The sequence below is a fragment of the Pseudomonas sp. 2 genome (genome assembly GCF_056627435.1).
On record NZ_JBWXNG010000009.1, the window covers coordinates 56,407 to 113,415 of the forward strand.

A 57,009-nucleotide genomic window follows, 5' to 3' on the forward strand; every position below is an offset into this window, starting at 1 on the left:
GCCAACCTGCTGGTGCACGATGCTCTGGAAGAAATGCACCTGTCGGCCAATAGCCGCGAGCGCGAAGGCATCAAGGAGCGTGTCAGCTTCCGCCTGGAGCGTCTGGTTGCCGCTTGCGGTCGCAACATGAGCATGGGCACCGGCGTACTCGCCACCATCGGCTCCACCGCGCCCTTCGTCGGCCTGTTCGGCACCGTGTGGGGCATCATGAACAGCTTCATCGGCATCGCCAAGACCCAGACCACCAACCTGGCAGTGGTCGCTCCCGGCATCGCCGAAGCCCTGCTGGCCACCGCGCTGGGCCTGGTTGCGGCGATTCCTGCGGTCGTCATCTACAACGTCTTCGCCCGCTCCATTGCCGGCTACAAGGCACAGGTTTCCGACGCTTCGGCTCAAGTGCTGTTGCTGGTCAGCCGCGATCTGGATCACCAGCCCGCCGCCGACCGCGCTCAGCAACCGCACATGGTAAAAATGGGGTAAGCCATGGGCCTGCATCTTAACGAAGGTGGCGACGACCTCGCCGAGAACCACGAAATCAACGTGACGCCGTTCATCGACGTCATGTTGGTGCTGCTGATCATCTTCATGGTCGCAGCCCCCCTGGCGACGGTGGACATCAAGGTCGACCTGCCCGCCTCCACGGCCAAGCCCGCGCCCCGACCCGAGAAACCGGTCTTCCTCAGCGTCAAGGCCGACCAGAGCCTGTATCTGGGCGACGAGAAGGTCGCGCGCGAGCAGATCGGTCCGGTGCTGGACGCCAAGACCAAGGGCAAGAAAGACACCACCATCTTCTTCCAGGCCGACAAGGGCGTGGATTACGGCGACCTGATGGACGTCATGAACGCGCTGCGCGGTGCCGGTTACCTGAAAGTCGGCCTGGTCGGTCTTGAGACGGTTGGTAAGAAATGATCAATACGCGCCAAAAACTGACGCGCTATAGCGGTAGTCTGTTGTTGGTGCTGGCGGTCCATGCCGTGGCGATCGTCGTCGCGCTGCACTGGTCCGCCCCGCAGGCCATCGAGCTGCCGCCGGCGGCGATGATGGTTGAGCTTGCGCCGATCCCGGAGCCCGCTCCGCCGCCACCGCCAAAAGTGGTGCAACCGCCGCAGCCGCCTGCGCCGGAAGAAGAACTGCCGATTCCGCCGATCGCCGAAGCGCCGAAGCCGGAAATCGCCATTCCCAAACCGGTCAAGCCAAAGCCCAAACCACAGCCGCCAAAGCCCGTTAAAAAGGTCGAGCCACCGAAGGAAGAGAAGCCTGCCGATGAGAAACCGGTAGACACTCCACCTTCCAACGCCAAGCCGGAAAAGTCAGCCGCGCCGCAACCGGCTCCGCCGACGCCGCCGAGCAACGCGCTGCCAAGCTGGCAGGGTGATCTGCTGCGTCACCTGAGCAAGTTCAAGAAGTACCCGGAAGACGCCCGTCGTCGCGGCATGCAGGGCATCAACCGCCTGCGCTTCGTGGTGGATGGCGAAGGCCGTGTGCTGTCGTACGAAATTGCCGGTGGTTCAGGCAGTGCGTCGCTTGACCGGGCCACACTGGAAATGATCCGTCGTGCCCAGCCGTTGCCCAAGCCGCCTGCCGAACTGCTCAACAACGGTACGCTGGAAGTGGTCGCGCCCTTCGTTTATTCCCTGGATAAACGTTGAAACGCTGATTTTGCGACAACAGAGGGCTTGATAACGTGCGTCTATCGATTGCACCCGCTATGCTGGGGCCGCAACTTCATGGACGCACGCTATGACCCTCACAGAATTGCGCTATATCGTTACCCTCGCTCAAGAGCAGCACTTCGGCCACGCGGCCGAACGTTGCCACGTCAGCCAGCCGACACTGTCGGTCGGCGTCAAGAAGCTGGAAGATGAACTCGGTGTGCTGATTTTCGAGCGCAGCAAGAGTGCGGTACGTCTTACGCCGGTTGGCGAGGGCATCGTGGCTCAGGCGCAGAAGGTGCTCGAACAGGCCCAGGGCATCCGTGAACTTGCCCAGACCGGCAAGAACCAGCTGACCGCACCGCTCAAAGTCGGCGCCATCTACACCGTCGGCCCTTACCTTTTCCCTCATCTGATTCCGCAACTGCATCGGGTCGCCCCGCAAATGCCGTTGTACATCGAAGAGAACTTCACCCACGTACTGCGCGACAAGCTGCGCAATGGCGAGCTGGACGCGATCATCATCGCCCTGCCGTTCAACGAAGCCGACGTACTGACCATGTCGCTGTACGACGAGCCGTTCTACGTGCTGATGCCGGCCGATCACCCCTGGACCCAGAAATCCTCCATCGACGCTGCCGCGCTCAACGACAAGAGCCTGTTGCTGCTGGGTGAAGGCCACTGCTTCCGTGATCAGGTGCTCGAAGCCTGCCCGACGCTGGTCAAGGGTGGCGACAGCGCCAAGCACACCACGGTCGAATCCAGTTCGCTGGAAACCATCCGGCACATGGTGGCTTCAGGCCTGGGCGTGTCGATCCTGCCGATGTCGGCCGTCGACAGCCATCATTACGCCCCCGGCGTGATCGAGGTGCGTCCGCTGTCCGCGCCGGTTCCGTTCCGCACCGTGGCCATCGCCTGGCGCGCGAGCTTTCCGCGTCCCAAGGCCATCGAAATCCTCGCCGACTCGATCCGCCTGTGCTCCGTGGCACGCCCCAAAGCCCAGGCGCAAGCGAGCTAAGTGGCGGTATGACGGAGCTGTCCCACGTCTCGGTCACGGCGCTCAAGGGCGTCGGCGAGGCCATGGCTGAAAAGCTGGCGAAAGTCGGCCTGGAAAACATCCAGGACGTGCTGTTCCATCTGCCGCTGCGCTATCAGGATCGTACCCGCATCGTGCCGATCGGCGCGTTGCGGCCGGGCCAGGATGCGGTGATCGAAGGCGTCGTCAGCGGCGCCGATGTGGTCATGGGCAAACGCCGCAGCCTGCTGGTGCGCCTGGGTGACGGCACCGGCGTGATCAGCCTGCGCTTCTATCACTTCAGCAATGCACAGAAGGATGGCCTCAAGCGCGGCACGCACATTCGCTGCTACGGCGAGGCCCGGCCCGGTGCGTCGGGGCTGGAAATCTACCACCCCGAGTACCGCGCCCTGACCGGCGAAGAGCACGTGGCGGTCGAGCAGACGCTCACGCCGATCTACCCGACCACCGAGGGCCTGACCCAACAGCGCCTGCGCCAGCTGACCCAGCAGAGCCTGGGTATGCTCGGCCCGCGCAGCCTGCCGGACTGGCTGCCCGAGGAGCTGGCGCGGGACTACCAACTGGCGCCGTTGGCCGATGCGATTCACTACCTGCACAATCCGCCTGCCGATGCCGACGTCGAAGAACTCGCCCTGGGCCATCACTGGGCCCAGCACCGGCTGGCCTTCGAGGAGCTGCTGACTCACCAGCTTTCCCAGCAGCGCCTGCGCGAGAGTCTGCGCTCCCAGCGCGCGCCGGTATTGCCGCTGGCCAAGCGCTTGCCCAGACAATTCCTCGCCAACCTGGGCTTCCCGCCCACCGGCGCGCAGCAGCGTGTCGGCAAGGAAATCGCCTACGACCTCAGTCAGCAAGAACCGATGCTGCGGCTGATTCAGGGCGACGTGGGCGCGGGCAAGACGGTGGTCGCAGCGCTGGCGGCCCTGCAGGCGCTGGAGGCCGGGTATCAGGTCGCGCTGATGGCGCCTACCGAGATTCTCGCCGAGCAGCACTACATCAACTTCACCCGCTGGCTCGAACCGCTGGGCATCGAGACCGCGTGGCTGGCCGGCAAGCTCAAGGGCAAGGCCCGTGCGGCCTCGCTGGAGCAGATCGCCAACGGCACGCCGATGGTCGTCGGCACTCACGCGCTGTTTCAGGATGAAGTGCAGTTCAAGAACCTCGCGCTGGTGATCATCGACGAACAGCACCGCTTTGGCGTGCAACAGCGCCTGGCCCTGCGCAAGAAAGGCGTGGGCGGCCTGATGTGCCCGCATCAATTGATCATGACCGCCACGCCCATTCCACGCACGCTGGCCATGAGCGCCTACGCCGACCTCGACACCTCGATCCTCGACGAACTGCCGCCCGGCCGCACGCCGGTCAACACCGTACTGGTCGCCGACAGCCGCCGCATCGAAGTGATCGAACGGGTGCGCAACGCGTGCAGCGAGGGGCGCCAGGCGTACTGGGTCTGCACGCTGATCGAAGAATCCGAAGAGCTGACCTGCCAGGCCGCGGAAACCACCTTTGAAGAGCTGACCAGCGCGCTGGGCGAGCTCAAGGTCGGCCTGATCCACGGCCGCATGAAGCCCGCCGAAAAGGCGGCGGTCATGGCCGAGTTCAAACAGGGCAATCTGCAACTGCTGGTAGCGACGACGGTGATCGAAGTCGGCGTGGACGTGCCCAATGCCAGCCTGATGATTATCGAAAACCCGGAACGCCTGGGCCTGGCCCAGCTGCACCAGCTGCGCGGACGGGTCGGCCGGGGTAGCGCGGTCAGCCATTGTGTGTTGTTGTACCACCCGCCGTTGTCGCAGATCGGCAAGCAGCGCCTGGGCATCATGCGCGAGACCAACGACGGTTTCGTCATCGCGGAAAAGGACCTGGAGCTTCGCGGACCAGGCGAAATGCTCGGCACCCGACAAACGGGCCTGCTGCAATTCAAGGTCGCGGACCTGATGCGCGACGCGGATCTTTTGCCTGCCGTCAGGGACGCCGCCCAGGCTTTACTGGAGCGCTGGCCGCATCACGTCAGCCCCTTGCTGGAACGTTGGCTGCGTCACGGACAGCAGTACGGCCAAGTGTGAATCAGTCAGCAATAAGAACTTGTCTCACCTATATAACAACTAAGCTGGTTATACTTCAGCAATTGTAGGAATCTGGATACAGGCCATGACAGAAGTTGCCCAAATCGACGCAACCCAACACGCCCCGTCTGTCATCCGGCAGTTGCTTGGCAAAGCTGCCATCAGCTACCGCGAAGTCATGGACGACGATACGCTCCCCAGCGCGCAGAAGGTTCAGGCCATTCTGGTCCATGACTCCGTCGGCGCCTTGCTGATCCTGTTTCCGCAAAATCAGCTGCTGGACCTCAACCGCCTGACCGAATTGACCGGACGCAAGCTGACTGCCGTCTCGCAAGACCATCTGAACCAGATGTTGAGCAAGAACAACCTGCACGCCCTCCCAGCCCTTCCGGCGCTGACCAGCTCGCCCTGCCTGTACGACGAGCGCGTGCTGCTGGAGCCGACCGTGCTGATCGACTCGGGCGAGCCGGGTGTGCTGCTGGAAATCGGCAGCGACGACTTCAAGACCCTGCTGAACAAGGCCAGTGCCGCACGCTTCGGCGAGCCGGTCACCTCGGTACAGCCCAACCTGACGCGCCCGGACGATGACCGCGAGGAAATCACCAAGGCCGTGCAGAACTTCACCGCCCGCCGCATCCAGCAGCGCCTGGAGGCGACCGTGGAGATTCCGCCGCTGGCCGACACGGCGCAGAAGATCATCAAGCTGCGGGTCGACCCGGACGCGACCATCGACGACATCACCGGCGTGGTCGAAACCGACCCGGCGCTGGCGGCGCAAGTGGTCAGCTGGGCCGCATCGCCTTATTACGGCTCTGCCGGCAAGATTCGTTCGGTCGAAGACGCCATCGTTCGTGTGCTGGGTTTCGATCTGGTGATCAACCTGGCGCTGGGCCTGGCCCTGGGCAAGACCCTGGAACTGCCCAAGGATCACCCGCAACACGCCACGCCTTACTGGCAGCAGTCGATCTACACCGCGGCGGTCATCGAAGGCCTGACCCGCGCCATGCCGCGTGCCAAACGTCCGGAGAGCGGCCTGACCTACCTGGCCGGCCTGCTGCACAACTTCGGTTACCTGCTGCTGGCTCACGTGTTCCCGCCGCACTTCTCGCTGATCTGCCGGCAGATCGAGGTCAACCCGCACCTGCACCACAGCTTCGTGGAGCAGCACCTGCTGGGGATCAGCCGCGAGCAGATGGGTTCCTGGCTGATGCGCAACTGGGACATGCCGGAAGAACTGGCCACCGCCCTGCGCTTCCAGCACGACCCGCACTACGCTGGCGAATACCACGAATACGCCAACCTGGTGTGCCTGGCCGTGCGTCTGCTGCGCAAGGAAGGCATCGGCTCAGGCCCGGTCGAGGGCATCCCGGACGAGCTGTTCGAGCGCCTGGAACTGCCACGCGAGAAGGCTGAAGAAGTGGTGCAGAAGGTGCTTGAAGCCGAGGTGCTACTGCGCGAGCTGGCTTCGCAGTTTCATTGATGCATCGGCCCGCAGAGGTCTCCCGACAAGAGGAGATCTCTGTGGGAGTGAGCTTGCTCACGAAGAGGCCGGCACCTCCGCACCCTATGCAGTGCCGGGAGAGCAGCCTTCGTGAGCAAGCTCACTCCCACAGTTCAGTCCAGCGCAGGGCCAGAACATCAGCAGCGCGTTATTTCTTCTTCGGCTTCAGGTACTTCGTCAGCCCCTGAAACCACATCACCAGACCAGTATTGCCGGTCACCTGAATGTGCTTGTCCTGAATCCCCTGCATGAACGCCAACTGCTTGTTCCTGGCCTGCATCGTCGCAAATCCATAGGCCGCATCGCGGAATGAAATGGCAAACGCAGGCGACTCCACAGCGCCACCCCGGCTGACGACACGCTGATCGCGCACCACGAAATGCCGCGCCACCTTGCCGTCGCTGGTCTGCAGCTGAAAGGTCAGATCCTTGCCGGCCAGCTGTTGCTGGAAAGCCGGGTTGTTGCGACTGGCGCGGGCCATCAACTGGCCAAGCATCCACAGGAGAAAACGGAACTTCATGCTCAAGGCCTCGTGCGATCCGGTGCGAAATGGGGCAATCCAGCGCAGTTTAACGGCCCTGCCGAAAGCGTGAAGAATGGGAACTGGCCGGTCGCAAAGTGGCGGGGCAGACGCATGGCGCGAGCAATAAAAATGGGCACCCACATCCGTGGCGTGCCCATTGGGTCCTGCTGATATCGCCGTTCGCCTTCCGCAAGGCGCACGGCAATCGATTACGGGTTGACGCTGTCTTTGAGGAATTTGCCCGGCTTGAACGCAACAGTGTTGCTGGCCTTGATTTTCACCGGCTCGCCGGTCTGTGGGTTTTTACCTGTGCGCGCGCCGCGATGGCGTTGCAGGAAGGTGCCGAAGCCAACCAGCGTCACACTGTCCTTTTTGTGCAAGGCATTGGTGATTTCGTCCAGGACGGCGTTGAGGACACGATTGGCCTGTTCTTTGGTGAGATCTGCTTTTTCAGCGATAGCGGCTGCGAGTTCTGGTTTACGCATATGAAGCCTCTTTTACGGTTTTTTGTTTTTATGTCCCGTGCTGCCCTTCCAAGGGCGGCGAGCAGGTGCCGCAACGGCTCTACGTAGCGGCAGACCGGAATGAGGATGGCATGCCGCCGATGCGCACGCCAGTGCATGAGCGACGTTTGTATCAACAAAAACGTGCCTTATCCGACAGAACGACCGTTATTTACGCCAGCAGCGGTGGCAAGCCCTTGTTCAGCGCCAGTTTCTCCATCACCGCCGCGCCGGTCAGGGCGTAGCCGAGCAGGTTGCCGCCGGCGTCGTGGCACAGCGCCTTGATGTCCGCGCCCTGCCCTTCGACCGTCCAGGCGCCCTCCAGGCCCTTGGGCACTGGCGAGACCACCAGCGGGCATACCGGGGTTTTCACGGTGATCGGCATCGGCCCGTACTTGACCGCTGTCGACGTGCCCGCGAGGGTTTGCGCCAGCGCACGGGCGCAGCTCATCAGCGGCATCACGTACAGCAGGTTCAGCCCGTCGACTTCGGCGCAGTCGCCCAGGGCGTAGATATTGGCGTGGGAGGTTTTCAGGTGACGATCGACCACCACGCCCCGGCCTGTTTCCAGCCCTGCTGCGGCGGCCAGATCAACACGAGGGCGCAAGCCGATGGCCGAGACCACCAGATCGCACTCGATCACTTCGCCATCGGAAAGATGTGCCGCAAGGCCTTGTTCGGTGCGCAACAGCCGGGTCAGCACCGGCCCCAGATGAAAGCGCGCGCCCAGCCCTTCGAGCCCGGCCTGAACTGCCTGGGCGGCCGCAGGATGCAGCAGGGTCGGCATCACTTGTTCGCACGGCGCCACCAGATCGACCTGATAGCCACCGACGATCAGGTCGTTGGCGAATTCGCAGCCGATCAGGCCGGCCCCCAGAATCAGCACGCGCTGTTTGCCCGCAGCCGCTGCACGAAAGCGCGCGTAGTCTTCCAGGTCGTTGATCGGGAAGATGGCGTCGCTGGCATCGCCCGCCACCGGCACGCTCACCGTCTGCGCGCCCCAGGCCAGGATCAGGTCGCGATAGTGCACCGCTTCCTCGCCGATCCACAGCCGCTTGTGGCCAGGGTCGATGCCGCTCACCACCGTGTGGGTGCGCACTTCGGCCTTGAGTTGCTCGGCCATGGCGCCGGGCTCGGCCATGCTCAGGCCGTCGGCGTCCTTGTTCTTGCCAAAGCCGGTGGAGAGCATGGGTTTGGAGTAGGAACGGCCGTCATCGGCGGTGATCAACAGCAGCGGCGTTTCGCTATCGAGCTTGCGAAATTCCCGGGCCAGGTTGTAGCCCGCAAGGCCAGTACCGACAATCACCACAGGTGCGTTCATTCGTTTCTCCTTGAGTCAGTTGGGGGTCGCGGATCAGGCGATTTCAATCATTTCGAAATCGATCTTGCCCACGCCGCAGTCGGGGCAGAGCCAGTCTTCGGGGACGTCTTCCCAGCGGGTGCCGGGCGCGATGCCGTCATCCGGCCAGCCGTCGGCCTCGTTGTAGATCAGGCCACAGACAATGCATTGCCACTTTTTCATGGTTCGGTTCTCTCGTTTTTCCAAGGCTAAACGTGCCCGCTCGCCGCGCTGTCCTGCGCATGTTTTTGACCGGGTCAGGGCGTTTTACTGATCGAGGCGCAATGACGCAAGTTTCATAAGTGTCAAAGCCTTGCCGCGGCCGCAAGCGATGCCCTGCAATCATGCTAAGCTCGCCGCCTCGATGACTGCCAATATTTGCTCACTGTGATCCAGCAAAATCCTGCAAGTCCCGCACCCCGATGGTTGCTGCGCGATGAACTGATCGAAGCGCCTGAGCCGACCATCCTTGAGTGGCTGTTCCACGAAGACTCCCTCACCCGCCGCCTGACCCGGCTGTCCCATGATGGCTTCAGCGTCTTGCCGCTGTTCGAGGGCTGGCAACGCCTGCGCGCCGACGAGTGCAGCGCGCTGCAACTGCCCGAAGGCAGCGAAGGCTGGGTGCGCGAGGTGTATTTGCGCGGCCATGGCGAAAAATGGGTGTTCGCCCGCAGCGTGGCCGGCCGCACGGCGCTGGAGCAGGACGGCCTGCACATGGATGAGCTGGGCACCCGCTCGTTGGGCGAGCTTTTGTTCAGCGACCGCGCTTTCGCCCGGGGCCCGCTGCAGGTTTGCCAGTACCCCGCCCGCTGGCTGCCCGAGGCAGACGCCAGCGCCAGCCTGTGGGGGCGCCGCTCCTGTTTCAGCCGGGGCCCGCTGAGCATTCTGGTGGCCGAAGTGTTTTTGCCGACGGTCTGGCGTGCCATCGATCTGGCCGCTGATACCCACAAGGAGCGCAACTGATGTACCTGTCGCTGCTCAAGTCTCTGAATCGCCTGCATCCGCGCATCTGGGATTTCATCCAACTGACCCGTATCGACAAACCCATCGGCATCTACCTGCTGCTGTGGCCGACGCTGTGGGCGCTGTGGATTGCGGGCAAGGGCTCGCCGTCGCTGGGCAATGTGCTGATTTTCGTGATCGGCGTGTTCCTGATGCGCGCCGCCGGCTGCGTGATCAACGACTTCGCCGACCGCAAGGTCGACGGCCACGTCAAACGCACCGAGCAGCGCCCGCTGGTCAGCGGCAAGGTCACCTCCAAAGAGGCGCTGATGCTGTTCGCAGTGCTGGTGGCGCTGAGTTTCGCCCTGGTGCTGATGACCAACGCCACGACGGTCTGGCTGTCGTTCGGCGGCCTGGCGCTGGCGGCGACGTACCCCTTCATGAAGCGCTACACCTACTACCCGCAGGTGGTACTGGGCGCGGCGTTCTCCTGGGGCATGCCGATGGCGTTCACCGCCGAGACCGGCAGCCTGCCCGCCGCCGCCTGGCTTTTGTACATCGCCAACCTGTTCTGGACCGTGGGCTACGACACCTATTACGCGATGACCGACCGCGAGGACGATCTGAAGATCGGCGTGAAATCCACCGCCGTGCTGTTCGGCGATGCCGACCGGGTGATCATCCTGACGCTGCAGTGCCTGGCGCTGCTGTGCCTGATGCTGGCCGGTGCGCGCTTCGAACTGGGGCTGTATTTCTTCCTCGGCCTTGTGGTCGCGGCCGGTTGCTATGCATGGGAATTCTGGTCGACGCGGGACAAAGATCCGCAGGCTTGCTTCAAGGCATTCCTGCACAACCACTGGGCGGGGCTGGCGATTTTCGTGGGCATCGTAGTCGACTACGCGATGCGCTGATCGATCAGTTGCGCCAGCCGGGGCCGGCGCAACATCAACAAAGGATCAGGGCTTGGCGACGTGCCAGACACCGCCTTTGCCGTCGCCGGTCTTGTCGCCAGCCTTGTCTTCTTTATAGGTGTACAGCGGCTTGCCTTTGTAGACCCACTGCGAAGCACCGTCTTCACGCTTGATGATGGTCCAGTCACCTTCAGCCTTGTCGCTGGCTTCAGCCTTGAGCGGCGGCCAGTTGGTCGCGCACTGGTCGTTGCACACCGACTTGCCCGCCGAGGTGTCTTTGTCGAAGGTGTAGAGGGTCATGCCATGGTGGTCGGTCAGCACGCCGTCCTTTTCCATCGCCTGATGATGCGCAAAGGCCATTGAGGACGATGCCAACGCAGCCGTCGCCAAGAGACCCATAACAGCAGAAGAGATTTTAGCCATAGGTACATCCTCTTTTTGTTGATGTGTGTGTCAGGCAATCCGAGTGAGACAGGACCACAAGCGTAGCCCCGGATCGGACATTGCGCCCGCAGCCAGCTAACCTGTCACACGACTGCAATAATTCCGTTATCTAATGCGCCCCAAGACAGTTAAATGACATGAGGTTCGAGGCATGGTTGGCAGGAGCATTCTGATCGTCGACGACGAAGCGCCCATTCGCGAGATGATCGCCGTTGCGCTGGAAATGGCCGGCTATGACTGCATGGAGGCAGAGAACTCTCAGCAGGCCCACGCCGTCATCGTCGACCGCAAACCCGACCTGATCCTGCTCGACTGGATGCTGCCCGGCACCTCCGGCATCGAACTGGCCCGTCGCCTGAAGCGCGATGAGCTGACCGGCGACATCCCGATCATCATGCTCACGGCCAAGGGTGAAGAGGACAACAAGATCCAGGGTCTTGAAGTCGGCGCCGACGACTACATCACCAAGCCATTCTCGCCTCGCGAGCTGGTCGCGCGCCTCAAGGCCGTGCTGCGCCGCGCAGGCCCGAACGATGGCGAGTCGCCCATCGAAGTCGGCGGCCTGCTGCTCGACCCGATCAGCCACCGCGTGACCATCGACGGCAAGCCGGCCGAGATGGGCCCCACCGAATACCGTCTGCTGCAGTTCTTCATGACCCACCAGGAGCGCGCCTACACCCGCGGGCAGTTGCTCGATCAGGTCTGGGGCGGCAACGTCTATGTCGAAGAGCGCACGGTGGATGTGCACATTCGTCGCCTGCGCAAAGCGCTCGGCGATGCCTACGAAAATCTGGTACAAACCGTCCGCGGTACTGGCTACCGTTTTTCCACCAAGAGCTGAAACGCTTTTGGGGACGCTCAGCCTTACGCTGAAAGACAAGGACGCGTTAATTGAATCACAACTGGCATGGCACCCTGATCCGCCATCTGCTGCTACTGATCTCGGTCTCGCTGCTGGCGGGGCTGATCAGCGGCCATTACGGCGGGTGCCTGGCTATCGGCCTGGGCTTTTATCTGGTCTGGACCCTCAAACAACTGCTGCGCCTGCACCACTGGCTCAAGCATCACAAACCCGACGAACCGCCGCCGGACGGCTACGGCCTGTGGGGCGACGTCTTCGACAGCATCTATCACCTGCAACGCCGCGACCAGCGCGTGCGCGGCCGTCTGCAAGCGGTCATCGACCGGGTCCAAGAGTCCACTGCGGCGCTCAAGGATGCGGTGATCATGCTCGACAGCGAAGGCAACCTGGAATGGTGGAACCGCGCCGCTGAAACCCTGCTGGGCCTGAAAACCCCTCAGGACAGCGGCCAGCAGGTGACCAACCTGGTGCGCCACCCGCGCTTCAAGGAGTATTTCGAGCAAGGCAACTACGCCGAGCCGCTGGAAATCCCCTCGCCGGTCAACGATCGCCTGCGCATCCAGATGCTGATCACCCGCTACGGCAACAACGAGCATCTGATGCTGGTGCGCGATGTCACCCGCCTCTATCAACTGGAGCAGATGCGCAAGGACTTCGTGGCCAACGTCTCCCACGAGCTGCGCACGCCGCTGACCGTGATCTGCGGGTATCTGGAAACCCTGCTGGACAACGTCGACGAGATCAACCCGCGCTGGTGCCGCGCGCTGCAGCAGATGCAGCAGCAAGGGGGCCGCATGCAGACGCTGCTCAATGACTTGCTGCTGCTGGCCAAGCTCGAAGCCACTGACTATCCGTCGGACAACCAACCCATTAACGTGCCGGGACTGCTGCAGAGCATCACCAGTGACGCCCAGGCGTTGTCCGGCAGCAAGAATCAGAAGATCACCCTGGACGTCGACAGCGACATGAACCTCAAGGGCAGCGAGGCGGAGCTGCGCAGCGCGTTCTCCAACCTGATCTTCAACGCGGTGAAATACACCCAGGCCGAAGGCCAGATCCGCATCCGCTGGTGGGCCGACGGCCGCGGCGCGCACCTGAGCGTGCAGGACTCAGGCATCGGCATCGATCCCAAGCACATCCCCCGCCTGACCGAGCGCTTCTACCGGGTGGATTCCAGCCGCGCCTCCAACACCGGCGGCACGGGCCTGGGCCTGGCGATCGTCAAGCACGTGCTGTTGCGCCATCGTGGCAATCTGGAGATCAACAGCGTACTGGGCAAAGGCAGTGTGTTTATCTGCAACTTTGCCCCGATCCAAATGACCAAACCCTAGCAATGAAGGCGCATAGCCGCTAAATTGGCTCGCTTATGCCCTCCATTTGTGAGGGCTTTTTGATCCCTGCACTCATACGGAACCTGCAAAACTCCATCATGGACCCTTCCCCTGGAATTAGCCTGGCTTCAATTTTCGCCGACTTCGGCATGATTCTCTTTGCAATGATTCTGGTCCTGCTCAACGGCTTCTTCGTTGCGGCAGAGTTCGCCATGGTCAAACTGCGCGCCACCCGCGTGGAGGCCATCGCCGACAAGAACGGCTGGCGCGGCCGCATCCTGCGCACGGTTCACAGCCAACTCGATGCCTACCTTTCCGCTTGCCAGCTGGGTATCACGCTGGCCTCGCTGGGTCTTGGCTGGGTCGGCGAACCTGCCTTTGCCCACTTGCTTGGCCCGCTGTTGGAAGCCATCGGTATTGGCTCCCCTGAAGTCGTCAAAGGCGTTTCGTTCTTCTCTGCCTTCTTTGTCATTTCCTACCTGCACATCGTGGTCGGCGAACTGGCGCCCAAATCCTGGGCGATTCGCAAACCCGAGCTGCTGTCGCTGTGGACGGCGGTGCCGCTGTACCTGTTCTACTGGCTGATGTACCCGGCCATCTACCTGCTCAACGCCAGCGCCAACGGCATCCTGCGCATTGCCGGCCAGGGCGAACCCGGCCCGCATCACGAGCATCACTACAGCCGTGAAGAACTGAAACTGATCCTGCACTCCAGCCGTGGTCAGGACCCGAGCGACCAGGGCATGCGCGTGCTGGCCTCGGCCGTGGAAATGGGCGAGCTGGAAGTGGTCGACTGGGCCAACTCCCGGGAAGACCTGGTCACGCTGAACTCGAAGGCGCCGCTCAAGGAAATCCTCGCGCTGTTCCGCCGCCATAAATTCAGCCGTTACCCGGTGTACGACGCTGAAAGCGGCGAGTTCGAAGGCATTCTGCACATCAAGGACCTGCTGCTGGAACTGGCCGCGCTGGATCACATGCCCGAGTCGTTCAACCTGGCTGAGCTGATTCGCCCGGTGGAGCGCGTGTCCAAGCACATGCCGCTTTCGCGCCTGCTGGAGCAATTCCGCCAGGGTGGCGCGCACTTTGCGCTGGTCGAGGAAGCCGACGGCAAGGTCATCGGCTACCTGACCATGGAAGACGTGCTGGAAGTGCTGGTCGGCGACATCCAGGACGAACACCGCAAGGCCGAGCGCGGCATCCTCGCCTACCAGCCCGGCAAACTGCTGGTGCGGGGCGATACGCCGCTGTTCAAGGTCGAGCGCCTGCTGGGCATCGACCTGGACCACGTCGAGGCCGAAACCCTCGCGGGCCTGATTTACGACAGCCTCAAGCGCGTGCCTGAGGAAGAGGAAGTCATGGAAGTCGAAGGCCTGCGCATCATCATCAAGAAGATGAAAGGCCCGAAGATTGTGCTGGCGAAGGTTTTGAAGCTGGATTGATTGGCCTTGGCCAGAATCGCTTTTGATTCTGGCCGAAGGCCGTGGGAGCTCGGCTTGCCAGCGATCTACTGCGAAGCAGTAGCAAAACCTGACAACCTCAATGAGTCAGACAAACCGAGTTCGCCGGGTTTACTGCCGGTCCCCGGCAGATCGCTGGCAAGCCAAGCTCCTACGGCCTTCGGCCAGAACATCTGCGCCCAGTCTGGCCGTCCCACAGAGTTATGCACCAACCATCAATTCCCGCCCACCGCAAAATTGGGCAGGCTCTGCACCGGTTGGGCGAATTCGTAGGGAATGGACTCCAGCGCCAGCCCTACGTTGCGCTGCACCACGAAGTGCAGATGCGGCCCGGTGCTGTTGCCGGTGTTGCCCGAACGCCCCAGCGGCGTGCCTACGGCGACGTGGTCGCCCTCCTTCACGCTCACCGAGCCCTGCTTGAGGTGCAGATAGACGCCCATGGTGCCGTCGTCATGCAGGATGCGCACGAAGTTGCCCGACGGGTTGGCGCCGCGTCCTGACTGGCCGTTCTCGGTCTTGATCACCGTGCCGCTGCGCGCAGCGATGATCTGCGTGCCCTCGGGCATGGCGATGTCGATCGCATAACGGCTCTTGGCGCCGGTGTGGCTGTACTGGCCATTGGGCCCCTGGCTGATGCGAAACGGCCCGCCGACCCAGGGCAATGGATAGCGATAAACTGAACCCGCGTAGGAAGCGCTGCGCTGTGGATCGCCGACGATGGAACGCAAGCTCGATTTGTAGGCCATGGCCCGGCTGGGGATCTGTGGGCTCAGCGCGATCAGCCGTTCGTTGCTGCGGGCGGGAATGGTCCGGCGAATGACCTGATCGGCCACGCCCACCACGTTCTTGACGCCCGAGAGTTTGAGTTCGACTTCGACCGGTGCATACAGGTCGTTGCGCACATACAGGCTGTCAGTGCCCTTGGCTTTCTTGACGCTCAAGCGCACCTGGCTGTCGATGCGCTCCACCATGCGCTCTCGCAGCTTCATCACTTGCGCGCCGGGGACGGGCTGGTCGGTAAACGAAACCACTCCGTTGGCATCGGTGAATCGGTAGATAGTGACAGCTGCGGCCGATTGCGCAGCCAGCAACAACACACACACCACCAGCAAGCGCTCTAACATCTGGATAGGCCTGGCTAAGGGGACGATGGCGCCCAGCCTAACAGCGAAATCGTAAAAATTGGACGCATGCGTTTCAATCGGCAACAGAACGGGCGTCAAGGAATTCGCGTCAGGGGCGAGCGCGAGGGGATGTGCAATTTCTATGCAGAGATGGAATGGTGAAATTGCCGGGTGGAAATCTGCGAAATGCCAACCCGTGGGAGCCGGCTTGCTGGCGAATGCGGTGTGTCATTCAACATTGCAGCGTCTGGGCTGACGCATTCGCCAGCAAGCCGGCTCCCACAGGGTTCGACCGCGCGTATGGTTACGCGCCGGGAACGAAATGCTTCTGCGCGGTACCGCGGGCAATCAGCCGCGACAGGTAGTCGAGCTTCTGGGTGTCCTGGTCAACGAAACGGAAGGTCAGTTGCAGCCAGTCGCTGTCGGGCTTCTGCTCGAAGGCCGCGATGGCGTGCAGGTAGCCGTTCAGGCGCGCGACCTCGGCGTTTTCGCCCTGCTCAAGGTCGAGCACGGCGCTGTCGAGGATCTGCGGCAGGGCTTCGCTGCGGCGCACCACCAGCGAGGCTTCCTTGAGCGTCAGCGCCTTGATGATGCACGGCTGGATGCCGCTGGACAGGCGCAACTGGCCTTGACCGCGCCCGGTAGGCTCGGCAGGCGCCGCTGGCTTGGCCATGGGCTTGATCAGTGGCTGTGCAGGCGCTGCGGCTGGTGGCGTCGCGCTGACGGTTTCCGGACGGTTGCCGGTCAGGGCGCCCAGCGAATCGTTGGCGAACGCAGCGTTGACCCGCGCAGGGCCACTGCTCATCAGGGCCTCCAGCTTGCCGACCTTGTGCAGCGCCTTCTTGACCTTGGTCAGCAGTTGCTCGTTGGTGAACGGCTTGCCAATGAAATCGGAAACGCCGGCCTGAATGGCCTGGATGACGTTCTCTTTGTCGCCGCGGCTGGTGACCATGATGAACGGCATGCCCTTGAGGCCTTCCTGCTGGCGGCACCAGGTCAACAGCTCCAGGCCCGACATCTCCGGCATTTCCCAGTCGCACAGGACCAGGTCGAACGCCTCGCGGGTCAACAGGACCTGAGCCTTGCGGCCGTTGACCGCGTCTTCCAGGGTGATGCCGGGGAACGCGTTTCGCAGCCCTTTCTTCACCAGATCGCGGATGAACGGCGCATCATCCACCACCAACACACTGACTTTACTCATTGACGCTCCTGATGGCGTGTTCACCGCAAATGGCGAGCATATCGCTGGCTGGTGGCCAACTGCCAAAATTGTTTGACGACACCGGGATAATTATTCGCGGGTGACTGAAAAATAAGTGGCCGAAATCCTGTGGATTCCCAAAAAAAAGCCCGGCATTCGCCAGGCTTTTTCCGTAAGGCAATCTTACTTATCGTCAGGCGAGTCCGGAACATTAGCCATTTCGGCAGACAGGCCTTTGACTTCTTCCTGCATGCGCTTGAGGCCCAGGTGACGTACGTCGGTGCCGCGCACCAGGTAGATCACCAGCTCCGAGATGTTGCGCGCGTGGTCGCCAATACGCTCCAGCGAACGCAGCGCCCAGATCACGTTCAGTACGCGGGAGATCGAGCGTGGATCTTCCATCATGTAGGTGACCAGTTCGCGCAGGGCGGTCTTGTACTCGCGGTCGATGGTCTTGTCGTACTGCGCCACCGACAGCGCCAGATCGGCGTCGAAGCGGGCGAACGAGTCCAGGGCGTCACGCACCATGCTGCGCACCTGATCGCCGATGTGGCGCACTTCCACGTAGCCGCGTGGCGACTCGCCTTCTTCGCACAGCTGGATGGCGCGACGGGCGATCTTGGTGGATTCGTCACCGATGCGCTCCAGGTCGATCACCGACTTGGAGATGCTGATGATCAGACGCAGGTCGGACGCGGCAGGCTGACGACGGGCCAGAATGCGCAGGCATTCTTCGTCGATGTTGCGCTCCATCTGGTTGATGCGGTCGTCGACTTCACGAACGCGCTGGGCCAGGCCTGAGTCGGCGTCGATCAGTGCGGTCACTGCATCGTTTACCTGCTTCTCGACCAGACCACCCATTTCCAGCAGGTGGCTGCGAACTTCTTCCAGTTCAGCGTTGAACTGCTGGGAGATGTGATGTGTATGGCTGTCTTTGATCATGCTGAGTGTCCGTCCGATTGATTGCGCGGTGGTTCAGGGCTGACGAAACACGTGCTAGCCGTAACGACCGGTTATGTAGTCTTCAGTCTGTTTTTTGGCCGGGTTGGTGAACACCGTATCGGTGTCGCCGTACTCGACCACCTTGCCCATGTACAGAAACGCGGTGTAATCCGACACCCGCGCCGCCTGCTGCATGTTGTGGGTAACGATCACAATGGTGTATTTGGATTTCAGTTCGTAGATCAACTCTTCGACTTTTAACGTCGAAATCGGGTCGAGCGCCGAGCACGGCTCATCGAGCAGCAGTACTTCGGGTTCGACGGCGATAGTGCGGGCGATCACCAGACGCTGCTGCTGACCACCGGAAAGCCCGAGCGCCGACTCGTGCAGGCGGTCCTTGACCTCATCCCACAGTGCCGCGCCACGCAGCGCCCACTCGACCGCTTCGTCGAGCTCGCGCTTCTTGTTGATGCCCTGAATCCGCAGGCCGTAGACCACGTTTTCGTAAATGGTCTTGGGGAACGGGTTCGGCTTCTGGAACACCATGCCCACCCGGCGACGCAGTTCGGCGACGTCTTCGACGCGCGTGTTGATATCGCGGCCGTAGAGCCTGATCTCGCCGTCGACCCGGCAGCCGTCCACCAGGTCGTTCATGCGGTTGAAGGTGCGCAGCAGGGTCGACTTGCCGCAGCCCGACGGCCCGATGAACGAGGTCACGCGCTGTTTCGGGATGTTCAGCGCGATATCGAACAGCGCCTGCTTGTCCCCGTAGAACAGGTTCAGGCCCGGCACTTCCAGCGCGATGTCTTCACGGGCAAGGTCCAGTCCCTGGCGCTTGCGACCCAGGGCCGACATGTTGATGCCGTGGGTGTGGGGGTCTTGCTGCATGTCTCACTCCCGTTTCAGCTGCAAGCCTCTGGCTGCGAGCTACAAGTTTGGTGCAAAGGCGACGTTGCTTCTTGCCGCCTGTGACTTAGGTATCGAGTGCCCGGTATTTCTCGCGCAGGCGGTTACGAATGGCCACCGCCGACAGGTTCAGCAAGGCGATCACCAGCACCAGCAACAGCGCCGTGGCGTAGACCAGCGGGCGGGCCGCTTCGACGTTGGGGCTCTGGAAGCCCACGTCGTAGATATGAAAGCCCAGGTGCATGATCTTCTGGTCGAGGTGCAAATAAGGGTAATTGCCGTCCACCGGCAGCGAAGGCGCGAGTTTGACCACGCCCACCAGCATCAGCGGCGCCACCTCGCCAGCGGCGCGGGCCACGGCCAGGATCAGGCCGGTCATCATCGCCGGGCTGGCCATGGGCAGAACGATCTTCCACAGGGTCTCGGCCTTGGTCGCACCGAGGGCCAGCGAGCCTTCGCGCAGGGTCAGCGGAATGCGCGCCAGGCCCTCTTCGGTCGCGACGATCACCACCGGCACCGCCAGCAGCGCCAGGGTCAGCGACGCCCACATCAGGCCCGGAGTGCCGAAGGTCGGCGCAGGCAAGGCCTCGGGGAAGAACAGGCGATCCAGCGAGCCGCCCAGCACGTAGACGAAGAACCCCAGCCCGAACACACCGTAGACGATGGCCGGAACGCCAGCGAGATTGTTCACGGCGATGCGGATCAGCCGGGTCATCGGCCCCTGGCGCGCGTATTCGCGCAGATAAACCGCCGCCAGCACGCCAAACGGCGTGACGATGACGGCCATGATCAGGGTCATCATCACGGTGCCGAAAATCGCCGGGAAGATCCCGCCCTCGGTGTTCGCTTCACGCGGGTCTTCGCTGAGGAATTCCCACAGTTTCTTGAAATAGAAGCCCAGCTTGGTCGCCACGCCCATGGCGTTGGGCTGGTAGGCCCGCACCACTTTGCCCAGGCTGATCACCACTTGCTTGCCATTGGCGTCGCGGGCGGTGAGGCTGTCGCGATCAAAATCACTGTGCAGCGTGAGCAGACGCGATTCGATGGCCTTGTAGCGTGCGTCGTACTCGGCGCGCTCGGCGGCCATATCGGCCTGGGCCTCGGCGTCCAGCGTCCCATTGAGTTCCAGCTTGCGGGCCTGCAGGCGCAGGCGTTCGATGCCGTGGTTGATCGCGCCGATTTCGGTTTTCTCAAGGCGATTCAGCTCACTGGCGATCTTCTGCACCCGGGCGATGCGCGCCTGCAGTTGCGGCCACGCGGCCTCGCCTTCGGCGACGACTTTGTCGCCTTCCTTGACGTTGACCAGGTAGCCGTAGAAGTTGCCCCACTCACGACGCTCGATGGCCATCAAGTCCGCAGGCTTGCTTTGATCGGTCAGCCATTCGCCGACGATCCAGCTGAAATCGCTGGGATTCAGATCACGATTGCCGATCTTGAACAGGTCGCGGGTCATGAATTCCGGGCCCTGGTCAGGCACCGGCAGCCCGGCGCCCTTGAGGCGCGCCCGGGGCACTTGCTCGGACTGCGCCAGCTCGCCCACCAGCACGTGTTTTTCCTGGCCGGGCACATCGTATTGCGCGGAAATAATATCGGCCGGCCAGAAATGCCCCAGCCCGCGCACGGCGATCACCGCCAGCAGGCCGATGGTCATGATCACGGCAATGGAAACAGCGCCCGCACTGATCCATACGCCGGGGGCGCCGCTTTTGAACCAGCTCTTGAGGGAGGTCTTTTTCATCACGTTCTACCTGCCCTAGAGAGACGAATACTTCTTGCGCAGGCGCTGACGAATCAGCTCCGCCAAGGTGTTCATGACAAAGGTGAACATCAAGAGCACCAGCGCCGCCAGGAACAGCACGCGATAGTGGCTGCCGCCCACTTCGGACTCGGGCATTTCCACCGCGACGTTGGCCGCCAGCGTGCGCATGCCTTCGAACAGGTTCATGTCCATGATCGGCGTGTTGCCGGTGGCCATCAGCACGATCATGGTTTCGCCGACCGCGCGGCCCATGCCGATCATCAGCGCCGAGAAAATACCCGGGCTGGCAGTGAGGATCACCACGCGGGTCAGGGTCTGCCATGGCGTGGCGCCCAGCGCCAGCGAACCCAGGGTCAGGCTGCGCGGCACGCTGAAGACGGCGTCTTCGGCGATGGAGTAGATGTTGGGGATGACTGCAAAGCCCATGGCCAGGCCGACCACCAGGGCGTTGCGCTGATCGTAGGTGATGCCCAGGTCGTTGGTGATCCAGGAGCGCATGTCGCCGCCGAAGAACCAGTTTTCCAGGTGCGAGCTCATGCCCAGCGACACCCAGCCCACCAGCAGGATGACCGGAATCAGGATCGCGCTTTCCCAGCCGTCCGGCACCCGCAGGCGCAGCGACTGCGGCAGGCGCGTCCAGGCGAACCCGGCCAGCAGAATGCCGATCGGAGTGAAGATCAGCAGGCTGAAAATCCCCGGCAGATGCCCTTCCAGATACGGCGCCAGAAACAGCCCGGCAAAGAAACCGAGAATCACCGTGGGCAGGGCCTCCATCAGCTCGATCACCGGCTTGACCTTGCGGCGCATGCCCGGAGCCATGAAGTAGGCGGTGTAGATCGCCGCAGCCACCGCCAGCGGCGCGGCCAGCAACATGGCGTAGATCGCCGCCTTGAGCGTGCCGTAGGTCAGCGGCGCGAGGCTGAGCTTGGGCTCGAAATCGGTGTTGGCCGCCGTGGACTGCCAGATGTACTGCGGCGCGTCATAGTTCTCGTACCAGACCTTGTCCCACAGCGCGCTCCACGACACTTCCGGATGCGGGTTGTCCAGCGTCAGCGGCTGGACCTTGCCGCCCCGCTCGACCAGCACCAGATTGGCCCGTGGCGACATGGCCATCAGCGCCGGGCCGTCGGTGACCTGATCGACCAACAGCGTGCGATGGGCCGTACTGTGGAACACGCCGAGCTTGCCGGCGGTGTCCATGGCGATGAAGCCCTTGCGGCGCTGCTCTGGCACGATCTGGGAAATCGGCGCACCACCCAGCTTAAAGTCGCGGATGTGCTGCAGGCGCATCTCGCCATCGACATCGCGGGCCATGAACCACTGCGCGATACCGCCTCTGGAGTTGCCGATCACCAGCGAAATCCCGCCCACCAGCTGGATACTGGCGGTGATCTCGGCGTTGGCGTCTTCCAGCAGCTTGTAACGGCCATTGAGGCTGCGATCACGCAGGTCAAACACGTCCGCCTGGGCGCGGCCATTGATCACGTACAGCCACTGTTGGCGCGGGTCGACGTAGATCGCTTTTACCGTGGCAGACAACTGCGGCAGGTCGATGCGGCTCTGCTCATTGCTGGTCTCGCCGGTCATCAGGTTTTCGCGCTGGCTCAGCGACAGCACATGCAATTGAGTGCCAGTGGAACCCGCGACGATCAGCGTGGAATCTCCGGCGTTGAGGCTGATGTGCTCGACCGCCCGGCCCTCTTCATCCAGCACCAGCGGTGTTTCGCCGTACGGATAGGTGATGGCAGGCGTGATGGTTTTCTTGTTGTCCGGGTAGCTGATCGGATAGGCATGTCTGAACACCAGCACCTGGCCGTTGGACAGGCCCACGGCGATCACCGGTTTGCCGGGCTGATCCTTGGCGACGGACGTGACATGGGCGCCTGCGGGCACCGGCAGGCTGACGCGGGACAGCTCGCTGCCATCCTTGATCAGGAAGAAAACGGCCTGGCCGGTGTCGGACACGCGCATGCCGACCTCATTCTGCTCCTCGATGGCGAACACCATGGGATTGCCGGCGTCCTGCAGCCAGGAGGGGGTCAGCGCAGGCCTGGCAGTCAGCGTCGCCCCCTTGAACAGCGGCGCGACCACGTAGGCCAGGTAGAAGAAAATCAGGGTAATTGCGGCCAGCACGGCAAGTCCGCCCACCAGCACGTACCAGCGCGTCAGACGGTCCTTGAGCGCACGAATACGACGCTTGCGTTGCAGCTGCGGCGTATTGAAATCAATGCGCTCGGGTGGAGACTTATCGGTCATCGATGAATTGGCCAAATCATTCATGCGCACACCCTAGTCACTGTGTATGACAGATACATGACAGCGTGGTGACGCAAAAAAGCCCGTCGCCCCGAATATCGTGGCAACGGACTGCTCATTGTTTCGCGAGCCTCGTTCCATAAGGCCTTTTCGTTTACTGGCGGGACGTCTGCCACCCCGCTGCTGGGTTCTATGGCGGCTCTGCGTGCCACCCCCTTGTTAAAGCCCCAGATCAGCCAACGCCTTGCTGGCAACCTTGGCTGGAAGTGGAATGTACCCGTCTTTGATGACAACTTCCTGACCTTGTTTGGACAAAATCAGTTTCACGAACTCGGCTTCCAGCGGGTTCAGCGGCTTGTTCGGCGCCTTGTTGACGTACACATAAAGGAAGCGGGCCAGCGGATAGGTGCCGTTCAGAGCGTTCGCTTCGTTGTCTTCGACGAATTCGCCGCCTTCCTTTTTCGCCAGCGGCACGGTGCGCACGCTGGACGTTTTGTAACCAATGCCCGAATAACCGATGCCGTTCAGCGAGCTGCTGATAGAGCTGACCACCGAGGCCGAACCCGGCTGCTCGTTGACGTTGGGCTTGAAGTCGCCTTTGCACAGGGCTTCTTCCTTGAAATAACCATAGGTGCCGGATACCGAATTGCGCCCGAACAACTGAATGGACTTGCCCGCCAGGTCGCCCGTCACACCGACATCACCCCAGGTCTTGGCTTCGCCCTTGGCGCCGCACAGCCGGGTGGCCGAGAAAATCGCATCCACTTGCGCCAGCGTCAGGCCCTTGATCGGGTTGTCCTTGTGCACGAACACCGCCAGCGCATCCACCGCCACCGGGATTGCCGTCGGCTTGTAGCCGTATTTCTGCTCGAAGGCCGACAGCTCGCCGTCCTTCATCTTGCGGCTCATCGGGCCCAGGGTTGCCGTGCCTTCCGTCAGCGCGGGCGGCGCAGTGGAGGAGCCTGCCGCCTGGATCTGGATATTTACCGTCGGGTATTCCTTCTTGTAGGCCTCCGCCCACAGGGTCATCAGGTTGGCGAGGGTGTCGGAGCCGACGCTGGACAGGTTGCCCGAAACGCCAGTGGTCTTGACGTAAGGCTTGATCGCCGGATCGACCGCGGCCACGGCCTGGGCTGCGGCGACGCCAGCGGCCACCAAGGTGAATGCGGTCAACAAACGCTTGAATGTCATGCCTGGCTCCTGGCGAGGTAAGAGTGCTGGCCGGGTGGATGGTGGCCATGTGACTACTCTATGACGACATTGTTACAGACAGATGAAACACGGGCACGATTTTGTTTCATTCGCCATGGCCTTCAGCGCAGGGTCCTGTAAGCACAAAGCCGATCGCGATTGCGATAAGCCTCACATTTTTTATCGCCAAACTCTTTACATCTCCGGAGAGATATGACTACGTCTCAACCTAATTCTGTAGAAAAGGATTCAGACATCAAAATAAAAAAATCGCGATATAACGAGTATTGATTACTCCGATTGAATCTGATGTAGCACCGCACACGGACTACGATGAGAATCAGGCAATGTTCGTAGCTCCCACTTCATCATCAAGCAAGCGTGCAACTACAAGCGTTCGAATCGAGGCAGAGCAACAATCCCGCGTCGAACGGTTTCATCACACCACCTTTAACCAGGCGTGGCTCTTAACCATGCCCTTGTAAATCAGAAAATCAGAAGGAACCTGAATATGCGCACTCAACATTTCGACTCTGCCACAAACACACCGCCATTCGGCTATCGATATTCATATATCCCTGAACCACCACGCTCATCCAACGTTAGTAAGCGCCGAATGTTCCCGTACCTGCCGGCCCCGATTGACCCTCAATTTGGCGTGGGTGGGAAAGTGAGCCTCCGCCGAGGCTATTCGCATTTCCCTTTCGGATGCGTGCACATCATCCCGAGCCGGAAAAGCCCTGGAACTTATTATACGGCGTACGCTTCCAGGCATTGGGACTGCGCCACAGGCGCTATCTGTCGGTTAAAGGCTGACGGCAGCCTTGACACTAGTTTCAATAAAACCGGCACAGTTGAACTCGATGGGTGCTTCGCGACACCGAACAATCTGATCGAGGATGAAGACGGTAGCGTCATTGCGCTGTGCTATGTATATGATCCCAATATCTTTAACAATTATCGTCTCCAACTGGTCAAACTCACGCCCTCCGGCCAGCTGGACGTCGCTTTCGGGAATAGTGGGTGGATCGATCTGTGGGAGTTGATGGAACATGCCACTCCGCCGCAGCGCTTGGGCTTGACACTTCATGATGGAAAATACCTGGTCAATGTCATGGGAGACCTCCCCCGTCCCGAAGGTGGATATTATTGGGAAACGTTTTTGATCATGATCACTCAACGCGGGGAAGCCGATATAAGCTTTGCGCAAGGGGGCGTTAAAAAACTGGCCTTTCAATTCAGTCAGGATCTAAATGAGCAATTCAATGTCACTTGTATCGCAAGTATTCGAATTGGCGCGGCAAATAGAAAAATAGTGATTGCTGGCCAACGCGATGTTCCGGGCGATCTGTTGACAACCTTACTGTGTCTGGATGGCCGAGGTGAAGTGGATACGGCATTTGGTAAAAACGGAGTGTGCGTTATACCTCCAGCCCCAGGTCACATTGACTACCCATACGTCTTTCACATGGGCGCCGACGATGACAGCAAGCGCATCACCGCCACTGGCGAGGGCCCCTTTATTTGCCGTATTACCTACGCCGGGGAAATGGCACAGGAATTCAATGGCGGCCAGCTCGTCACCCACCCCGAAATGCCCAATGCAATCTGGGGCGGTACAACCAAGCTAGGCACCGATGGGATCGCAGGAACCGGAGTTTTTGAAGGAACGCTTTATACATTTGCCTACACAGCCAAAGGCGAGCTGAATAAGAGCTTTTGTCCACCTGACGGTATCGGACAACTTTCTGAGCTATTGGCGATGTCGGGCCCACTGCCAGCGCCAGTGTACGATCCGTTATCCAACCGCCTCATCTTTCCGGGCTGGATGCATGAGAAGCAGCAGGAACTGCATGCGGGGTTGGTGGCAACCAAAGGGTAACCAGCCAACTGGCATAAACATTCATGAGCAGATCCCGAGCTGCAGAGCATTTGCTTTTTGCCATTCGGGATCCTATTAAATCTCACGGTATGACGTAGGGCCAATCCCGAGCATTTAGTTGGCCGTTGTCATCAAAACTTGATACACACCCTGTTCAAAAATGCGAACACGCTCCCGTAAAGCGCAGCCTCCATTTAAAGGTATAACATCATGGACATTCGACCTCGTGTACAAAGATTGGAATCTGAAATCTATGGCCCTACAGCTGACAGCCAGCCCTCGCCTCCCCGGTCATTGGGATCGCTCGCATATGATCAGACATTCGGAATCGCAGGCAAATTAAGGCTAGGCAACATCACCGGTTGGGCCTCATGCATAATACCCAGCACCACCAAGCAAGGGTATCTACTCGCTACCTATTACGAAACACTCAACCCCTCTACACCGGAGCGGCAATACGCCGCTCACGTGGCACGATTCGACACAGCCGGAAATCTGGACACTTCATTTGGGGATCTTGGCACAGGGTTCATCGATGCACATTTCACCCGAGCTCCTGGAAGGATATCGATACTCAGAGGCCTTCACGAAACAACGGCTGGTGATACTTTCAATTGGGGAGCCATCTCGTGGTTAGACAACAGCGTCCTCTACTCTTCTTATGCCATTACAAAGAGATTGAGCAGCGGCGTGTTGGATTCAAGCTTTGGCTTAGACGGAAAAGTGGATATCCATACACTTGTAGATTTTGAAGCACAACTGATCAGTGGCAACTCCTGCATTGTGTCCGCAAAGGGTATATTTGTCGGCATTATTGAAACAACTGAGGATGGCAGCACTTATCATATTTTACGATTAACACCTGAAGGCGCACTGGATCCCCAGTTTCAGAAAGGCGGTCTATTGACACCCAAACATCCCGAACACCCCACAAAGCTGATCCTGATAACAGGCCTGAGCGCCAGTCTGGATGGCGGTATTCTCGCCTGCGGGGCGAGTTACATGTCCGATGGTTCTGCCTGGTCCGGGCTGATCATGAAATTCGACAGCCAAGGCAATGCGGATAACACATTTGGAACAAACGGATTCAGCGAAACCGAGATATCAGATCACTACCCTCAGTTCAATTCCGTCTCCGATGGCGACAGCGTTATGCTCGTGGCAGGCTTGGCGGTTTCTGACCGGGGTGATGAAAGCCTGGTCGGGCGGTACAGTATCAATGGCTCGCCGGAAGATGCCTTCAACGGGGGCCAGCCGGCCATACACGCGTTCATCGATCCGCCCTACCTGGATCAGTGGCATCAGGCGCGCATAGCGGAGCAAACGGCTGGAAAAGTGATGACAAAGGGAAGCTGGACGCTACCCACATCATCCGGACCTGTACTCGGGCGTTTCAATAAGGATGGCAGTATCGACGAAAGCTTCGTACCAGGCCCAGAAAAATTTGGAACACTGACCGACGCGGATTTTTTCTCCAACACGCAGACCGGATTTGTCCAGCCTGGACCAGACCAGGTACTGATTGCAGGTTCGGCCGGTGGCAACCCAGCGATACTCGCCATCAAGGTCTAACGGTGCATGCAAAGCGCCCGCGGCTTGATCACGCCGCGAGCGCAAAGCTCTTCTACATTACTAAATCCGTCGACTACGCAGCAGGTAGAGGCCGATCCCCATTCCTAACCCACACAGAATCGCCACATACCAGGCCGGCCCCATCGGATTCGCCTTGAGCATCAGGGTCACGACCATCGGCGTCAGGCCGCCGAAAATGGCGTAAGCCAAATTGTAGGAAAACGACAGGCCGCTGAAGCGCACTACAGGCGGGAAGGCCTTGACCATCACGAACGGCACGGCGCCGATGGTGCCGACGAACAGGCCGGTGATGGCGTACAACGGATAGAGCCAATCCGGGTTCGTGCCGACGGTGTGGTAGAAGGTCCACGAGCTGACCAACAGGCCCAGCGAACCCAGCAGGAATACCAGACCTGCGCCGAAGCGGTCGGCCAGCGCGCCGGCACCGATGCAGCCCAGGCTGAGCAGGACGATCGCCAGGCTGTTGGCCTTCAGCGTGACCGCCGGCGCGAAGCCGTACATGGTTTGCAGCAGGGTCGGGGTCATGAGGATGACCACCACAACACCTGCCGACAGCAGCCAGGTCAGTAGCATCGACAGCACCACGGCGCCGCGATGGTCGCGCAGTACCGCCTTGAGCGGGACTTCTTCGGCCAGCGCCTTGCGCTGTTGCATCTCGGCGAAAACCGGGGTCTCGTGCAGCCAGCGACGCAGGTATACCGACATCAGGCCGAACACGCCGCCCAGCAGGAATGGAATCCGCCAGGCGTAATCCGAGACCTCGGCCGGCGTATAGATGCTGTTGATCCAGGTGGCCACCAGAGAGCCCAGCAGAATTCCTGCGGTCAGGCCCGAGGTGAGGGTGCCGCAGGCGTAACCGACGTTACGTGAGGGAACGTGCTCGGAAACGAATACCCACGCTCCTGGCACTTCGCCACCAATGGCAGCGCCCTGAATGACGCGCATCAGCAGCAGCAAAAGCGGCGCCCAGATGCCTATCTGCGCATAGGTCGGCAGCAAGCCCATGATCAGCGTCGGCACGGCCATGAGGAAGATGCTCAGGGTGAACATTTTCTTGCGGCCCAGCAGGTCGCCGAAGTGCGCCATGACGATGCCGCCCAGCGGGCGAGCCAGATAACCGGCGGCAAAAATGCCAAACGTTTGCATCAGGCGCAGCCATTCAGGCATGTCCACGGGGAAGAACAGCTTGCCGACAACGGCTGCGAAGAACACGAAGATGATGAAATCGTAGAATTCCAGCGCACCGCCCAGGGCAGACAGCGACAGGGTTTTGTAATCGTTGCGGGTCAGTGGACGCGAAGGCTGCGCGGCACTTGAAGACACAGAGGACATGACAATGGCTTCTCTTTTGAGGCTCTCTTGGGACAAATAATCAACAGCGAGGCAACCGTGGGTAACGGCAGTACACGCGATTTTTTCGTCTCGAGGAGTTAATCGGGCATCAAAATTGCGTGCCAATGTCGGCGTAGTGCGCCAGATCGGTTCGGCACGATAGCAAATTGTCGGGAAATACACATAGACCGAAACAACAGCCGGTCAAAATCGAAACCCGACGGTCGAAGCATGGCGCAGGGCCCGATATACTTGCCGGCCGCGACTCAACCGGTCATTCGAGGGAATTTGTGCGAAGTCATTTAGCCAAGTCGATTTCGCAGAACTTCCCTTTCAAATGTAATAAATGACATGAGAGTCATGGGTCAGAGGGACCCTCGGCATGATAGAGCTCGAACAGGAAGACCCGATCCCGCAAGGCGATCTGGCGTTGCAAATCACTGCACTGCCCCGTGAAACCAACGGCTTTGGCGACATCTATGGCGGCTGGCTGGTCGCGCAGATGGACCTGGCCGGCACCGCCATGGCCAGCAAGGTCGCAGGTGGCCGCGTTGCAACCGTGGCCATCGATCGTATGGCGTTTCTGGTCCCGGTGGCCGTGGGCGCGCAGCTGTCCTTTTACACCCAGACCCAGGAAATCGGCCGCAGCTCGATCCGCATGATGGTCGAAGTGTGGAGCGACGACCCGCTGTCCAGCGAATGGCGCAAGGTGACCGAAGCGGTATTCGTGTTCGTCGCGATCGACGGCAGCGGCCGCACCCGCTCGGTACCGGCCCGGCGCTGAGCACCGGCGGCATCATCGCACTTGGCATTGCGCGGTAAACTCATCAAGCTTGACAGAGTCTGAATCAGTCACTGTCCTTTGAGTGAGTACCCTTATGCCTACGCCAGAAGTCGAATCCATCCAGCTCGGTGAGCTCAACTGCTGGCGCATCCGCCACGGCCAGGCGGAACTGGTGATCGCCCAGCAGGGCGCGCACATCGTCAGCTACCAGATTGACGGCGACGAGCCGCTGATCTGGTCCAACCCCGGCGCAGTGTTCAAGCACGGCAAGGCGATTCGCGGCGGCATGCCAATCTGCTGGCCGTGGTTCGGCAACTTCCAGCGCAACCCGCAAAGCGTGCAGGCCATGCGCCAGAGCGGCGAGCCGGCCAACGCTCACGGGGAAGTCCGCGCCATCGATTGGGAATTGATCAACATCGCCGAGGACGGCGAGGCGCTGATCGTCGAGTTCATTCAACTCAAGGCGGAAGGCCAATTGCCGGGCTGGCCGCACACGGTTGGCCTGAAGCTGAGCATTCGCCTGGATTCTGCGCTGAACGTGAGCCTGTTGAGCTACAACGCCGGCGATCATGAAGTGACGCTGAGCCAGGCGCTGCACAGTTATTTTGCGGTCAGCGACATCCATCAGGTCAGCATCCAAGGCCTGGATGGCGTCAGCTACCTCAATACGCTGGAGAGCTGGGACACGGTCCAGGTGCAGTCGGGTGACATCAGGTTCATCGGCGAGACAGATCGTATCTACCAGGGCACACCGGAGCTGATTTCCATTGTCGACCCTGCGTGGAAGCGCAGGATCCAGATTCAGACCCAAGGCTCGAATTCGTCGGTGGTATGGAACCCGTGGATCGACAAAACCAAGACCTTCAGCGACATGGAGGCTGATGGCTGGAAAGGCATGGTCTGTGTTGAAACGGCCAACGTGATGACGGATGTCGTGACGCTCAAACCCGGCGACATGCACGCGATGAGCGTGAGCATTTGGGCTGAGCCTCTGGACGCGAAATAACACACGACCTCTGTAGGAGCGAATTCATTCGCGAAAGATAGGTCAGGCGAAAGAGATAGATCGCCTGATACATCATTCGCGAATAAATTCGCTCCTACAGGTCTGATTACAAATCAGCCTCGGTCACCACCCGCACCTTCGACGCATCCAGCGCATAAGCCGCGTTGGCGAGGTCCTGATTGACCGTTTCGATCTTCAACGTGCCGATCACCCACAGCGGCGTGTAGATGTCTTCGATTTTCAGCCCCTTGGGATAGCGCACCAGCACCAGTTGATTGGGCGGCGGTGGCGGCACATGGATACAGGCACCGGGGTACGGCACGAGGAAGAACAGGGTGCTGTGGCCCTTGGCGTCGGTTTCCAGCGGCACCGGATAGCCGCCCAGGCGAATGTTCTTATTGTTCATCGCCGCGACGGTCTTGGTCGAATACATCACGGCAGGCAGGCCCTTGGCCTGCTTGAGCCCACCCTTGGCATCGAACGTCCCCTTGGCTTCCGGGGAGTTGTGGTCGATCTCGGGCATGGCTTCGAGGGCTTTCTGGTCCGACTTGGGCATCAGTTCCAGCCAGTCGGTTTCCGGAGGTTCAGCGGCGCTTGCCAGTCCGCAGACCAGCAGCAGGGAAATCAAGAGAAGACGACGCATTGAAAGGCTCGGCGTGGGGGATTCGTTGCCGCGCATTCTAGCCCTCCGCGCGACGATCGCGCAGAGGGCCGGAACGGATTTCATTTCTTTTTGATCATGCCGTAGATGACCAGCAGGATGATCGCGCCCACCAGGGCCCCGAGGAAGCCTGCGCCCTGCCCGGCCTGATAGATGCCCAGCGCCTGACCACCATAAGTCGCCACCAGCGAGCCTGCGATACCCAGGATGATGGTCATGATCCAGCCCATGCTGTCGTCGCCTGGCTTCAGAAAACGTGCCAGCAGACCCACGATCAGGCCGATGAAGATGGTTCCGATGATGCCCATGCGATGTCCCTCTGTCTGAATGGATATGCCAAAGCCTAGTCGGCTATCGGCAACACGCTATGAGAGGGGTTGGGCGGATGAATGGTTCAATGGGAGAGCACCCCAAAACAACTGTAGGAGTGAGCTTGCTCGCGATTGCGGTGTGTCAGGCAACGAATTCATTGCAGACCCACCGCGTTCGCGAGCAAGCTCACTCCTACAAAAGCAGATCAGCGAATGATCAATTCTTGATCAACGCTTCGACCAGCTTCACCTGACGGTCCAGGGTCGCGCGGTCCTTGCTGCGCACGGTGGCATGACCCACCTTGCGACCGGCCTTGAACGCCTTGCCGTAGTGATGCAGGTGGCAGTCGTCAACCGCGATGACCTTGTCCACCGCCGGCACTTCACCGATGAAGTTGAGCATCGCGCTCTCGCCGACCTTGGCCGTGGAGCCCAGCGGCAGGCCGGCGACGGCACGCAGATGGTTCTCGAACTGGCTGCACTCGGCGCCTTCGGTGGTCCAGTGCCCGGAGTTGTGTACGCGCGGCGCGATTTCGTTGGCTTTCAGGCCGCCATCGACTTCGAAGAACTCGAACGCCAGCACGCCGACGTAATCCAGCTGCTTGAGCACGCGCCCTGCGTAGTCTTCGGCCAGTGCCTGCAGCGGATGATCGGTACTGGCGATGGACAGGCGCAGAATGCCGCTGTCGTGGGTGTTGTGGACCAGCGGGTAGAAGCGGGTTTCGCCATCGCGAGCACGCACGGCGATCAGCGAGACTTCGCCGGTGAACGGCACGAAGCCTTCCAGCAGGCAGGGCACGCTGCCCAGCTCGGCGAAAGTGTCGACCACGTCTTCAGGCGTGCGCAACACCTTCTGGCCCTTGCCGTCGTAGCCCAGGGTGCGGGTTTTCAGCACAGCGGGCAGGCCGATGCTGGCTACGGCGGCGTCCAGATCCGCCTGGGACTGAATGTCGGCGAAGGCCGGAGTCGGAATGCCCAGGTCCTTGAACATGCTCTTTTCGAACCAGCGGTCGCGGGCGATGCGCAGGGCTTCGGCGCTCGGATAGACCGGCACGAACTGCGAGAGAAACGCCACGGTTTCAGCCGGCACGCTTTCGAATTCGAAGGTCACCAGATCGACTTCATCGGCGAGCTGGCGCAGGTGGTCCTGATCGCCGTAATCGGCACGCAGATGCTCGCCCAGCGCGGCGGCGCAGGCGTCCGGTGCAGGGTCCAGAAACGCGAAGTTCATACCCAGCGGAGTGCCCGCCAGCGCCAACATGCGGCCCAGCTGGCCGCCACCGATTACGCCGATCTTCATGAAAACTCAGGCCTCGCGAGGGTCTGGATTGTCCAGAACGCTGTCTGTCTGCTCAGTGCGGAATTTTTTCAGCACTGCATGGAATTGCGGGTGCTTGGCGCCCAGAATGCTGGCCGACAGCAGCGCTGCGTTGATCGCACCGGCCTTGCCGATGGCCAGGGTGGCGACCGGGATGCCCGCGGGCATCTGCACGATAGACAGCAGCGAATCGACGCCCGACAGCATCGAGGACTGCACCGGAACGCCCAGCACCGGCAGGTGCGTCTTGGCGGCGCACATGCCCGGCAGGTGGGCTGCGCCACCGGCACCGGCGATGATCACCTCGATGCCACGGCCCTCGGCTTCTTCGGCGTACTGGAACAGCAGGTCCGGCGTACGGTGCGCCGAGACCACTTTGACTTCGTACGGAATGCCGAGCTTTTCCAGCATGTCGGCGGTGTGGCTAAGGGTGGACCAATCGGACTTGGAGCCCATGATCACGCCAACCAGTGCGCTCATCGTCGTGCCTCTTCATCGGGCGCCCGCAGGCGCGTCTAAAAACAACAAGCCACGCGGGAGGACCGGCGTGGCTTGTCGTACGAATTATGACCAGTGCAACCGGCCAAAGGCCGCGCAGTATACCGCAAAGTCGGGATTTTAAAGCACCCCGATTGACCTTCTGTCTGTCGCGCAGGGAAATGTTGCATCCCGCCAGCTCTCCCACGCAGACGCTGAACAAAATTCGGCGGCACAAGGCGATTGGTCCTACGCAAAAAGCTCGAACTTCCCACCAGATGAGTCGTGAAGCATCACTGCCGTCATCCGTCTTTTTTTGTTTAAGTAGCCTCGCAACATTGACGTTGCAAATGCACCAGAAACTCATGGAAGAGACTAAAAAAATGAAAAACAGATTGAAAACATGGCTGTTATGCATCGCACTGTTCAACTTGCCCTTCGCTATCGCGGTGGCCAGCGACAAGCTCAACCCTCAATCGCGATCCGGCGCCAATCTCGGGCTATTTCTGGTCTTGCACAACCAGGTCGATCCGGACGAACTGGCCGAGCTGCATGGCGATCTGAATCGGTTCCTGCAGCATCTGGAATCAGTCACCGGGCGCAGGACGGTCGTTACGGTCATCGACGAGCACCCCGGGCTGACCGACTTCGAATTCCAAGGTGATGACGAAGAGGAAATCCTTCGTAGATGGCTCTCCGCAGCCAGGAACCACGCAAACGATAACAACCTGCCTCTGCCCTCCGAACGACACAAATACATGCTGGTCACGTCCGACAAGCTCAACTTCAGCACCCACGGCATCGCAACGCCGCTATTCAACGTCGGTATCGCTTCGCTGAATCACTCCAACTCGCTGCCGCATGAAATCGGTCATCTGTTTGGGGCCGATCACGATGCCTCCAGCTTCCTGCCTTGTCAGACCATCATGTGGCCATACACCACAAGCAATATCTTTCCCTGCCATCGTTTCAGCGATGCGAATCAGAAAAACATCCAGAACTACCTGCGCGACGTTCCATAACCACTTCAGGGTCGAACACAAGTAATCGTGGTCGACCCTGTCTCAAGGATGAGAAAACATCATGAATACACCCACAACCGGGTTGGCTGCTGTCCTGCTGACGATCGGAATGTCCACCGCCACTCTGGCCGATAACACCATTGAAAAGGCCGCCTCGTCAGGGCCGACAAAACTTCCCATAGTGCTTACCTTCTTTCTCCATGACGAGCTGACGAACCGGGATCTCTTCAACATGGAGCGTGATTATCTCCCCTGGTTTATTACGGATCTCGAGGGCATCACTGGCCGAAAGGTAACGATCAAATCAGTGGTCAAAAAACCGGGTTACACCGACTTCGACTATCGGCTCGGCGACGCCGATAAAACGCTCTATGAGTGGGATCAACGCGTAAGTGACTACCTGGTTTACAACAACCTGCCTCGAGACAGGCGACATAAATATCTGCTGATCGCCCGCGATGATCTGACGTTCTTTACTGCGGGTATCGCTTATCAAGGCAAGCGCTCCTCCGTCGTGTCCTTGACGGCTTATCGCACCATTGCCCATGAAGTCGGGCATCTGCTGGGGGCAGAACACGGCCATGGACGCGTGGTGGGTTCCGGTTTTCCTGTGGCTTGTTACACCAACATGCTCGCCGCAGAGGTTCCCTTTATCAGGAATTGCTACAAGTACAGCGACCCTGCTGGACAGGGAATACGTAACTATTTGAAAAACGTCCCTTAATGGCGTTCGAGCCAGACGATGAGCAGAAAGCTCTCGTGAAATTTCACAGACAAGGAAGCATTCACCATTATTTCTCTTATAAAAAAATGGCTGCTTACAGCCATTGTATTTCAGCTGCCGTTAACCGCTGCCTTCGCCACCCATCAAAGTGTACCGCTCTCATCGCCCCGCCCCGTGGAGTTGCTGTTTTTTATTCATGACGACATCCCCATGGATAAACGAGCGTCGTTGATGGGCGAGCATATTTCCTGGTTCATCCAAGATCTCGAAGCATTGACGCCTCGACGTATCAACGTACGCCTCATTGAACGAGCGGCCGGTTATACCGACATCAATTACAAATCAGAAAGCCGCCAGATCGCGCTCGATCGCTGGTACGCGAAGGTCAGGAGCTACGCGCGGGAACAGCAATTGCCGTTGATCCGTCGCTACAAATACGTGCTGGTGACCCATGAGCGAATCAACCGAAACACCGTGGGCGTCAGCTCCGATCGCGGGCTGGCCGCCATCGCCTCGATCAACACCAAAGCCACCATCGCCCACGAAATGGGGCACATGCTGGGCGCGACCCATGAAGATGCCCGCCTCAAATTCATCGACGGGCAGGAATGCGAGACCAACGTTTACGCCATACAGCGGCCCTCCCGGGCGAGCTGTCGCGAGTACACCCAGGAGAATCTCCGGCGGATGAGCGCCTACCTGAAGGGGCTGCCCTGACTTGATCGGCCGCCCCCTCGCTGGCGATCATGCGCCAGGGTTGTCGGTGGCCGAGGCAGCCGTCTCCAGCTTGCGCCACAACAACCGCACATTCGCCTTGCGCACCAGCGCGCAGCGGTACAGGCGAATCTCCAGCGGAACGTGCCATTGCGTGCCACCGCAGATCACCAGTTCGCCGCGCTCAAGCTCCGGCGCGATGCTCAGGCGCGGCACCCAGGCGATGCCCAGGCCCTGCAGCGCCATGCCTTTGAGGCTGTCGGCCATGGCCGTTTCGTAGACCGTGGTGAACCGCAGGTTGCGCTGGCGCAGCAGCAGATTGACCGAACGCCCGAGAAACGCGCCCGCGCTGTAGGCCAGCAGCGGCACACTGTTTTCGCCTTCCAGATCGAACAACGGCTTGCCATCGGCATCCGCCGAGCACACCGGGAGCATTTCGGTCATGCCCAGGTGCAGCGACGGGAAGATTTCGGCGTCCATCTGCAGGGCTGCATCGGGGTCGTAGAACGCCAGCATCAGGTCGCAGCCGCCTTCACGCAGGGCGTGTACGGCGTCGCCGACGTTGGTCGCGACCAGCCGCGTGGCAATGTTCAGGCCTTCATTGCGCAACTGGGCGATCCAGCGCGGGAAGAAACTCAGCGCCAGCGAGTGCGCTGCGGCGATCTGCATGACCTCGCCCTGCCCGCTTTCCAGGTGATGCAGATGGCGCAACACCTCGCCAAGCTGATCGACCACCGTACGCGCGGTGACCAGAAACAGCTGCCCCGCCGCCGTCAGCTCGATGGGCGTGCGCGAGCGGTTGACCAAGGTCAGGCCCAGCGCGGCTTCCAGGCTGCGAATCCTGCGGCTGAACGCAGGCTGCGTGACGAAACGGCGCTCGGCCGCCTGGGAGAAGCTGCGGGTGGCAGCCAGGGCGCTGAAATCTTCCAGCCATTTGCTTTCCAGGTTCATGGTGTTCTCCCAGAGTTATAGATAGGCGACATGTTGTGCTTAATACGACCGTCACAATCGGAACGTCACATCGACATTATGCCGTTATTGCATAGGGCAGTGTGCAACAGCATTGGTCGCCGTTCGTCCGCAAGCCTAGTATTCAAGGCGTTCCGGCTCAGACCGTGTCCTATTTGAGAGTTTCTCTATCATGTCCTCCGCTGCATCATTTCGCACCGAAAAAGATCTGCTTGGCACCCTCGAAGTCCCCGCTGATGCCTACTTCGGCATTCAGACCCTGCGTGCGGTGAACAACTTTCACCTCTCCGGCGTTCCGCTGTCTCACTACCCGAAACTGGTAGTGGGCCTGGCCATGGTCAAACAGGCCGCCGCTGATGCGAACCATCAGTTGGGCCACTTGAACAGCGAGAAGCACGCAGCGATCAGCGAAGCCTGCGCACGTCTGATCCGCGGTGATTTCCACGAGCAGTTCGTGGTCGACATGATTCAGGGTGGCGCCGGTACGTCCACCAACATGAACGCCAACGAAGTCATCGCCAACATCGCGCTGGAAGCGATGGGCCATGCCAAGGGCGAATACAAGTACCTGCACCCCAACAACGACGTGAACATGGCGCAGTCGACCAACGACGCCTACCCGACCGCGATCCGTCTGGGTCTGCTGCTGGGTCACGACGCGCTGCTGGCAAGCCTGGACAGCCTGATTCAGGCGTTTGCTGCCAAAGGCCAGGAATTCAGCCACGTACTGAAAATGGGCCGCACCCAGCTGCAGGACGCCGTGCCGATGACCCTCGGCCAGGAATTCCGCGCCTTCGCCACTACGCTGACCGAAGACCTCAACCGCCTGCGCAGCCTGGCGCCTGAGCTGTTGACCGAAGTGAACCTGGGCGGCACCGCCATCGGTACCGGCATCAACGCCGACCCGGGCTACCAGCACCTGGCCGTCGAGCGCCTGGCCATCATCAGCGGCCAGCCGCTGGTTCCGGCCGCCGACCTGATCGAAGCGACGTCCGACATGGGTGCCTTCGTGCTGTTCTCCGGCATGCTCAAGCGTACTGCGGTCAAGCTGTCGAAGATCTGCAATGACCTGCGCCTGCTGTCCAGCGGCCCGCGCACCGGCATCAACGAGATCAACCTGCCGGCGCGTCAGCCAGGCAGCTCGATCATGCCAGGCAAGGTCAACCCGGTCATTCCGGAAGCCGTGAACATGTGCGCCTTCGAAATCACCGGCAACGACCTGGCGCTGACCATGGCGGCTGAAGGCGGCCAGCTGCAGCTGAACGTGATGGAGCCGCTGATCGCTTACAAGATCTTCGACTCGATCCGCCTGCTGCAACGCGCCATGGACATGCTGCGCGAGCACTGCATCGTCGGCATCACCGCCAACGAACAGCGCTGCCGCGAACTGGTCGAGCACTCGATCGGCCTGGTCACCGCACTGAACCCGTACATCGGTTACGAAAACGCCACCCGTATCGCCCGCGTCGCCCTGGAAACCGGCCGTGGCGTACTGGAACTGGTGCGCGAGGAAGGCCTGCTCGATGAAGTGATGCTCGCCGACATCCTGCGCCCGGAAAACATGATCGCTCCACGATTGGTGCCGCTGAAGGCCTGATCACGTGACACCCGTTTTGACTGCAACACAATCACCAGGCTGAGGGCCTAGACACCCCTCACCCTTTTGAGGGCCGGAAGTAGAAGCTTCCAGCCCTTTTTTTTGCCCCTGAATTGCGGAATTCAGGACCCACCACAACACGCCCCGCGCAAGCAAACGACGAATCGGGCTCAAAAGCAGAAACGGTTTACAGACTCCAATAACGCGCACCGGTATAGTGCGCCCCCTCTAAAAAAGCGAGGAACATCCAATGCTTGAAGTCATCAACGACTTCCTCTCGGGAAAACTACTGATCGTGCTCATCGTCGGGCTCGGTGGATATTTCACGATTCGCTCGCGTTTCGTTCAATTACGTCATTTCTTCCACATGTTCGCGGTTTTTCGCGAAAGCCTGCGCAGCAGCTCGGGCCAGCTCAGCTCGTTTCAAGCGCTGATGCTCAGCCTCGCCGGGCGTGTAGGCGCCGGCAACATCGCCGGTGTCGGCATCGCCGTGACACTGGGCGGCCCCGGTGCGGTGTTCTGGATGTGGGTCACGGCGCTGGTCGGCATGGCCAGCAGCTTCTTCGAATGTTCCCTGGGCCAGCTGTACAAACGCTGCGACTCCGAAGGGCAGTATCGCGGCGGCCCGTCCTTCTATATTCAGCACGGTCTGGGCAAGCGCTGGCTGGGCATGGTCATGGCGCTCCTGCTGCTGGTGACCTTCGGCTTCGCCTTCAACGGCCTGCAATCCCACGCGGTCACCCACTCGCTCAACAACGCGTTCGGCGTGTCGCCGGCGTATGCGGGCATCGCGCTGGCGGTATTGCTGGGGCTGGTCTTCGTCGGCGGGATCAAGCGCATCGCTGCCGTGGCTGACCTGCTGGTTCCGGTCAAGACGCTGGTGTACATCGCCGTCACGCTGTATGTGATTGGCGTGCAGTTCGAGCACGTTCCGCACATGCTGATGACCATCGTCAAAAGCGCGTTCGGCCTGGACGAAGTCTTCGGCGGCCTGCTGGGCAGCGCCATCGTAATGGGCGTGAAGCGTGGCGTATTCGCCAACGAAGCGGGCCTTGGCAGTGCGCCGAACGTCGCGGCGGTGGCCGAGGTCAAGCACCCGGTGGCGCAAGGCGTGGTCCAGGCGTTCAGCGTGTTCCTCGACACCTTCGTCATCTGCACCTGTACCGCGCTGCTGATTCTGCTGTCGGGCTTCTACACCCCGGGCTTCGAAGGCGATGGCATCGCGCTGACCCAGAACTCGCTGGCGGCGGTCGTCGGCGACTGGGGCAAGCTGTTCATCAGCGTGGCGCTGGCGCTGTTCGTGTTCACCTCGATTCTCTACAACTACTACCTGGGCGAGAACAGCCTGCGCTTCCTGCTCGGCGAAAGCCGCAAGGCGCTGATGAGCTATCGCGCACTGGTGCTGGCGCTGATCCTGTGGGGCGCGGTGGAAGACCTGGGCACGGTGTTCGCCTTCGCCGACATCACCATGACGCTGCTGGCCTTGGTCAACCTGATCGCGCTGGCGATGCTGTTCAAGGTCGGTTTGCGTATCCTGCGTGACTACGACGACCAGCGTAAGGCAGGCATCGAGACCCCGGTATTCGACTCCAGCAAGTTCCCCGACCTGGATCTGGACCTCAAGGCCTGGCCTGCGCCTGCACTGGAGCAACCGGCGGCACAGCCTGCAAAAGCAGCTGCCAACGCCCTCGCCGACGCACCTTGATCAACTGAACACACGCCCAGGGAGACATGCATGAATCGCGAAAACCACGCACCAGCCAGGCAAGTGATGGTGCTCTACACCGGCGGCACCATCGGCATGCAGGCCAGCGAAAACGGCCTGGCGCCCGCGTCCGGATTCGAGGCGCGGATGGCCGAACAACTGGCTGGCCAGCCTGCATTGGTGGTGCCGCAGTGGCAGTTTCGCGAGATGTCTCCCTTGATCGACAGCGCCAACATGACGCCCGCCTACTGGCAGCGTCTGCGCGAGTCGGTGGTCGATGCCGTGGATAAAAAAGGCTGCGATGCCGTGCTGATCCTGCACGGCACCGACACCCTGGCCTACAGCGCAGCGGCGATGAGTTTTCAGTTGCTGGGGCTCGATGCCCCGGTGGTGTTCACAGGTTCCATGCTGCCTGCGGGCGTACCCGACAGCGATGCCTGGGAAAACGTCAACGGCGCATTGCAGGCGCTGGGCGAAGGCCTGCCGCGCGGCGTGCACCTGTACTTCCACGGCGAGCTGCTGCAGCCGACCCGCTGCGCGAAAATCCGTAGCTTCGGGCGCAATCCGTTCGCCGCGCTCAATCGCGCTCGTGGCGGCGACGCCGCCGGGGATCTGCCTGCAGCGCTGGACTATCGCCAGCCAAAACAGCTGGCCGAAGTCGCCGTGCTGCCGCTGTTTCCCGGTATCGGCGCGGCGCAGCTCGATGCCATCATCGACAGCGGCGTTCAGGGCCTGATCCTCGAATGCTTCGGCAGCGGCACCGGCCCCAGTGACAACCCCGCCTTCCTCGCCAGCCTGCAACGGGCGCGCGAACAAGGCATCTGCGTGGTCGCGATCACCCAGTGCCATGAAGGCGGCGTCGAGCTGGACGTCTACGAAGCCGGCAGCCGCCTGCGCGGCGTGGGCGTGCTGTCTGGCGGCGGCATGACCCGCGAAGCGGCGTTCGGCAAATTGCACGCGCTCTTGGGGGCGGGCTTGCCGATTGAAGATGTGCGGCGGCTGGTTGAGCGGGATGTGTGTGGGGAGTTGCGGTAACGCCTAGACGTTAAGACCACACATCACCTGTGGGAGCGAGCTTGCTCGCGAATGCGGTGCGTCAGCCACTGATTTGTTGGCTGACACAATGTTTTCGCGAGCAAGCTCGCTCCCACAGGTTCATCACGCCTCCGAAAACCGATGCTGGCAGTCAGGCACATCTCTTGCTCCCCTCTTCCGACCCGCAAACCCTCGGAAGGCCGTCATGCTTCATTCCCACCTCACCACGCTCAACGCTGTCTCTCTGGTCCTGGAAACCTTTGCCGCCGAGGGTTGGGGCAGCGAGGCGTTGCTGGCCGGGAGCGGGATCAGTGAGGCGGACCTGAGCCGGCCGGACATTCGCATCACCACCTTTCAGGAAATGCAGGTCTGCGCCAACGCCGTGGCGCGTCGGCCGGAGATCGGTTTGCCGCTGGGGCGGCGCATGCATGTGTCGTCTTACGGGATTCTCGGTTACGCCCTGCTCACCAGTGCCACTTTCGGTGACGCCCTGCGTCTGGCGCTGGAGTATCCGGCGCTGCTGGGCACGCTGTTCGAGCTGCAGCTGATCGAGGACGGCGAGCGGGTCTGGCTCAGCGCCAGCGACTACCGCGACGATGAAGGGCTGCGAGTGTTCAACGCCGAGCTGTGCCTGGCTTCATTGAGGGTGATCTGCGATGACCTCTTGGGCAAGCCGCTGGCCCTGCTCGACGCGCGCTTTGCCCATGCCGCGCCCGGTTACCAGGCCAGCTACCGCGAGAGTTTCGCCTGCCCTCTGCATTTCAATGCCGTCGACAACGCCTTCGCCTTCGACAAGCGCCTGCTCGACCAACCCCTGACCCTCGCCGACCCGGTAACCCACCGCGACATGCGCGAGCGTTGCCGCAAGCAGAACATCGAATTCACCGGGCGCCAGGCCTGGCTGGGGCGGATTCGCCATCTGCTGACCGGCCAGCTCGAGCAAACCCCGAGCCTGGGCGTGATTGCACAAAAAATGAACTGCTCCGAGCGCACCCTGCGCCGCCACCTGCAAGCCACCGGCAGCAGCTACCAGCAATTGCTCGACGAGCTACGCTTCGACCGGGCCAAGCAATTGCTGCAGGACGATCAATTGCCGATCCATCGCATCGCTGAAGTGCTGGGGTTCAGCGAAACCGCGAGCTTTCGCCATGCGTTCATCCGATGGAGCGGCGTGGCGCCGAGTCAGTTTCGGGTTTGATCGCAGGTGCGGGACCGACCAGAACCTGTGGGAGTGAGCTTGCTCACGAAGGCGCAGGGCCGACATTGCTTCGGCGTCTGATCCGAAGCTTCGTGAGCAAGCTCACTCCCACAGTTTGATTGTCGGCTGCAATGCTTCGAAACGGGGCATCCCGCCCTATTCAGGGGCGAATTACGGACAGACTTTATGGCCGAATAAATCCCCTTTTGGCCGTTTGCGTCGTTCACCAAAATGCCGTGGGCACGAAGAATGTCGGACAACTTAGCCCAAGGAGAACAAGAAATGCTGACGATCTATTCAGACGATCACCATCTGCACCACGGCCGCTGCGAGTTGATCGACGGCAAGTTGATGCCCTGCTTCGAGATGCCATCGCGTGCCGACCACGTGCTGCAACGGGTCAAGGATCGCGAAATTGGCGCCGTCGAAGGTCCGAAGGATTTTGGCATCGAGCCGATCAAGCGCATCCACACCGAAGCCTTTCTGGAATTCTTCAAAGGTGCCTGGGATCGCTGGGCCGCGACCAACCCTGAAGGCGATCTGCTGCCCTACACCTGGCCTGCGCGCACGCTGCGTTCGATCATGCCCACCAGCCTGCACGGCCAGCTGGGTTACTACACCTTCGATGCCGGCGCGCCGATCACCGCCGGCACCTGGCAGGCCGCCTACAGCGCAGCGCAAGTGGCGCTGACCGCCCAGGAGGCGATCCAGAACGGCGCGCGCAGCGCTTTTGCCCTGTGCCGTCCGCCGGGACACCACGCCGCCAGCGACGTCATGGGCGGCTATTGCTACCTGAACAACGCCGCCATCGCGGCCCAGGCCTTCCTCGATCAGGGCCACACGAAAGTCGCGATCCTCGACGTCGATTACCACCACGGCAACGGCACGCAGTCGATTTTCTACGAGCGCAGCGATGTGCTGTTCACCTCGATTCATGGCCACCCGGAAGCCGAATTCCCGTTCTTCCTCGGCTACGACGACGAGTTGGGCATCGGTGCCGGTGAAGGCTACAACTTCAACTACCCGCTGGCCGCAGGCAGCGACTGGGCGACCTGGAGCGCGGCGCTGGACAAGGCCTGTGCCGAGATCGAGAGCTACGGCGCCGACATAGTCGTAGTCTCGCTGGGCGTGGACACCTACAAGGATGACCCGATCTCGCAATTCAAGCTCGACAGCCCGGATTACCTGCGCATGGGCGAGCGCATCGCGCGCCTGGGCAAGCCGACGCTGTTCGTCATGGAAGGCGGCTATGCGGTCGAGGAAATCGGCATCAATGCCGTGAACGTGCTGGAAGGTTTCGAAAGCGTCTGACCCGATCAATCAGAAGAAGAGAAACAACGATGAACAGACTCAAGCGGCTTTTTGCTCCAGCCCTTCTGGCAGCGGCATGCGCGGGGATGCTCGGCGGCGCGGCGCACGCCGACGAGCCCAAGACCCTGCGCGTGTACAACTGGTTCGACTACATCACCCCGCAGACCCTGGAAAACTTCAAGAAAGACACCAAGGTCCCGCTGATCTACGACATTTTCGACACCAACGAAGCGCTCGAGGCCAAGTTGCTGACCGGCAACTCCGGCTACGACGTGGTGGTGCCGTCCAACGTGTTCCTGGCCAAGCAGATTCAGGCCGGCGTGTTCCAGCCGCTGGACAAGAGCAAGCTGCCGAACTATTCGCACCTCGATCCGAGCCTGATGAAGCTGTTGGAAGCGAACGATCCGGGCAACAAGTTCGCCGTGCCCTACATGTACGGCACGATTCTGATTGGCTTCAACCCGGACAAGGTCAAGGCGGCGCTGGGCGACAACGCGCCGGTGGACAGCTGGGACCTGATCTTCAAGGAAGAGAACATCAGCAAGCTCAAGCAATGCGGCGTGACGCTGCTCGATTCGCCTTCGGAAATTCTGCCGCTGGCCCTGCAGCATCTGGGGCTGGACCCGAACAGCAAGAACCCGAAGGACTACGACAAGGCCGAAGCCTTGCTGATGAAGATCCGCCCGTACATCACCTACTTCCACTCGTCCAAATACATGGCTGACATCGCCAACGGCGACATCTGCGTGGCGGTCGGTTATTCGGGCAGCTTCTCCCAGGCCGCCAACCGGGCCAAGGAAGCGAAGAACGGCGTGGTGGTCGACATGCGCCTGCCCAAAGAAGGCGCGCCGATCTGGTTCGACATGCTGGCGATTCCGAAAGGCGCCAAGGACGTCGAAGACGCGCACACCTTCATCAACTACCTGCTGCAACCGAAGGTGATCGCGCCGATCAGCGACTTTGTCGGCTATCCGAACCCGAACAAGGACGCGACCGAACTGGTCGACCCGGCGATCCGCCACAACCCGAACCTGTACCCGACCGCCGAGGCCATGAAAACCCTCTACACCCTCACGCCGCTGCCGCGTGATGCCGAGCGTGCGCGCACGCGGGTGTGGACCAAGATCAAGTCCGGTACGTAACAACACATATTCCGTAGCAGCACGGCTTGCCGGCGGGGGCGTCATCAAAATCGCTCCCGCCGGCAAGCCGTGCTGCTACGGGTATATCACCACTTCATCAGCGTTGCTTCTCGGTCGCATCCTGCAGCATCGAGTTCAGATTCCCCGAGATGTTCTCGCACAGCGCCTTCATGCGGATCTCGTGCTCGGATGCCTTGAACGGGCTCTGCAGGTCGGTACCGATCCGCTCGATGGCCAGCAGCATGAACCCCACCACCGTCGAGGCCAACGGCGTAAACCATTCCAGGGTTTCCACAAGCCCGATCGGCACGATGATGCAGAACAGCGTGATGAACAGCCGCGGAAAGGTCACGTACGGGTAAGGCAGCGGCGTGTTGGCGATGCGCTCCATGCCACCCTGGCAGTTGGAAATGTCCACCATGGTCGACTCCAGCCGCGCAAAACGAATGCTGTCCAGCCTCCCGGCCTTGTACTCGTGGGCGATGATCGCGGCGGATTCGTTGAGGATCGCGTTGGGAAAGTTGTTGGTGCGCTTGCGTCGCTCGTATTCCTCACGCGGGATCATGGCCGTCACTTCCTCGCCACAGTCCTCGCCCTTGAGGTGCGCCGACAGGCATTCCACGTAGGCCACATGCCGGCGCAGCAGTAAGGCCTTTACCGGATTGAGGTCATCCTCGTCGTCAATGAGCGTCAGCACCTGCCGCGCAAAGCTGCGGGAATTGTTGACCAGCGCCCCCCACAACGTGCGCGCTTCCCACCAGCGGTTGTACGCGCTGGAATTACGGAAGCTGGTCAGCACCACCAGCGCCGAACCGAGCAGCGTCAGCGGCATCGCGGGCAGCGTGATCTTCGGGTCCAGAAACAGCATGAAATCCACGGTGACGATCACGTCCCAGATCAGCAGCCAGAACAGCGACCAGCCGATGTAGGTAAAGGTCTTGATCATGGCGCGGTACTTCTTGACGATCATGTCCTGCAATGGTCACCCCCTTCTCCAGTCACATAGCGTCATGATTCAGGCACAAGGGATTCGAATGCATCAGGCGCCGATGGTTCGCCAGAAACATTCATGGAACGATCCCGCCCTCCCCGTGCTCGACATCTATCTGGATGCCAACGCCACACGTCACGAGGAGATCACCATGGGCTCGCCTACCACGCCGAACGCCAATGAACGCGACCAACTGACCATCAACACCCTCCGCACCCTGGCCATGGATGCCGTGCAAAAGGCCAATTCCGGCCACCCCGGCACGCCCATGGCGCTGGCGCCGGTGGGCTACACACTGTGGAAAGATTTCCTGCGCTACCACCCGGAACATCCTGACTGGCCGAATCGTGATCGCTTCGTGCTGTCGGTGGGCCATGCGTCGATGCTGCTGTATTCGCTGCTGCACTTGGCGGGCGTGGTGGAGATCGACGAGCACGGCAAGCGCTCGGGCAAACCGGCGGTGAGCCTTGAAGACATCAAGCAGTTCCGCCAACTGGATTCGAAAACCCCGGGCCATCCCGAATACCGCATGACTACTGGCGTGGAAACCACCACCGGGCCGCTGGGCCAGGGCTGCGCCAACAGCGTCGGCATGGCGATGGCCGAGCGCTGGCTGGGCGAACACTTCAATAAACCGGACGCGACCCTATTCGATTACAACGTCTACGTGCTCTGTGGCGACGGCGACATGATGGAAGGCGTGACGGCTGAAGCGGCGTCAATAGCCGGGCACTTGAAGCTTGCGAACCTGTGCTGGATCTACGACAACAATACCATCAGTATCGAAGGCCACACGGAACTGGCCTACAGCGACGACGTGCAAAAACGCTTCGAGGGTTACGGCTGGAAAACCCATCATGTGAAGGATGCCAACGACGCTGTGGCGCTGAGCAAGGCGATCAGGGCCTTCCAGCAGACCGACGACGCGCCGACGCTGATCGTGGTCGACAGCGTGATCGGCTATGGCTCGCCCAACAAACACAACACCGCCTCGGCCCACGGCGAACCACTGGGCGAGGACGAAATCAAGCTGACCAAGAAAGCCTATGGCTGGGACGAGAACAGCAGTTTTCTGGTGCCCGAAGAAGCCCGTCACTGCCTGCGCGACGCCATGCTCGAGCGCAACGCAGACGATTACATCGCCTGGCAAAAGACCTTCGCCGAATTCGAGGAAAGCCAGCCGGAACTGGCCGATCAACTGCAGCGCATGCGCGCCGGGGAAATGCCCGAAGGCTGGCGCAATACCGCCGCAAGCTTCGAGGCGGACAAGAAAGGCATCGCCACCCGGGCAGCCGGCGGCAAGGTGCTCAACGGCTTTGCCCGACAGATTCCCTGGCTGCTCGGCGGTTCGGCAGACCTTTCGCCGTCGACCAAGACCAACCTGACCTTCGACGGCGCGGGCAGCTTCGAGGCGGGCAGCTACAACGGTCGCAACCTGCACTTCGGCGTGCGCGAACACGCGATGGGCTCGATCGCCAACGGCCTGGCACTCTCCTACATCCGCCCCTACACCTCGACTTTCCTGGTGTTCAGCGACTACATGAAGCCGCCGATCCGCCTGGCCGCGATCATGGAGTTGCCGGTGGTGTTCGTCTTCACCCACGACTCCATCGGCGTTGGCGAAGACGGCCCGACTCACCAGCCCATCGAACACCTGACCCAGCTGCGCGCAACGCCCGGCCTGATCACCCTGCGCCCCGGCGACGCCAACGAAACCGAAGAGGCCTGGAAAGTCGCACTGGCCCAGACCCACCGGCCCAGCTGCATCGTGCTCTCGCGCCAGCCGATGCCGACGCTGGATCGTTCGGTGTACGCCAGCGCCGAAGGCCTGGCCCGCGGCGCGTATGTGCTCGCCGACTCAAGCCATGAAAAGCCGGAGGTGATTTTGATCGCCACGGGCAGCGAAGTCGGCATGACAGTCGAGGCGTTCGAACGCCTGAAAGCAGATGGCGTGAAGGCGCGGGTGGTGTCGATGCCCAGCTGGGAGCTGTTCGAGCATCAGGGCAAGGCTTATCGGGATGAAGTGCTGCCCCCGAGCGTGACTGCGCGGGTGGTGGTGGAACAGGCAGGGCCGGTGGGCTGGGATCGCTATGTCGGGCAGAGCGGCGCGAAGATCGTGATGAACACCTTCGGCGCCTCGGCACCTATCGACAAGCTGCAGGCCAAGTTCGGCTTTACGGCGGACAACATCGTCAAGGTGGCCAGGCAGCAGATCGGGAAGTGAGTCGGGATCGAACGGGGTAGAGACGGCTGAACATCTATCCCTTGTGGGAGTGAGCTTGCTCACGAAGGCGGTGTTTTATCCCAAAGACATCTACCGGATGTAATGGCCCCTTCGTGAGCAAGCTCACTCACACATGGACTCAGCAGCCGGTCAGCACCGCCGGGCGGCGTTCGCCTTCGAAGAAGAACGGACGAATCCGCACGCCCACCGCATTACCGGCGAACGCCGCGATCAGCCACAGCCAGCCGTGCAGGCTACCCGAAGCGATGCCGCTGAAGTACGCACCGATATTGCAGCCATAGGCCAGGCGCGAGCCGTAACCCAGCAGCAAACCGCCGAGCACAGCGGCGATCAGCGAGCGGGTCGGAATCTTCAGGCTTGGCGAGAAACGTCCGGCAAGTCCGGCCGCCACTGCCGCACCAAGCATGATGCCGATGTCCATGACCGTGGTGATGTCTTCCCACACCGGCGCGGCCAGTGCCTTGGCGTTGGCCGGCATCTGCCAGAACGCCCAGCTGGCGACGTCCACGCCGAAGTTGCTGGCAACCTTCGCGCCCCACAGCGCGAACGCCGAAGTGATGCCCCAGGGGCGGCCCGCCAGTGCCAGGGTTGCATAGTTGAGCAACGCCAGCGCAACCGCGCCCCACACCAGCGGCCACGGGCCACGCAGGAAGCGGCGCAGGCCGACGTGTTCACTGGTCACCGCGGCTTCCAGATCGCCATGACGATGTTTTTCCAGCTTGACCGTCACCAGCGCAATCACCGCGAACAGCGCCACGCTCATGATCAGCGCAGGCATCACGCCAAAGGTCTTGACGATGGAAGTGGCCGGGAACGACGGCAGCGAGAACCACCAGTCCGCGTGGTGCGTCGCAACCACCGAACCGATGATGAAGAACAGCAGCGTCACCAGCATCCGCGCGTTGCCGCCGCCGACCGTGAACAGCGTGCCGGACGCACAACCGCCGCCCATCTGCATGCCGATGCCGAAGATGAACGCGCCGAACACCACCGAAACGCCTGCCGGCGCGACCAGCCCGGTGACCGGCGTGCCGAACAGCGTGCCCGCGCCCAGCGCCGGGAAAAACAGCACCACAGCGATGGTCAGCATCACCATCTGCGCGCGCAGACCTGCGCCACGGCGCTCATTGATGAACACGCGCCAGGCCGAGGTGAAGCCGAACGCAGCGTGATACAGGGTCAGGCCCAGCGCCGCGCCGACGATCAGCAACAACACGTGTTTGCCACCCACGGCAGATTGCAGAAACAGTGCGCCGAGCACCAACAGGACGAAGGCGATCAACGGCGTGCCGAACTTGCGCTCGGGCGACGCGGAAAGAGGAAGGCTCATGATGTGTCTCAGGAAAGGTTGCGATGGGCGCGAGTATACCTTTATGCCGCGACACTACTCTCTGTAGGAGCGAATTCATTCGCGAACCGACGGTACATCCGACGCATTTTTATCGCCTGGCAAACCTTCGCGAATGAATTCGCTCCTACAGAAAACTCGCGCATGGCTGGACAATCGAGTCGTTCATGGGTCCTGTAGGAGCGAATTCATTCGCGAATTTTTCCAGACGATCCGCATCAGGCCTTCCACGCTTCACGCAACCGGGCAAGCGCCGAAGCAATATCCGCCTCAGGCACCGCCGCAAACCCCAGCACCAACCCCGCGCGGTTATCCACAGGCGTGTCCGAATCCGGCAGCCAGTAATCACTCAGCGGTGCCACTTCAACGCCCACGCTCTCAGCCTGCGCCACTAACGCCTGCTCCCGGGAAAAGCTGTCCACAGCCACCGAGACATGCAATCCCGCCAGCGGCTTGGGCATCGGGCTGCAGCCTGGCACTTGCGGCCAGCCCGCCAGCAGCGCGTCTCGCCGGCTCAACGCCGCGCGGCGCATTCGGCGGATGTGTCGCTGGAAATGCCCCGCCGCGATGAACTCGGCCATCACCGCTTGGGTGCCGATTTCCGAATGGCGCATGTCCACCGCCCGACGCTGGCTGAAGGGCTCGACCAGATCCTGCGGCAACACCAGATAGCCCACGCGCAACGCCGGAAACGCCACCTTGCCGAAGGTGCCGACGTACAGCACCCGCCCGCTGCGATCCAGCGCGGCCAAGGGCGCCAGCGGCGCACCGCTGTAGCGGTATTCGCCGTCGTAGTCGTCCTCGACGATCCAGCCGCCGGTGCGCTGGGCCCAAGCCAACAACTCAAGGCGCCGCGGCAGGCTCATGGTCACGCCCAGCGGGTACTGATGCGAAGGCGTCACATAGGCCAGCTTGCAGCTGTGGTCATCAGGCTCTGGCGAGCGCATGCCCTCCGCGTCCACAGGCATTCCGCGCAACTTCGCCCCGGCCACGGCAAAAGCGTGCCCTGCGGCGCGATACCCCGGATTTTCGATGGCCACCACATCTCCCTGATCGAGCAGCAACTGTGCACAAAGGGTGATCGCCTGCTGCGCGCCACTGGTGATCACAATTTGCTCAGGGGCACAGTGCATGTCACGGGATGTTCTTAAATACACGGCGATCAGCTCACGCAGCCGCCACTCCCCCGCCGGGTCGCCATAGCCCAGTTGATGCAGACCCGGTTTTCGCCAGAAAGCCGCGTGCAGCTTGCCCCACACGTCGAACGGGAACAGATCGAACGCCGGAACACCCACCCGAAAGGCCCTCGGCAAACCGGTTTTCGGCGTTCCCAGATGATGCTGTTGCAACCGCTCGAAAGACGCGCTGTGGATAACTTTACTGGGTAAATCACCAGTGCCGTCGGTCGATTTTGTGGATAACCCTGTTGATAAACCTTGGGATAACCCTGTGGACAGTTTTGTGGATAGTTTCTTCTGGGTGATCGGCTTTTCCGGCAATTGCGCGACGTAGGTGCCATCACCGACCCGACCTTCGGTGAAACCCTCGGCATACAGTTGGTCGTAGGCGCGCATTACGCTGTTGCGGGAAATCGACAGCGAAGCCGCCAGATCACGGCTAGCCGGCAGCCGTGTGCCACCGCTCAGGCGGCCGTCGAGAATCCGCTGGCGCAGCGCCAGATACAGCTGGCGACTCAGGCCATGGCGGCGGTCCAGCTCGATTCCGGCGAAGTCGAAGGTCAGCGAGGGGGTGGCAGCAGGCATTGGATTGGCCCTATGAAATTGACCATTAATGGTTCTTACAACAGACCAATAGCCTGCCTAGGATTGCACCAATCGCCAAGGAAAATCCCATGTACACACCCCGCTATTTCAAAGACGAGGACCTCGAAAGCCTGCACCGGCAGATCGACGGCACGCGCCTGGCCACCCTGGTCACGTTCGACGAAACGGGCCTGCAGGCCAGCCATGTGCCGCTGTTGCTCGACCCGAACCAAGGCGCCAACGGCACGCTGACCGGGCATCTGGCCAAGGCCAACCCGCAGTGCGCGGCGCTGGCGAGCGGCGCCGAAGCACTGGTGATTTTCCAGGGCGCCGATGCCTACATCAGCCCTTCCTTTTATGCCGCCAAGGCCGAGCACGGCAGAGTGGTGCCGACCTGGAATTACCTGGCCGTGCACGCCTACGGCAAACCGGAAACATTCAACGATCCCGAGCGGCTGCTGGCCATCGTCAGCGGCCTGACCGACAAGCACGAATCCGCCCGCGCCGAGCCCTGGGCGGTAAGCGATGCGCCGGCCGACTACATTCAGGGGATGCTCAAGGGCATCGTCGGTTTTGCCATTCCCATCGAGCGCCTGGAAGGCAAGCGCAAGCTCAATCAGAACCGCAGCGCCGAGGACATCGCCGGCGTCAGCAAAGGCCTGGCCAGCAGCCAGGATCAGAACGATCAGCAAATCGCTCGCTTGATGAGCCAAGGAGAAACCCGTGTCTGAGGTACAAATCCGTCCTGTCACCGCCGACGATCACGCCGCCTGGCTGCCGCTGTGGAAGGCCTACCTGACTTTCTACAAAACCGAATTGCCGGACGCTGTGACGCAAAGCACCTGGCAGCGTTTTCTGGACAGCAACGAGCCCACCCACGCAGCGCTGGCGTGGGTAGACGGCAAGGCGGTCGGCATGGTCCATTTCATCTTTCATCGCTCCAACTGGAGCATCAACTATTCCTGCTACCTGCAGGACTTGCTGGTAGCCCCAGAGCAACGCGGCACGGGTCTTGGCCGCAAGTTGATCGAATACGTGTACGTCGCGGCCAAGAACGGCGGCGCCGACAAGGTCCACTGGCTGACCCACGAAAGCAACGCCACGGCGATCCAGCTGTACGAGCGCATCGCCGAGCGCCCTGGATTCATCCAGTTCCGCAAACCCATCTGAGCCGGAAACCCTGAACATGTCGAACCTCGAACACTGGCCATCGGCAAAGCTGCCGGACACTCGCACACTGAACGGGCGTTTCGTGCGCCTGGAAAAACTCGACGCCGCCAAACATGCAGACGGCCTGTGGAGCGCGCTGGAAGGCCCCGGCGCCGACCCGAAACTCTGGGATTATCTGGCCGTCGGCCCGTTCACCGAACGCGCGGCATTCAACGACTACCTCACCGGCCTGCAAGCCTCGACCGACCCATGGTTCTACACCGTGATCGATCAGCAGACCGGCGCAATCGACGGTTTCCTGAGCCTGATGTCCATCGTGCCAAGCGCGGGTCGCATCGAAATCGGCCACGTGACCTTCGGCGCATCCATGCAGCGCACGCCAAAAAGTACTGAAGCGGTGTATCTGCTGGCCAAGGAGTCGTTCGCGCTGGGCAACCGCCGCCTGGAATGGAAGTGCAATGCCAACAACGCCCGCTCAATGCGCGCTGCCGAGCGTTTCGGCTTCAGCTATGAGGGAATTTTCCGCCAGCACATGATCGTCAAGGGCCAGAACCGCGACACCGCGTGGTACTCGATCATCGACGGCGAATGGCCGCCCATCGAGAAAGCCTTCGAGGCGTGGCTGGCTGTGGATAACTTCCGGGACGGGAAACAAGTCGACACACTCGCCCATTTTCGCGCGTTATAAAGCTGTAATATCAAACCGCTATATAGGACGGCCCCTTAATACAAAAAAGGCCGTCCGCCATGCCTCGCGCCCCGTCTCGCCTCGCCCTGCATATAGCAGTCATCGTCTCCAGCGGCTTTGCCACAGAGGCTTATGCCGTAGCGGCGCAGGACTTGCTGATCACCACGCCGAACCAGGCAGGCGTCGAGCTGAGCGGCACCGACAAACTGACGGTGACCAGCACAGGCGGCATCACCGCGAGCGGCAAGGCGGTCAGCTTCAAGGGCACGACCACCGGCGCGGGTGTCGTGGTCGACAACAGCGGCACGATCAAATCCACAGGCGGCCGGGCGTTCGACAGCAGCGGCGACAAGACCCTGGCGCGTAACTACAGCATCACCAACCGCGCAGGCGGCGTGATCGACGGCTACGACGATGCCCTGCGCATCGACACCAACTTCCCCAGCGGCACCATCCTGATCGACAACAGCGGCACCATCCGCTCCTCCACAGGCCAGGGCATCGATCTGGATTCGGTACGCGGCGCAGGCGTGACCACCACCATCATCAACCGCGCAGGCGGCCTGATCCGTGGCGAATTGAGCGACGGCATGAAAACCGGCTCCAATGCCACCATCACCAACTACGGCGAGATCTCCTCGGGCGATTCGACCAACGCCGACCAGAAGTTCGACGGTATCGACGTCGACTCGGCCACTGGCGTGACCATCAACAACTACGGGCTGATTTCCGGCGGGCGCCACGGCATCACCACCGATCTGGGCGCCACGCTGATCAACTACAGCACGGGCGTCATCATTGGCCGTAACGGCTCGGGCTACGGCTCCGACGGCGACGGCACGGTCATCAACTACGGCACCATCACCGGCAGCAACAATGGTCTGCAGCCCAATGGCGACGGCGACGGCGTGGACATCGACCTGATTGCCCACATCGAGAACTACGGCACCATCAAGGGCCTGGGCGCCAGCGGTGTCGACAAGAATGGCTTTGCCAACGGCAGCGAAGGTATCGCAGCCGGGGGCGGCTACATCTATAACGCCAGCGGGGCGCTGATCAGCAGCGTCGACAACGCGATTCTGGTGGACGACGGCAGCGGCGGCTCGGGCAAGGCCGCAACCACGCTGATCAACAACGGCACCATCATCGGGCTTGGCGGCTACGGCATCAAACTGGTGGGCGAGTTCGCCGACAACGTCTACAACAACGGCCTGATCAGCGGCAGCAACGGCCTGGCGCTGGACATGGGCGGCGGCAACGACACCCTGACCCTGGGCCACAACAGCCAGTTCGTCGGGCTAGTCGATGGCGGCACCGGCACTGACAGCGTGATCATGGACGATGTGCTGGGTGGCAGCTTCGGCGCCAGCCAGAACTTCGAAACCCTGCAAGTACGCAGCGGCACCTGGACCCTGACCGGCAGCGGCGACTTCAGCGATGGCGGCAGTGTTTCCAGCGGCGCACGCCTGATCAACCAGGGCGGTATCGCCGGCAGCATGACCGTCGACCAGGGCGGCGTGTTCGCCGGTGGCGGCTCGGTGGGTGGCCTGAACGTCAACGGCACGCTGGTGGCCAGCAAGGCCCTGGGCGCGGCACAGGTCAACGGCAACCTGAACATGGGCAGCGGCTCGACACTGGCCTTCGGCGCAGATGCCGACGGCGGCAGCGCCACGGTCAAGGTCAGCGGCAATGCCAACCTCAACGGCGCCTCGCTGGTGGTCAACGCCAGCCCCGGCACTTACCCGTGGCAGAGCCAGTACACCGTGCTGCAGGCGGGCAGCATCACCGGTACCTTTGGCAGCGTGAGCAGCGACTATGCGTTTCTCACCCCGACCCTGACTTACCAGCCCACCAGCGTCGGCCTGACCTACACCCGCAACGACGTGGCCTTCAACGATTACGCCAGCACCGGCAACGGCGGCAAGGCGGCCACCAGCCTGGCCACGCTGGGCAAGAACAACGCGCTGTACAACGCGCTGCTCAACACCAGCACTTCATCGGCCGGCACGGCCATCGAGCAGCTGGCGGGCAGCAGCAACGCCAACCTGACCAGCGCCACCCTGAGCGGCACCTCGCAAGTCAGCGCCACCATGATGTCGGCGATGACCGGCATGAGCAGCGGCGCCAGCCTGCTGGTGGGCATGGACGACAAGGACACCCCGACCCTGGCCGCCACCGGCGTGCCGGACGCCGCGCGCAACCTCAACGATCCGAACGCCCGTGGCCGCGTCTGGCTGCAGGGCATCGGCAGCTACGGCAAGTTCGATGGCTCCCATGGCAGCGCAGGCCTTGAGCAGCGCACCAAAGGCAGCGTGCTGGGCGTCGACTGGTCGCTGAGCCCGGCCTGGCGCGTGGGCCTGCTGGGCGGTTACTCGCGCACCGACCTGGACAGCACCGGAGTCGACGGCAAGGTCAACAGCTGGCACCTGGGCGCCTACGCCCAGCGTCAGGACGGGCCGGTGGCACTGCGCCTGGGCGCGGCGTATAGCCGTCATAATGGCGAGAGCAAGCGTAGCGTGCAGTTCGACGGCTTCAGCGATCGCCCGAAAGGCGACTACGACGCCGACAGCCAGCAGGCCTTCGCCGAACTGGGTTATGCGATGGGCAGCGGGCGCTTGAACGTCGAGCCGTTCGCCAACTTGGGTTATCAGCGCTACCACCGCGACAGCTACACCGAAAAAGGCGGCGCGGCGGCCCTGAGCGTCGACTCGCAAAGCCAGGACAACGTGACCAGCACCTTCGGCGTGCGCTTCGCCCAACTCAGCCAGCTGGAAAACGGCATGAGCCTGACGCCACGGGCGAGCCTGGGCTGGCGCCACACCTACGGCGACGTCGACAGCGAAACCCGCCAGGCTTTCGTGCTCGGCGGCAGCGCCTTCAGCGTCGAAGGCACGGCGCTGGATCGCGACAGCCTGGTCATCGAAGCCGGCCTGAACCTGGGCATCACCGCGCGCCAGACCCTGAGCGTCGGCTACAACGGCGAACTGGGCAGCAACAGCCGCAACCACGCGCTGATGGGCCAGTGGCAGATGAGTTTCTAAGATCGGCGGTCAAACACGTAATCGCTCTTGATTCTGGCCGAAGGCCGTAGGAGCGGCGCTTGTCCCGCGATCTGCCGCGAAGCGGCAGTAAAATCAGACAACTCGGCTGTGTCAGACATATTGAGTCGTCAGGTTTTACTGCCGCTTCGCGCCAGATCGCCGACAAGTCGGGCTCCCACGCCCTCCGGGCAGAGGCTGGATCGGTGGTTCGCAGGCAAAAAAAGAGGAGCCACGAGAGCTCCCCCAGAGGTAACCATCAGGCCGCTCGCATCTGCGCGCGAGCGGCCTTCAATCTTCGATCATTCGATCTCGATCAGAATCTCACCCGGATTCACCCGGTCGCCCTTGGCAACGTTGATCGCCACGACCTTGCCGGCCACCGCGGCCTGAACCTCGGTTTCCATCTTCATGGCTTCGGTGATCAACACCGCCTGGCCAGCCTTGACCGTGTCGCCTTCCTTGACCAGCACATCGACGATGTTGCCCGGCATGGTGGTGCTGACGTGGCCCGGCTTGCTGGCCTGGGCGCGTTTGCCGATGCCGCCGCCGACGAATTCGTTGAGCGGTTCGAACACCACTTCTTCCGGCATGCCGTCGATGGACAGATAGAAGTGGCGCTTGCCTTCGGCCTTGACGCCCACGCCGGTGATGTCGACGCGATAGGTTTCGCCATGCACGTCGATGACGAACTCGGTCGGTACGCCCTCACCGCCCACCTTGGCCACCGCGCCCGGCTCGGGGATCGGCAGCAGCGCTTCCGGCGTCAGGGTGCCCGCAGCGCGTTCTTCAAGGAACTTGCGGCCAATGTCCGGGAACATCGCGTAAGTCAGGACGTCCTCTTCGGATTGCGCCAGTGCGCCGATTTCCCCGCGCAGCTTGGTCATTTCCGGCTTGAGCAGGTCGGCCGGACGCACGTCGATCAGCTCTTCGTTACCGATGGCCTGACGACGCAGCTTCTCGTCCACTTGGCCCGGCGCCTTGCCGTAGCCGCCGGTGAGGTAGAGCTTCACTTCGTTGGTGATGGTCTTGTAGCGCT

51 protein-coding genes (2 of these 51 cut by a window edge) are annotated in these 57,009 nt (G+C 61.4%); 29 read left to right on the forward strand and 22 right to left on the reverse strand.

The annotated features are described in order from the left end of the window. From exbB to AC1MEK_RS16390, 6 genes are all read left to right on the forward strand, one after another. On the forward strand, positions 1 to 480 hold the 3' end of the coding sequence (gene exbB / locus AC1MEK_RS16365; RefSeq protein WP_480397330.1) for a tonB-system energizer ExbB. The gene continues 501 nt to the left of window position 1, outside the view; the window shows 480 of its 981 coding nt (coding positions 502–981); its start codon lies off the left edge, out of view; its stop codon occupies positions 478 to 480. 3 nt (positions 481 to 483) lie between these two features. Further along, positions 484 to 909, forward strand: coding sequence for a TonB system transport protein ExbD (exbD, locus tag AC1MEK_RS16370; RefSeq protein WP_480397331.1), 426 nt, complete (start codon positions 484 to 486; stop codon positions 907 to 909). Next, the gene (locus tag AC1MEK_RS16375) at positions 906 to 1,649 is read left to right on the forward strand and encodes an energy transducer TonB (protein WP_480397332.1); all 744 of its coding nucleotides are present in this window, start codon (positions 906 to 908) and stop codon (positions 1,647 to 1,649) included. The genes exbD and AC1MEK_RS16375 overlap by 4 nt, the downstream gene beginning before the upstream one ends. Before the next feature lie 91 nt (positions 1,650 to 1,740). Then, a complete protein-coding gene (locus tag AC1MEK_RS16380) occupies positions 1,741 to 2,670 on the forward strand; it encodes a hydrogen peroxide-inducible genes activator (protein ID WP_480397333.1) in 930 nt (309 codons plus the stop codon). An 8-nt stretch (positions 2,671 to 2,678) separates the two neighbouring features. Next, positions 2,679 to 4,754 carry an ATP-dependent DNA helicase RecG gene (gene recG / locus AC1MEK_RS16385; protein WP_480397334.1) on the forward strand — a complete coding sequence of 692 codons (2,076 nt, stop codon included), beginning with the start codon at positions 2,679 to 2,681 and terminating at the stop codon, positions 4,752 to 4,754. 85 nt (positions 4,755 to 4,839) lie between these two features. Beyond that, positions 4,840 to 6,234, forward strand: a complete 1,395-nt coding sequence (locus AC1MEK_RS16390) for an HDOD domain-containing protein (protein ID WP_480397335.1) — start codon at positions 4,840 to 4,842, stop codon at positions 6,232 to 6,234. A 169-nt stretch (positions 6,235 to 6,403) separates the two neighbouring features. On the opposite strand, the gene AC1MEK_RS16395 is transcribed toward AC1MEK_RS16390, so the two are convergent. The 4 genes from AC1MEK_RS16395 to AC1MEK_RS16410 all read right to left on the reverse strand — a co-directional run bounded on the left by AC1MEK_RS16395 (position 6,404) and on the right by AC1MEK_RS16410 (position 8,803). Continuing rightward, the gene (locus AC1MEK_RS16395; protein WP_480397336.1) at positions 6,404 to 6,775 is read right to left on the reverse strand and encodes an SCP2 sterol-binding domain-containing protein; all 372 of its coding nucleotides are present in this window, start codon (positions 6,773 to 6,775) and stop codon (positions 6,404 to 6,406) included. A gap of 212 nt (positions 6,776 to 6,987) precedes the next feature. Further along, a complete protein-coding gene (locus tag AC1MEK_RS16400) occupies positions 6,988 to 7,263 on the reverse strand; it encodes an HU family DNA-binding protein (protein WP_037017594.1) in 276 nt (91 codons plus the stop codon). Between the two features lie 190 nt (positions 7,264 to 7,453). Continuing rightward, a complete protein-coding gene (locus AC1MEK_RS16405; RefSeq protein WP_480397337.1) occupies positions 7,454 to 8,602 on the reverse strand; it encodes an NAD(P)/FAD-dependent oxidoreductase in 1,149 nt (382 codons plus the stop codon). Positions 8,603 to 8,635: 33 nt separating this feature from the next. After that, entirely contained in the window at positions 8,636 to 8,803 is a 168-nt protein-coding gene (locus tag AC1MEK_RS16410; RefSeq protein WP_198727897.1) for a rubredoxin, read from the reverse strand. 243 nt (positions 8,804 to 9,046) lie between these two features. Here AC1MEK_RS16410 and AC1MEK_RS16415 point away from each other — a divergent pair, with 243 nt between their 5' ends. Next, complete coding sequence (locus tag AC1MEK_RS16415) at positions 9,047 to 9,583, forward strand: chorismate--pyruvate lyase family protein (protein ID WP_480397338.1); 537 nt, start codon at positions 9,047 to 9,049, stop codon at positions 9,581 to 9,583. Continuing rightward, positions 9,583 to 10,473 carry a 4-hydroxybenzoate octaprenyltransferase gene (ubiA, locus tag AC1MEK_RS16420; protein WP_480397339.1) on the forward strand — a complete coding sequence of 297 codons (891 nt, stop codon included), beginning with the start codon at positions 9,583 to 9,585 and terminating at the stop codon, positions 10,471 to 10,473. The genes AC1MEK_RS16415 and ubiA overlap by 1 nt, the downstream gene beginning before the upstream one ends. Before the next feature lie 45 nt (positions 10,474 to 10,518). On the opposite strand, the gene AC1MEK_RS16425 is transcribed toward ubiA, so the two are convergent. Next, a complete protein-coding gene (locus AC1MEK_RS16425; protein ID WP_480397340.1) occupies positions 10,519 to 10,896 on the reverse strand; it encodes a COG4315 family predicted lipoprotein in 378 nt (125 codons plus the stop codon). A 172-nt stretch (positions 10,897 to 11,068) separates the two neighbouring features. Between AC1MEK_RS16425 and phoB the strand changes: the two genes are divergently transcribed. The 3 genes from phoB (at position 11,069) to AC1MEK_RS16440 (ending at position 14,549) form a co-directional block, all read left to right on the forward strand. Next, a complete protein-coding gene (phoB, locus tag AC1MEK_RS16430) occupies positions 11,069 to 11,758 on the forward strand; it encodes a phosphate regulon transcriptional regulator PhoB (protein ID WP_062379821.1) in 690 nt (229 codons plus the stop codon). Between the two features lie 50 nt (positions 11,759 to 11,808). Next, positions 11,809 to 13,110: a phosphate regulon sensor histidine kinase PhoR gene (gene phoR, locus AC1MEK_RS16435; protein WP_480397341.1), complete on the forward strand. Its 1,302-nt coding sequence runs from the start codon at positions 11,809 to 11,811 to the stop codon at positions 13,108 to 13,110. Between the two features lie 98 nt (positions 13,111 to 13,208). Continuing rightward, positions 13,209 to 14,549 carry a hemolysin family protein gene (locus AC1MEK_RS16440; RefSeq protein WP_480397342.1) on the forward strand — a complete coding sequence of 447 codons (1,341 nt, stop codon included), beginning with the start codon at positions 13,209 to 13,211 and terminating at the stop codon, positions 14,547 to 14,549. Positions 14,550 to 14,782: 233 nt separating this feature from the next. Here the strand turns inward: AC1MEK_RS16440 and AC1MEK_RS16445 are convergent, their stop codons facing one another. The 7 genes from AC1MEK_RS16445 to AC1MEK_RS16475 all read right to left on the reverse strand — a co-directional run bounded on the left by AC1MEK_RS16445 (position 14,783) and on the right by AC1MEK_RS16475 (position 23,946). Then, positions 14,783 to 15,691: a peptidoglycan DD-metalloendopeptidase family protein gene (locus tag AC1MEK_RS16445; RefSeq protein ID WP_480397343.1), complete on the reverse strand. Its 909-nt coding sequence runs from the start codon at positions 15,689 to 15,691 to the stop codon at positions 14,783 to 14,785. A 304-nt stretch (positions 15,692 to 15,995) separates the two neighbouring features. Further along, positions 15,996 to 16,892: a response regulator gene (locus AC1MEK_RS16450; protein WP_480397344.1), complete on the reverse strand. Its 897-nt coding sequence runs from the start codon at positions 16,890 to 16,892 to the stop codon at positions 15,996 to 15,998. 183 nt (positions 16,893 to 17,075) lie between these two features. After that, complete coding sequence (gene phoU / locus AC1MEK_RS16455; RefSeq protein WP_480397345.1) at positions 17,076 to 17,834, reverse strand: phosphate signaling complex protein PhoU; 759 nt, start codon at positions 17,832 to 17,834, stop codon at positions 17,076 to 17,078. A gap of 54 nt (positions 17,835 to 17,888) precedes the next feature. Continuing rightward, entirely contained in the window at positions 17,889 to 18,722 is an 834-nt protein-coding gene (gene pstB, locus AC1MEK_RS16460; protein ID WP_480397346.1) for a phosphate ABC transporter ATP-binding protein PstB, read from the reverse strand. Positions 18,723 to 18,807: 85 nt separating this feature from the next. Beyond that, the gene (pstA, locus tag AC1MEK_RS16465; protein WP_480397347.1) at positions 18,808 to 20,478 is read right to left on the reverse strand and encodes a phosphate ABC transporter permease PstA; all 1,671 of its coding nucleotides are present in this window, start codon (positions 20,476 to 20,478) and stop codon (positions 18,808 to 18,810) included. 15 nt (positions 20,479 to 20,493) lie between these two features. Continuing rightward, on the reverse strand, positions 20,494 to 22,779 hold the full coding sequence (locus tag AC1MEK_RS16470) for an ABC transporter permease subunit (protein WP_480397348.1): 2,286 nt from the start codon (positions 22,777 to 22,779) through the stop codon (positions 20,494 to 20,496). Positions 22,780 to 22,974: 195 nt separating this feature from the next. Next, on the reverse strand, positions 22,975 to 23,946 hold the full coding sequence (locus AC1MEK_RS16475; RefSeq protein ID WP_480397349.1) for a phosphate ABC transporter substrate-binding protein PstS family protein: 972 nt from the start codon (positions 23,944 to 23,946) through the stop codon (positions 22,975 to 22,977). A gap of 511 nt (positions 23,947 to 24,457) precedes the next feature. Between AC1MEK_RS16475 and AC1MEK_RS16480 the strand changes: the two genes are divergently transcribed. Together AC1MEK_RS16480 and AC1MEK_RS16485 are read left to right on the forward strand one after the other, a co-directional pair. Further along, complete coding sequence (locus AC1MEK_RS16480) at positions 24,458 to 25,828, forward strand: NHL repeat-containing protein (protein WP_480397350.1); 1,371 nt, start codon at positions 24,458 to 24,460, stop codon at positions 25,826 to 25,828. A 210-nt stretch (positions 25,829 to 26,038) separates the two neighbouring features. Continuing rightward, positions 26,039 to 27,400, forward strand: coding sequence for a hypothetical protein (locus AC1MEK_RS16485; protein ID WP_480397351.1), 1,362 nt, complete (start codon positions 26,039 to 26,041; stop codon positions 27,398 to 27,400). Between the two features lie 60 nt (positions 27,401 to 27,460). Here the strand turns inward: AC1MEK_RS16485 and AC1MEK_RS16490 are convergent, their stop codons facing one another. Further along, complete coding sequence (locus AC1MEK_RS16490) at positions 27,461 to 28,753, reverse strand: MFS transporter (protein ID WP_480397352.1); 1,293 nt, start codon at positions 28,751 to 28,753, stop codon at positions 27,461 to 27,463. A gap of 382 nt (positions 28,754 to 29,135) precedes the next feature. Between AC1MEK_RS16490 and AC1MEK_RS16495 the strand changes: the two genes are divergently transcribed. Continuing rightward, positions 29,136 to 29,537, forward strand: a complete 402-nt coding sequence (locus tag AC1MEK_RS16495; protein ID WP_480397353.1) for an acyl-CoA thioesterase — start codon at positions 29,136 to 29,138, stop codon at positions 29,535 to 29,537. 94 nt (positions 29,538 to 29,631) lie between these two features. Then, positions 29,632 to 30,543: a D-hexose-6-phosphate mutarotase gene (locus AC1MEK_RS16500; protein WP_480397354.1), complete on the forward strand. Its 912-nt coding sequence runs from the start codon at positions 29,632 to 29,634 to the stop codon at positions 30,541 to 30,543. 106 nt (positions 30,544 to 30,649) lie between these two features. On the opposite strand, the gene AC1MEK_RS16505 is transcribed toward AC1MEK_RS16500, so the two are convergent. The 4 genes from AC1MEK_RS16505 to purE form a co-directional block, all read right to left on the reverse strand. Further along, positions 30,650 to 31,186 carry a DUF3299 domain-containing protein gene (locus AC1MEK_RS16505; RefSeq protein WP_480397355.1) on the reverse strand — a complete coding sequence of 179 codons (537 nt, stop codon included), beginning with the start codon at positions 31,184 to 31,186 and terminating at the stop codon, positions 30,650 to 30,652. Between the two features lie 80 nt (positions 31,187 to 31,266). Continuing rightward, positions 31,267 to 31,512, reverse strand: coding sequence for a GlsB/YeaQ/YmgE family stress response membrane protein (locus tag AC1MEK_RS16510; protein ID WP_404635554.1), 246 nt, complete (start codon positions 31,510 to 31,512; stop codon positions 31,267 to 31,269). Positions 31,513 to 31,732: 220 nt separating this feature from the next. Beyond that, positions 31,733 to 32,815, reverse strand: coding sequence for a 5-(carboxyamino)imidazole ribonucleotide synthase (locus AC1MEK_RS16515; protein ID WP_480397356.1), 1,083 nt, complete (start codon positions 32,813 to 32,815; stop codon positions 31,733 to 31,735). 6 nt (positions 32,816 to 32,821) lie between these two features. Continuing rightward, positions 32,822 to 33,313: a 5-(carboxyamino)imidazole ribonucleotide mutase gene (gene purE / locus AC1MEK_RS16520; protein ID WP_074754780.1), complete on the reverse strand. Its 492-nt coding sequence runs from the start codon at positions 33,311 to 33,313 to the stop codon at positions 32,822 to 32,824. A gap of 380 nt (positions 33,314 to 33,693) precedes the next feature. On the opposite strand from purE, the gene AC1MEK_RS16525 reads away from it, so the two are divergent. The 3 genes from AC1MEK_RS16525 to AC1MEK_RS16535 all read left to right on the forward strand — a co-directional run bounded on the left by AC1MEK_RS16525 (position 33,694) and on the right by AC1MEK_RS16535 (position 35,773). Beyond that, entirely contained in the window at positions 33,694 to 34,332 is a 639-nt protein-coding gene (locus tag AC1MEK_RS16525; RefSeq protein ID WP_480397494.1) for a hypothetical protein, read from the forward strand. Positions 34,333 to 34,393: 61 nt separating this feature from the next. Next, a complete protein-coding gene (locus tag AC1MEK_RS16530; RefSeq protein ID WP_480397357.1) occupies positions 34,394 to 35,056 on the forward strand; it encodes a zinc metalloprotease in 663 nt (220 codons plus the stop codon). A 174-nt stretch (positions 35,057 to 35,230) separates the two neighbouring features. After that, positions 35,231 to 35,773, forward strand: a complete 543-nt coding sequence (locus AC1MEK_RS16535; protein ID WP_480397358.1) for a zinc metalloprotease — start codon at positions 35,231 to 35,233, stop codon at positions 35,771 to 35,773. A gap of 27 nt (positions 35,774 to 35,800) precedes the next feature. On the opposite strand, the gene AC1MEK_RS16540 is transcribed toward AC1MEK_RS16535, so the two are convergent. Continuing rightward, complete coding sequence (locus AC1MEK_RS16540; RefSeq protein ID WP_480397359.1) at positions 35,801 to 36,721, reverse strand: LysR substrate-binding domain-containing protein; 921 nt, start codon at positions 36,719 to 36,721, stop codon at positions 35,801 to 35,803. Between the two features lie 190 nt (positions 36,722 to 36,911). On the opposite strand from AC1MEK_RS16540, the gene AC1MEK_RS16545 reads away from it, so the two are divergent. From AC1MEK_RS16545 to AC1MEK_RS16570, 6 genes are all read left to right on the forward strand, one after another. Then, positions 36,912 to 38,336, forward strand: a complete 1,425-nt coding sequence (locus tag AC1MEK_RS16545; protein ID WP_480397360.1) for an aspartate ammonia-lyase — start codon at positions 36,912 to 36,914, stop codon at positions 38,334 to 38,336. A gap of 250 nt (positions 38,337 to 38,586) precedes the next feature. Beyond that, a complete protein-coding gene (locus AC1MEK_RS16550; protein ID WP_480397361.1) occupies positions 38,587 to 40,041 on the forward strand; it encodes an alanine/glycine:cation symporter family protein in 1,455 nt (484 codons plus the stop codon). Positions 40,042 to 40,071: 30 nt separating this feature from the next. Continuing rightward, positions 40,072 to 41,076, forward strand: a complete 1,005-nt coding sequence (locus tag AC1MEK_RS16555) for an asparaginase (protein WP_480397362.1) — start codon at positions 40,072 to 40,074, stop codon at positions 41,074 to 41,076. Between the two features lie 205 nt (positions 41,077 to 41,281). After that, positions 41,282 to 42,274 (forward strand): AraC family transcriptional regulator, encoded by a 993-nt coding sequence (locus AC1MEK_RS16560; protein WP_480397363.1) that lies wholly within the window; start codon positions 41,282 to 41,284, stop codon positions 42,272 to 42,274. 282 nt (positions 42,275 to 42,556) lie between these two features. Then, positions 42,557 to 43,585, forward strand: a complete 1,029-nt coding sequence (locus AC1MEK_RS16565) for a histone deacetylase family protein (RefSeq protein WP_480397364.1) — start codon at positions 42,557 to 42,559, stop codon at positions 43,583 to 43,585. A gap of 29 nt (positions 43,586 to 43,614) precedes the next feature. Then, positions 43,615 to 44,727, forward strand: coding sequence for a polyamine ABC transporter substrate-binding protein (locus AC1MEK_RS16570; RefSeq protein WP_480397365.1), 1,113 nt, complete (start codon positions 43,615 to 43,617; stop codon positions 44,725 to 44,727). Positions 44,728 to 44,824: 97 nt separating this feature from the next. Here the strand turns inward: AC1MEK_RS16570 and AC1MEK_RS16575 are convergent, their stop codons facing one another. Next, positions 44,825 to 45,697: a bestrophin family protein gene (locus AC1MEK_RS16575; RefSeq protein WP_480397495.1), complete on the reverse strand. Its 873-nt coding sequence runs from the start codon at positions 45,695 to 45,697 to the stop codon at positions 44,825 to 44,827. 172 nt (positions 45,698 to 45,869) lie between these two features. Between AC1MEK_RS16575 and tkt the strand changes: the two genes are divergently transcribed. Beyond that, positions 45,870 to 47,942 carry a transketolase gene (gene tkt, locus AC1MEK_RS16580; protein ID WP_480397496.1) on the forward strand — a complete coding sequence of 691 codons (2,073 nt, stop codon included), beginning with the start codon at positions 45,870 to 45,872 and terminating at the stop codon, positions 47,940 to 47,942. A gap of 139 nt (positions 47,943 to 48,081) precedes the next feature. On the opposite strand, the gene AC1MEK_RS16585 is transcribed toward tkt, so the two are convergent. Both AC1MEK_RS16585 and pdxR read right to left on the reverse strand, forming a co-directional pair. Beyond that, positions 48,082 to 49,293: a YeeE/YedE family protein gene (locus AC1MEK_RS16585; protein WP_480397366.1), complete on the reverse strand. Its 1,212-nt coding sequence runs from the start codon at positions 49,291 to 49,293 to the stop codon at positions 48,082 to 48,084. A 236-nt stretch (positions 49,294 to 49,529) separates the two neighbouring features. Then, positions 49,530 to 51,074 (reverse strand): MocR-like pyridoxine biosynthesis transcription factor PdxR, encoded by a 1,545-nt coding sequence (gene pdxR, locus AC1MEK_RS16590; RefSeq protein ID WP_480397367.1) that lies wholly within the window; start codon positions 51,072 to 51,074, stop codon positions 49,530 to 49,532. A gap of 89 nt (positions 51,075 to 51,163) precedes the next feature. Between pdxR and AC1MEK_RS16595 the strand changes: the two genes are divergently transcribed. The 4 genes from AC1MEK_RS16595 to AC1MEK_RS16610 are packed head-to-tail and all read left to right on the forward strand — an operon-like array spanning position 51,164 to position 55,973. After that, positions 51,164 to 51,805, forward strand: coding sequence for an FMN-binding negative transcriptional regulator (locus tag AC1MEK_RS16595; RefSeq protein WP_480397368.1), 642 nt, complete (start codon positions 51,164 to 51,166; stop codon positions 51,803 to 51,805). After that, entirely contained in the window at positions 51,798 to 52,244 is a 447-nt protein-coding gene (locus AC1MEK_RS16600; RefSeq protein ID WP_480397369.1) for an N-acetyltransferase family protein, read from the forward strand. The genes AC1MEK_RS16595 and AC1MEK_RS16600 overlap by 8 nt, the downstream gene beginning before the upstream one ends. A gap of 16 nt (positions 52,245 to 52,260) precedes the next feature. Next, positions 52,261 to 52,932 carry a GNAT family N-acetyltransferase gene (locus AC1MEK_RS16605; protein ID WP_480397370.1) on the forward strand — a complete coding sequence of 224 codons (672 nt, stop codon included), beginning with the start codon at positions 52,261 to 52,263 and terminating at the stop codon, positions 52,930 to 52,932. A 59-nt stretch (positions 52,933 to 52,991) separates the two neighbouring features. Next, positions 52,992 to 55,973, forward strand: coding sequence for an autotransporter outer membrane beta-barrel domain-containing protein (locus AC1MEK_RS16610; RefSeq protein WP_480397371.1), 2,982 nt, complete (start codon positions 52,992 to 52,994; stop codon positions 55,971 to 55,973). Between the two features lie 299 nt (positions 55,974 to 56,272). Here AC1MEK_RS16610 and oadA read toward each other — a convergent pair whose 3' ends face one another. Continuing rightward, positions 56,273 to 57,009, reverse strand: the 3' end of a protein-coding gene (gene oadA / locus AC1MEK_RS16615) for a sodium-extruding oxaloacetate decarboxylase subunit alpha (protein WP_480397372.1). 1,069 nt of this gene lie beyond the right edge of the window; the window shows 737 of its 1,806 coding nt (coding positions 1,070–1,806); its start codon lies off the right edge, out of view; it ends in the stop codon at positions 56,273 to 56,275.

What these genes read in the sequence shown, in the direction of transcription:
- phoU (WP_480397345.1), bottom strand. Translation starts at nt 17,834, where the DNA reads ATGATCAAAGACAGCCATACACATCACATCTCCCAGCAGTTCAACGCT.
- pstA (WP_480397347.1), bottom strand. Translation starts at nt 20,478, where the DNA reads ATGAAAAAGACCTCCCTCAAGAGCTGGTTCAAAAGCGGCGCCCCCGGC.
- AC1MEK_RS16610 (WP_480397371.1), top strand. Translation starts at nt 52,992, where the DNA reads ATGCCTCGCGCCCCGTCTCGCCTCGCCCTGCATATAGCAGTCATCGTC.
- AC1MEK_RS16500 (WP_480397354.1), top strand. Translation starts at nt 29,632, where the DNA reads ATGCCTACGCCAGAAGTCGAATCCATCCAGCTCGGTGAGCTCAACTGC.
- AC1MEK_RS16565 (WP_480397364.1), top strand. Translation starts at nt 42,557, where the DNA reads ATGCTGACGATCTATTCAGACGATCACCATCTGCACCACGGCCGCTGC.
- purE (WP_074754780.1), bottom strand. Translation starts at nt 33,313, where the DNA reads ATGAGCGCACTGGTTGGCGTGATCATGGGCTCCAAGTCCGATTGGTCC.
- AC1MEK_RS16550 (WP_480397361.1), top strand. Translation starts at nt 38,587, where the DNA reads ATGCTTGAAGTCATCAACGACTTCCTCTCGGGAAAACTACTGATCGTG.
- AC1MEK_RS16425 (WP_480397340.1), bottom strand. Translation starts at nt 10,896, where the DNA reads ATGGCTAAAATCTCTTCTGCTGTTATGGGTCTCTTGGCGACGGCTGCG.
- AC1MEK_RS16560 (WP_480397363.1), top strand. Translation starts at nt 41,282, where the DNA reads ATGCTTCATTCCCACCTCACCACGCTCAACGCTGTCTCTCTGGTCCTG.
- AC1MEK_RS16605 (WP_480397370.1), top strand. Translation starts at nt 52,261, where the DNA reads ATGTCGAACCTCGAACACTGGCCATCGGCAAAGCTGCCGGACACTCGC.
- pdxR (WP_480397367.1), bottom strand. Translation starts at nt 51,074, where the DNA reads ATGCCTGCTGCCACCCCCTCGCTGACCTTCGACTTCGCCGGAATCGAG.
- AC1MEK_RS16505 (WP_480397355.1), bottom strand. Translation starts at nt 31,186, where the DNA reads ATGCGTCGTCTTCTCTTGATTTCCCTGCTGCTGGTCTGCGGACTGGCA.
- AC1MEK_RS16485 (WP_480397351.1), top strand. Translation starts at nt 26,039, where the DNA reads ATGGACATTCGACCTCGTGTACAAAGATTGGAATCTGAAATCTATGGC.
- AC1MEK_RS16495 (WP_480397353.1), top strand. Translation starts at nt 29,136, where the DNA reads ATGATAGAGCTCGAACAGGAAGACCCGATCCCGCAAGGCGATCTGGCG.
- AC1MEK_RS16570 (WP_480397365.1), top strand. Translation starts at nt 43,615, where the DNA reads ATGAACAGACTCAAGCGGCTTTTTGCTCCAGCCCTTCTGGCAGCGGCA.
- ubiA (WP_480397339.1), top strand. Translation starts at nt 9,583, where the DNA reads ATGTACCTGTCGCTGCTCAAGTCTCTGAATCGCCTGCATCCGCGCATC.
- AC1MEK_RS16490 (WP_480397352.1), bottom strand. Translation starts at nt 28,753, where the DNA reads ATGTCCTCTGTGTCTTCAAGTGCCGCGCAGCCTTCGCGTCCACTGACC.
- tkt (WP_480397496.1), top strand. Translation starts at nt 45,870, where the DNA reads ATGGGCTCGCCTACCACGCCGAACGCCAATGAACGCGACCAACTGACC.
- AC1MEK_RS16515 (WP_480397356.1), bottom strand. Translation starts at nt 32,815, where the DNA reads ATGAAGATCGGCGTAATCGGTGGCGGCCAGCTGGGCCGCATGTTGGCG.
- AC1MEK_RS16440 (WP_480397342.1), top strand. Translation starts at nt 13,209, where the DNA reads ATGGACCCTTCCCCTGGAATTAGCCTGGCTTCAATTTTCGCCGACTTC.
- AC1MEK_RS16530 (WP_480397357.1), top strand. Translation starts at nt 34,394, where the DNA reads ATGAATACACCCACAACCGGGTTGGCTGCTGTCCTGCTGACGATCGGA.
- AC1MEK_RS16475 (WP_480397349.1), bottom strand. Translation starts at nt 23,946, where the DNA reads ATGACATTCAAGCGTTTGTTGACCGCATTCACCTTGGTGGCCGCTGGC.
- AC1MEK_RS16480 (WP_480397350.1), top strand. Translation starts at nt 24,458, where the DNA reads ATGCGCACTCAACATTTCGACTCTGCCACAAACACACCGCCATTCGGC.
- AC1MEK_RS16470 (WP_480397348.1), bottom strand. Translation starts at nt 22,779, where the DNA reads ATGAATGATTTGGCCAATTCATCGATGACCGATAAGTCTCCACCCGAG.
- AC1MEK_RS16395 (WP_480397336.1), bottom strand. Translation starts at nt 6,775, where the DNA reads ATGAAGTTCCGTTTTCTCCTGTGGATGCTTGGCCAGTTGATGGCCCGC.
- AC1MEK_RS16585 (WP_480397366.1), bottom strand. Translation starts at nt 49,293, where the DNA reads ATGAGCCTTCCTCTTTCCGCGTCGCCCGAGCGCAAGTTCGGCACGCCG.
- AC1MEK_RS16545 (WP_480397360.1), top strand. Translation starts at nt 36,912, where the DNA reads ATGTCCTCCGCTGCATCATTTCGCACCGAAAAAGATCTGCTTGGCACC.
- pstB (WP_480397346.1), bottom strand. Translation starts at nt 18,722, where the DNA reads ATGCAGCAAGACCCCCACACCCACGGCATCAACATGTCGGCCCTGGGT.
- AC1MEK_RS16375 (WP_480397332.1), top strand. Translation starts at nt 906, where the DNA reads ATGATCAATACGCGCCAAAAACTGACGCGCTATAGCGGTAGTCTGTTG.
- AC1MEK_RS16380 (WP_480397333.1), top strand. Translation starts at nt 1,741, where the DNA reads ATGACCCTCACAGAATTGCGCTATATCGTTACCCTCGCTCAAGAGCAG.
- AC1MEK_RS16555 (WP_480397362.1), top strand. Translation starts at nt 40,072, where the DNA reads ATGAATCGCGAAAACCACGCACCAGCCAGGCAAGTGATGGTGCTCTAC.
- AC1MEK_RS16540 (WP_480397359.1), bottom strand. Translation starts at nt 36,721, where the DNA reads ATGAACCTGGAAAGCAAATGGCTGGAAGATTTCAGCGCCCTGGCTGCC.
- AC1MEK_RS16405 (WP_480397337.1), bottom strand. Translation starts at nt 8,602, where the DNA reads ATGAACGCACCTGTGGTGATTGTCGGTACTGGCCTTGCGGGCTACAAC.
- AC1MEK_RS16400 (WP_037017594.1), bottom strand. Translation starts at nt 7,263, where the DNA reads ATGCGTAAACCAGAACTCGCAGCCGCTATCGCTGAAAAAGCAGATCTC.
- recG (WP_480397334.1), top strand. Translation starts at nt 2,679, where the DNA reads ATGACGGAGCTGTCCCACGTCTCGGTCACGGCGCTCAAGGGCGTCGGC.
- phoB (WP_062379821.1), top strand. Translation starts at nt 11,069, where the DNA reads ATGGTTGGCAGGAGCATTCTGATCGTCGACGACGAAGCGCCCATTCGC.
- AC1MEK_RS16525 (WP_480397494.1), top strand. Translation starts at nt 33,694, where the DNA reads ATGAAAAACAGATTGAAAACATGGCTGTTATGCATCGCACTGTTCAAC.
- AC1MEK_RS16450 (WP_480397344.1), bottom strand. Translation starts at nt 16,892, where the DNA reads ATGAGTAAAGTCAGTGTGTTGGTGGTGGATGATGCGCCGTTCATCCGC.
- exbD (WP_480397331.1), top strand. Translation starts at nt 484, where the DNA reads ATGGGCCTGCATCTTAACGAAGGTGGCGACGACCTCGCCGAGAACCAC.
- AC1MEK_RS16445 (WP_480397343.1), bottom strand. Translation starts at nt 15,691, where the DNA reads ATGTTAGAGCGCTTGCTGGTGGTGTGTGTGTTGTTGCTGGCTGCGCAA.
- AC1MEK_RS16390 (WP_480397335.1), top strand. Translation starts at nt 4,840, where the DNA reads ATGACAGAAGTTGCCCAAATCGACGCAACCCAACACGCCCCGTCTGTC.
- AC1MEK_RS16410 (WP_198727897.1), bottom strand. Translation starts at nt 8,803, where the DNA reads ATGAAAAAGTGGCAATGCATTGTCTGTGGCCTGATCTACAACGAGGCC.
- AC1MEK_RS16510 (WP_404635554.1), bottom strand. Translation starts at nt 31,512, where the DNA reads ATGGGCATCATCGGAACCATCTTCATCGGCCTGATCGTGGGTCTGCTG.
- AC1MEK_RS16575 (WP_480397495.1), bottom strand. Translation starts at nt 45,697, where the DNA reads ATGATCGTCAAGAAGTACCGCGCCATGATCAAGACCTTTACCTACATC.
- AC1MEK_RS16595 (WP_480397368.1), top strand. Translation starts at nt 51,164, where the DNA reads ATGTACACACCCCGCTATTTCAAAGACGAGGACCTCGAAAGCCTGCAC.